36 protein-coding genes and 1 tRNA gene are annotated in these 57671 nt (G+C 51.1%); 29 read left to right on the top strand and 8 right to left on the bottom strand.

Features of this window, described 5'->3' with window-relative positions:
* The 13 genes from rimP to Q0Z70_RS03615 all read left to right on the top strand — a co-directional run bounded on the left by rimP (position 1) and on the right by Q0Z70_RS03615 (position 15223).
* A complete protein-coding gene (gene rimP, locus Q0Z70_RS03675; protein WP_298072755.1) occupies positions 1-468 on the top strand; it encodes a ribosome assembly cofactor RimP in 468 nt (155 codons plus the stop codon).
* A gap of 4 nt (positions 469-472) precedes the next feature.
* Positions 473-1732 carry a transcription termination factor NusA gene (gene nusA / locus Q0Z70_RS03670; protein ID WP_298072753.1) on the top strand — a complete coding sequence of 420 codons (1260 nt, stop codon included), beginning with the start codon at positions 473-475 and terminating at the stop codon, positions 1730-1732.
* A 120-nt stretch (positions 1733-1852) separates the two neighbouring features.
* A complete protein-coding gene (gene infB / locus Q0Z70_RS03665) occupies positions 1853-4792 on the top strand; it encodes a translation initiation factor IF-2 (RefSeq protein WP_298072751.1) in 2940 nt (979 codons plus the stop codon).
* Between the two features lie 144 nt (positions 4793-4936).
* Positions 4937-5434 carry a CvpA family protein gene (locus tag Q0Z70_RS03660; protein ID WP_298072749.1) on the top strand — a complete coding sequence of 166 codons (498 nt, stop codon included), beginning with the start codon at positions 4937-4939 and terminating at the stop codon, positions 5432-5434.
* Positions 5435-5470: 36 nt separating this feature from the next.
* The gene (gene sufB / locus Q0Z70_RS03655) at positions 5471-6925 is read left to right on the top strand and encodes a Fe-S cluster assembly protein SufB (RefSeq protein WP_298072747.1); all 1455 of its coding nucleotides are present in this window, start codon (positions 5471-5473) and stop codon (positions 6923-6925) included.
* Between the two features lie 111 nt (positions 6926-7036).
* Positions 7037-7795, top strand: a complete 759-nt coding sequence (gene sufC, locus Q0Z70_RS03650) for a Fe-S cluster assembly ATPase SufC (protein WP_298072745.1) — start codon at positions 7037-7039, stop codon at positions 7793-7795.
* Positions 7792-9135 carry a Fe-S cluster assembly protein SufD gene (gene sufD, locus Q0Z70_RS03645; RefSeq protein ID WP_298072743.1) on the top strand — a complete coding sequence of 448 codons (1344 nt, stop codon included), beginning with the start codon at positions 7792-7794 and terminating at the stop codon, positions 9133-9135. The genes sufC and sufD overlap by 4 nt, the downstream gene beginning before the upstream one ends.
* Positions 9136-9157: 22 nt before the next feature.
* Positions 9158-10372 (top strand): cysteine desulfurase, encoded by a 1215-nt coding sequence (locus tag Q0Z70_RS03640; RefSeq protein ID WP_298072778.1) that lies wholly within the window; start codon positions 9158-9160, stop codon positions 10370-10372.
* An 88-nt stretch (positions 10373-10460) separates the two neighbouring features.
* Positions 10461-10781, top strand: a complete 321-nt coding sequence (locus tag Q0Z70_RS03635; protein ID WP_298072741.1) for a heavy metal-binding domain-containing protein — start codon at positions 10461-10463, stop codon at positions 10779-10781.
* A gap of 7 nt (positions 10782-10788) precedes the next feature.
* Positions 10789-11394 carry a ribonuclease HII gene (locus tag Q0Z70_RS03630; protein ID WP_298072739.1) on the top strand — a complete coding sequence of 202 codons (606 nt, stop codon included), beginning with the start codon at positions 10789-10791 and terminating at the stop codon, positions 11392-11394.
* A gap of 136 nt (positions 11395-11530) precedes the next feature.
* Positions 11531-13051: a 2,3-bisphosphoglycerate-independent phosphoglycerate mutase gene (gene gpmI / locus Q0Z70_RS03625; protein ID WP_298072737.1), complete on the top strand. Its 1521-nt coding sequence runs from the start codon at positions 11531-11533 to the stop codon at positions 13049-13051.
* A 323-nt stretch (positions 13052-13374) separates the two neighbouring features.
* Positions 13375-13956, top strand: a complete 582-nt coding sequence (locus Q0Z70_RS03620) for a DUF3109 family protein (RefSeq protein WP_298072776.1) — start codon at positions 13375-13377, stop codon at positions 13954-13956.
* Positions 13957-14203: 247 nt separating this feature from the next.
* The gene (locus Q0Z70_RS03615) at positions 14204-15223 is read left to right on the top strand and encodes an acyltransferase family protein (protein ID WP_298072735.1); all 1020 of its coding nucleotides are present in this window, start codon (positions 14204-14206) and stop codon (positions 15221-15223) included.
* A gap of 136 nt (positions 15224-15359) precedes the next feature.
* Here Q0Z70_RS03615 and gyrB read toward each other — a convergent pair whose 3' ends face one another.
* The 3 genes from gyrB to Q0Z70_RS03600 all read right to left on the bottom strand — a co-directional run bounded on the left by gyrB (position 15360) and on the right by Q0Z70_RS03600 (position 17887).
* Positions 15360-17333 (bottom strand): DNA topoisomerase (ATP-hydrolyzing) subunit B, encoded by a 1974-nt coding sequence (gene gyrB / locus Q0Z70_RS03610; protein WP_298072733.1) that lies wholly within the window; start codon positions 17331-17333, stop codon positions 15360-15362.
* A 185-nt stretch (positions 17334-17518) separates the two neighbouring features.
* Positions 17519-17773: a 30S ribosomal protein S20 gene (gene rpsT, locus Q0Z70_RS03605; RefSeq protein ID WP_072546630.1), complete on the bottom strand. Its 255-nt coding sequence runs from the start codon at positions 17771-17773 to the stop codon at positions 17519-17521.
* A gap of 42 nt (positions 17774-17815) precedes the next feature.
* Positions 17816-17887, bottom strand: a tRNA-Glu gene (locus tag Q0Z70_RS03600).
* A gap of 279 nt (positions 17888-18166) precedes the next feature.
* Between Q0Z70_RS03600 and Q0Z70_RS03595 the strand changes: the two genes are divergently transcribed.
* On the top strand, positions 18167-18895 hold the full coding sequence (locus tag Q0Z70_RS03595; protein WP_298072729.1) for a DNA repair protein RecO: 729 nt from the start codon (positions 18167-18169) through the stop codon (positions 18893-18895).
* 185 nt (positions 18896-19080) lie between these two features.
* Here the strand turns inward: Q0Z70_RS03595 and Q0Z70_RS03590 are convergent, their stop codons facing one another.
* On the bottom strand, positions 19081-20214 hold the full coding sequence (locus Q0Z70_RS03590; protein WP_298072727.1) for a glycoside hydrolase family 88 protein: 1134 nt from the start codon (positions 20212-20214) through the stop codon (positions 19081-19083).
* A 340-nt stretch (positions 20215-20554) separates the two neighbouring features.
* Between Q0Z70_RS03590 and Q0Z70_RS03585 the strand changes: the two genes are divergently transcribed.
* From Q0Z70_RS03585 to Q0Z70_RS03525, 13 genes are all read left to right on the top strand, one after another.
* A complete protein-coding gene (locus Q0Z70_RS03585; protein WP_298072725.1) occupies positions 20555-23716 on the top strand; it encodes a TonB-dependent receptor in 3162 nt (1053 codons plus the stop codon).
* 30 nt (positions 23717-23746) lie between these two features.
* Positions 23747-25888: a RagB/SusD family nutrient uptake outer membrane protein gene (locus Q0Z70_RS03580; protein WP_298072723.1), complete on the top strand. Its 2142-nt coding sequence runs from the start codon at positions 23747-23749 to the stop codon at positions 25886-25888.
* A 1194-nt stretch (positions 25889-27082) separates the two neighbouring features.
* Complete coding sequence (locus Q0Z70_RS03575) at positions 27083-30025, top strand: glycoside hydrolase family 2 TIM barrel-domain containing protein (protein WP_298072774.1); 2943 nt, start codon at positions 27083-27085, stop codon at positions 30023-30025.
* Positions 30026-30039: 14 nt separating this feature from the next.
* Positions 30040-31380 (top strand): oligogalacturonide lyase, encoded by a 1341-nt coding sequence (locus Q0Z70_RS03570; protein WP_298072721.1) that lies wholly within the window; start codon positions 30040-30042, stop codon positions 31378-31380.
* 13 nt (positions 31381-31393) lie between these two features.
* Positions 31394-34399 (top strand): DUF4982 domain-containing protein, encoded by a 3006-nt coding sequence (locus tag Q0Z70_RS03565; RefSeq protein ID WP_298072719.1) that lies wholly within the window; start codon positions 31394-31396, stop codon positions 34397-34399.
* A gap of 143 nt (positions 34400-34542) precedes the next feature.
* Positions 34543-36183 (top strand): rhamnogalacturonan acetylesterase, encoded by a 1641-nt coding sequence (locus tag Q0Z70_RS03560; protein ID WP_298072717.1) that lies wholly within the window; start codon positions 34543-34545, stop codon positions 36181-36183.
* Between the two features lie 28 nt (positions 36184-36211).
* Positions 36212-39499 carry a DUF6250 domain-containing protein gene (locus Q0Z70_RS03555; protein ID WP_298072715.1) on the top strand — a complete coding sequence of 1096 codons (3288 nt, stop codon included), beginning with the start codon at positions 36212-36214 and terminating at the stop codon, positions 39497-39499.
* Positions 39500-39575: 76 nt separating this feature from the next.
* Positions 39576-41876, top strand: coding sequence for a glycosyl hydrolase 115 family protein (locus Q0Z70_RS03550; protein WP_298072772.1), 2301 nt, complete (start codon positions 39576-39578; stop codon positions 41874-41876).
* A 90-nt stretch (positions 41877-41966) separates the two neighbouring features.
* Positions 41967-43325 (top strand): glycoside hydrolase family 28 protein, encoded by a 1359-nt coding sequence (locus Q0Z70_RS03545; protein ID WP_298072770.1) that lies wholly within the window; start codon positions 41967-41969, stop codon positions 43323-43325.
* Between the two features lie 5 nt (positions 43326-43330).
* Positions 43331-45226 carry a rhamnogalacturonan lyase gene (locus Q0Z70_RS03540; RefSeq protein ID WP_298072713.1) on the top strand — a complete coding sequence of 632 codons (1896 nt, stop codon included), beginning with the start codon at positions 43331-43333 and terminating at the stop codon, positions 45224-45226.
* A 26-nt stretch (positions 45227-45252) separates the two neighbouring features.
* Positions 45253-46662 (top strand): glycoside hydrolase family 88 protein, encoded by a 1410-nt coding sequence (locus Q0Z70_RS03535; protein ID WP_298072710.1) that lies wholly within the window; start codon positions 45253-45255, stop codon positions 46660-46662.
* 34 nt (positions 46663-46696) lie between these two features.
* Positions 46697-47011 carry an L-rhamnose mutarotase gene (gene rhaM / locus Q0Z70_RS03530; protein WP_298072708.1) on the top strand — a complete coding sequence of 105 codons (315 nt, stop codon included), beginning with the start codon at positions 46697-46699 and terminating at the stop codon, positions 47009-47011.
* Positions 47012-47100: 89 nt separating this feature from the next.
* Complete coding sequence (locus tag Q0Z70_RS03525; RefSeq protein WP_298072706.1) at positions 47101-51393, top strand: two-component regulator propeller domain-containing protein; 4293 nt, start codon at positions 47101-47103, stop codon at positions 51391-51393.
* 68 nt (positions 51394-51461) lie between these two features.
* Here the strand turns inward: Q0Z70_RS03525 and Q0Z70_RS03520 are convergent, their stop codons facing one another.
* The 3 genes from Q0Z70_RS03520 to Q0Z70_RS03510 are packed head-to-tail and all read right to left on the bottom strand — an operon-like array spanning position 51462 to position 53897.
* The gene (locus tag Q0Z70_RS03520; protein WP_298072704.1) at positions 51462-51884 is read right to left on the bottom strand and encodes a SufE family protein; all 423 of its coding nucleotides are present in this window, start codon (positions 51882-51884) and stop codon (positions 51462-51464) included.
* Between the two features lie 19 nt (positions 51885-51903).
* A complete protein-coding gene (locus tag Q0Z70_RS03515; protein ID WP_298072702.1) occupies positions 51904-52911 on the bottom strand; it encodes a M28 family peptidase in 1008 nt (335 codons plus the stop codon).
* 56 nt (positions 52912-52967) lie between these two features.
* Complete coding sequence (locus Q0Z70_RS03510) at positions 52968-53897, bottom strand: LD-carboxypeptidase (RefSeq protein WP_298072700.1); 930 nt, start codon at positions 53895-53897, stop codon at positions 52968-52970.
* 320 nt (positions 53898-54217) lie between these two features.
* Between Q0Z70_RS03510 and Q0Z70_RS03505 the strand changes: the two genes are divergently transcribed.
* Positions 54218-55144 (top strand): phosphate acyltransferase, encoded by a 927-nt coding sequence (locus tag Q0Z70_RS03505; RefSeq protein ID WP_298072698.1) that lies wholly within the window; start codon positions 54218-54220, stop codon positions 55142-55144.
* Between the two features lie 182 nt (positions 55145-55326).
* On the top strand, positions 55327-56409 hold the full coding sequence (gene buk, locus Q0Z70_RS03500; protein WP_298072696.1) for a butyrate kinase: 1083 nt from the start codon (positions 55327-55329) through the stop codon (positions 56407-56409).
* Between the two features lie 50 nt (positions 56410-56459).
* Here the strand turns inward: buk and Q0Z70_RS03495 are convergent.
* A partial coding sequence (locus Q0Z70_RS03495) for a tetratricopeptide repeat protein (RefSeq protein ID WP_298072694.1) occupies positions 56460-57671 on the bottom strand: 1212 nt, incomplete at its 5' end.

The following is a 57671-nucleotide window of genomic DNA, read 5'->3' as shown; positions in this document are numbered from 1 at the left end:
ATGATAGAGAAAAAAACAATTTGTGAAATTGTAGAAGATTGGTTGAAAGACAAAGATTACTTTCTGGTAGAGGTAACGGTGAGTCCTGATGACAAGATTGTGGTGGAGATTGACCACAAAGACGGTGTTTGGATAGAAGATTGTGTGGAGTTGAGCCGCTATATCGAATCCCACCTGAACCGCAATGCGGAGGATTTCGAACTGGAAGTGGGCTCGGCCGGTATCGGACAGCCTTTCAAGGTGCTTCAGCAGTACTTGAACCACATTGGTGAAGGAGTGGAAGTACTGACCAAGGACGGACGTAAACTGAGCGGTGTACTGAAGGATGCCGATGAACAGCATTTTACGGTTACTATCCAGAAGAAAGTAAAGGAAGAGGGCATGAAACGCCCGAAGATGATGGATGAGGATTTGAGCTTTACGTATGAAGAAATAAAATATACTAAATACTTAATCAGTTTTAAATAAGATTATGGCCAAGAGAGAAGATACTGTCAGCATGATTGACACATTTTCGGAGTTTAAAGAGCTGAAGAATATCGACAGAACGACGATGGTGAGTGTACTTGAGGAGTCGTTCCGTAGCGTGATTGCGAAAATGTTTGATACGGATGAGAATTACGACGTCATTGTAAATCCCGATAAGGGTGATTTCGAGATCTGGCGTAACCGTGAGGTGGTTGCCGATGAGAATCTGACGAATCCCAATTTACAAATATCCCTGAGCGAGGCACAAAAAATAGACGCTTCGTATGAAGTGGGTGAAGAAGTGACAGATGAGGTAGACTTCGCGAAATTTGGTCGTCGTGCTATCTTGAACTTACGCCAGACGCTGGCCTCCAAGATATTGGAGCTGGAGAAAGACAGCCTTTACAACAAATATATAGATAAGGTGGGAACAGTTGTGAATGCCGAAGTCTATCAGATTTGGAAGAAAGAAATGTTGCTGCTCGACGATGAAGGCAACGAATTGTTGTTGCCTAAGACAGAGCAGATACCGAGCGATTTCTATCGTAAGGGAGAGACAGTCCGTGCGGTGGTGGCTCGCGTAGATAATAAGAACAACAATCCGAAGATTATCTTGAGCCGTACTTCTCCTGTCTTTTTGCAACGCCTGTTCGAGATGGAAGTACCGGAAATCAATGATGGTCTTATTACTATCCGTAAGATTGCCCGTATTCCTGGCGAACGTGCCAAGATTGCTGTAGAAAGTTATGACGACCGCATTGACCCGGTAGGCGCATGCGTCGGTGTGAAGGGAAGTCGCATTCATGGTATTGTGCGCGAACTCCGCAATGAGAACATTGATGTTATCAATTATACTTCGAATGTACAGCTGTTCATCCAGCGTGCATTGAGTCCCGCCAAGATTTCTTCCATCCGTTTGAATGAGGAAGATCGCAAGGCGGAAGTCTTCTTGAAACCCGAAGAAGTCTCTTTGGCCATTGGTAAGGGCGGCTTGAATATTAAGCTGGCCAGTATGCTGACAGAATATACCATTGATGTCTTCCGCGAAATAGAAGGAAATGTGGAGGAGGAAGATATCTATCTGGATGAATTCCGTGATGAAATCGAAGATTGGATTATTGATGCAATCAAAGGTATTGGAATTGATACAGCCAAGGCCGTATTGAATGCTCCTCGTGAAATGTTGATCGAAAAAGCCGACTTGGAGGAAGAAACAGTAGACGAAGTGCTGCGCATTTTGAAACAGGAATTTGAAGAAGAGTAATAGATGTGTTAATATATATGATTTGAATGTGCTAATGTATGGATGAAAGGCACATCGAGGAAGAGGGGCGATTTATTGGCACATTAGTACATTGCACATTAAAATCATTAAAAGCAAAATATGACGATAAGGTTAAATAAAGTAACACGAGATTTGAATGTGGGAATTACGACGGCTGTTGAATTCTTGCAGAAAAAAGGGTTTGTCGTAGAGGCAAATCCGAATACGAAAATTACCGATGAGCAGTTTGAGTTGCTGAAAAAAGAATTCAGTACGGACAAGGATCTCAAAATGAAGTCCGAACGCTTCTTGCAGGAGCGTCAGACCAAAGAACGCAATAAAGCGTCTGTGGCTATTGAAGGCTACGAGACGAAGGAATCCGTGAAGGAAAAGGTAGAGGAAATAAAGACTGTAATTCCCGAAGATATACGTCCTAAGCTTAAATCTGTAGGCAAGATTGATTTGGAGAACTTGGGTAAGAAATCGGTGGTTGAGAAAGAAGTGGAAGGACAGAAACCGGAGGTTAAAGAAATGCCGTCGGAGGAGGTTGAGACACAAGTTGCTGAAGACCTTTCGGCAGCAGACCCGGTTCAGGAAATCGTGGAAGAAAAGCCTGTTGAAGTTCCTGTGGAAGAACCTCAGACTCAGGATGTGGTTGAAGAGGAACACGGTTCGGACGAAACGACAGACGTGGAGGTGGAAAAAGAAGAGGAAGCTCCGGCTGAAGAAACAAAGCCGGCGGATAGTTCCGAGGAAATTTTTACGGTTCCTAAGCCTGAGTTCGTTTCAAAAATTAACGTTGTCGGTCAGATAGACCTTGCCGCTTTGAATCAGTCGACTCGTCCCAAAAAGAAGTCGAAGGAAGAGAAGCGTAAAGAACGCGAAGAAAAAGAAAAACAGCGCCTTGATCAGAGGCGTCAGATGAAAGAGACCATCATGAAAGAAATCCGTCGGGAAGACAACAGGATGAGAAATGAAAATGACGGTGAAGGCGGTGGCAAGAAAAAACGCGTTCGTATTAATAAGGAAAAAGTAGATATCAACAACGCGTCCAACTATCAGAAAGGCGACCATCAGAAGGGAGGAAATGTAGTCGGACAGCAACAGGGAGGCAAGAAAAATAAGGATCGTTTCAAGAAACCTCTTATCAAACAGGAAGTAAGTGAGGAAGATGTTGCTAAACAGGTGAAGGAAACCTTGGCACGCCTTACGTCGAAAGGTAAGAGTAAAGGGGCCAAATACCGTAAAGAGAAACGTGAACAGGCTGCCGACCGTATGCACGAGCTCGAAAGTCAGGAGATGGCTGATAGCAAAGTATTGAAGTTGACAGAGTTTGTGACAGCCAACGAGCTGGCCAATATGATGGACGTACCTGTTACGCAAGTCATCGGTACGTGCATGAGCATCGGTATCATGGTGTCCATTAACCAGCGTTTGGATGCTGAAACCATCAATCTGGTGGCTGAAGAATTCGGCTTTAAGACTGAATATGTAAGTGCGGAAGTGGCACAGGCCATCGTGGAAGAGGAGGATGCTGAAGAAGATTTAGAGTTTCGTGCTCCGATTGTGACCGTGATGGGTCACGTCGACCATGGTAAGACATCGTTGCTCGACTATATCCGTAAGGCCAATGTGATTGCCGGTGAAGCAGGAGGTATTACTCAGCACATTGGTGCTTATCACGTGACGTTGGAGGACGGACGTAAGATTACGTTCCTCGATACGCCGGGGCACGAAGCATTTACTGCCATGCGTGCCCGGGGTGCCAAGGTGACGGATATTGCCATCATCATTGTGGCTGCCGATGATAACGTCATGCCGCAGACCAAGGAAGCGATCAACCATGCTATGGCTGCCGGTGTTCCCATTGTGTTTGCTATCAACAAAATAGATAAGCCGACTGCCAATCCCGATAAGATCAAGGAAGAACTGGCCAATATGAACTTCTTGGTAGAGGAGTGGGGCGGTAAGTATCAATCTCAGGATATTTCGGCCAAGAAGGGTATCGGTGTTCCTGAACTGATGGAAAAGGTATTGCTGGAGGCCGAAATGTTGGAGCTGAAAGCTAACCCCAATCGTAAAGCTACGGGATCTATTATCGAGTCTTCGCTCGGCAAAGGTCGTGGTTATGTAGCAACCGTGTTGGTATCCAATGGTACGTTGAAAGTGGGTGATATCGTATTGGCCGGAACTAATTACGGTAAGGTGAAAGCGATGTTCAACGAGCGTAACCAGCGAATGACACAAGCCGGCCCGTCTGAACCTGCTCTTATTCTGGGCTTGAACGGCGCACCTGCTGCAGGTGATACGTTCCATGTGATTGAAACAGAACAGGAGGCACGTGAGATTGCCAACAAGCGTGAACAGTTGCAGCGCGAACAAGGTCTGCGTACACAGAAGATGCTGACGCTCGACGAAGTGGGCCGACGTCTGGCATTGGGTGATTTCCATGAATTGAATGTCATTGTCAAAGGTGATGTGGACGGTTCGGTAGAAGCCTTGAGCGATTCGTTGATTAAGTTGTCTACAGAACAGATCCAAGTCAATGTTATCCACAAAGGCGTGGGACAGATTTCTGAGTCGGATGTGTCCTTAGCGGCTGCTTCGGATGCCATTATCGTAGGCTTCCAGGTACGTCCTTCGGGAGCTGCCGCCAAGCTGGCGGAGCAGGAAGGTGTGGATATCCGCAAGTATTCTGTCATCTATGATGCAATCGAAGAGGTGAAGTCTGCAATGGAGGGTATGCTTGCTCCTACGTTGAAGGAACAAGTTACCGCTACAATCGAAGTGCGTGAAGTCTTCAATATCAGCAAGGTTGGTATGGTAGCCGGTGCGATGGTGAAGACAGGAAAGGTGAAACGTACCGATAGGGCCCGTCTGATTCGCGATGGCATCGTGGTATTCACCGGCAATATCAATGCCTTAAAGCGCTTCAAGGATGATGTGAAAGAAGTCGGAACCAACTTTGAATGCGGTATCAGTCTGACTGGATGCAACGATATCAAGGTGGGCGACGTCATCGAAACATTCGAAGAAGTGGAAGTAAAACAGACACTTTGATTCTGAATAGTTAGACTTTCAGCCGCAGACAACGCGGACGATACGGATTTTATGTTGCATGAATAAATGGTGCAGCCAAGCTGTAAAAATGATGAAATCTGCGTTGTCGGTGTAGTCTGCGGCTGGTTTATATATAAATAAGGTATGACCACAATAGATATCATTATACTCGTTATATTGGGAGCGGAAACCGTAGTGGGTTTTGCCGAGGGTTTTCTCAGGCAGTTGGCCGGTTTGCTGGGGCTTGTTGCCGGTTTGTTGATAGCCAAGGCGTTGTATGCTACCGTAGCCGAGCGGGTGTTTTTGCCGCTTACCGACTCGTTGACGGTGGCGCAGGGCATCGCTTTCGTGATTATATGGCTGGCTGTTCCGCTGGCATTCCTGCTGTTGGCGTTGTTACTGACCAAGGCGATGGAAGCTGTTTCGTTAGGGTGGCTCAACCGGCTGTTAGGTGCCGGATTGGGCTTGCTGAAGTCCGCTTTGTTAGTAAGCCTGTTGATTTGTGTGGTCGAATATATTGACATGGATCATACGCTCCTGAAGAAAACAAAAAAGCAGGAGTCCGTGTTATATTATCCGTTGGAGAAGTTTGCAGGAGTCTTTCTGCCTGCGGCTAAAGAAATAGCTGTCGAATTCCTCTGACAGCGAAAATTGGATGAACTTGAATATAGAAAGATTATGCGACAAGAAGAACCTAATAGATATGTCAAGGAACTCACGCAGGAGAAGTACAAGTACGGCTTCACGACCGAGGTGCATACTGATGTCATTGAGAAGGGCCTGAACGAAGACGTCATTCGCTTGATTTCCGAGAAAAAGGGCGAGCCCGACTGGATGTTGGAGTTTCGCCTGAAGGCTTACCGCTACTGGCTGACACTGGAGATGCCCACATGGGCCCATCTTCGTATTCCTGAAATAGATTACCAGGCTATTTCCTATTATGCTGACCCTACCAAGAAAAAGGAAGGCCCGAAAAGCATGGACGAGGTAGATCCTGAACTGATTAAGACTTTCAATAAGCTGGGCATTCCTTTGGAGGAACAAATGGCGCTGAGCGGTATGGCTGTGGACGCTGTGATGGATTCGGTTTCTGTGAAGACAACCTTCAAGGAGACATTGATGGAGAAAGGTATCATTTTTTGTTCCATGAGTGAGGCTATCCGTGATCATCCCGACTTGGTGCAGAAATATTTAGGCTCTGTGGTGCCTTACCGTGATAATTTCTTTGCGGCACTCAATTCCGCCGTGTTCTCTGACGGCTCTTTCGTATATATACCCAGGGGAGTGCGTTGTCCGATGGAACTGTCTACTTATTTCCGCATCAATGCACAGGGTACGGGGCAGTTTGAGCGTACACTCATTGTGGCCGATGAGGATGCCTACGTTTCCTATCTCGAAGGTTGCACGGCCCCCATGCGTGACGAGAACCAGCTGCATGCCGCTATTGTAGAAATTGTGGTACACGATCGGGCTGAAGTGAAATACAGCACCGTGCAGAACTGGTATCCGGGCGATGCCGAGGGTAGGGGAGGCGTGTACAACTTCGTTACCAAGCGCGGTATCTGCAAGGGGGTAGATAGTAAACTGTCGTGGACGCAGGTAGAAACGGGTAGTGCCATCACGTGGAAATATCCTTCGTGTATCTTGGCGGGCGACAATTCCATCGCTGAGTTCTACAGTGTGGCTGTAACCAATAACTACCAGCAGGCCGATACAGGCACGAAGATGATTCATATCGGAAAGAACACCCGTTCGACCATCGTCAGCAAAGGTATTTCTGCCGGACGGAGCGAGAACTCTTACCGCGGCTTGGTGCGCGTTAGTCCTAAAGCCGACAATGCCCGCAACTACAGCCAGTGCGATTCGCTCTTGCTGAGTGACAAATGCGGTGCGCACACCTTCCCCTATATGGACATCCATAACGAAACGGCAGTAGTGGAGCACGAAGCCACCACCAGCAAAATCAGTGAAGATCAGATATTCTATTGCAACCAGCGTGGCATTTCGAGTGAAGATGCCGTAGGGCTCATCGTCAACGGTTACGCCAAAGAAGTGCTCAACAAGTTGCCGATGGAGTTTGCCGTTGAGGCACAGAAGCTGTTGAGTATCTCGTTGGAAGGAAGCGTGGGTTAAGTGAGGCACGAATAATGAAGCATTAAGAATAAAATGGGTTGAATGAAGAAAACAGGATGAAGAGAGGCAATTCTTCTCATTCATGCTGCTTCATTCTTAATTATAGAAATTATGTTAGAGATTAAAGACCTTCATGCCAGCATCAATGGCAAAGAGATATTGAAAGGCATCAACCTCACGATTCGTGACGGCGAGGTGCACGCCCTTATGGGGCAGAACGGTGCGGGAAAGAGCACGTTGAGCAACGTTCTCGTAGGACATCCCGCTTACGAAGTGACACAAGGTTCTATTACCTTCAACGGCAAAGATTTGTTGGCCTTGTCGCCCGAAGACCGTGCCCATGAAGGCATCTTCCTGTCATTCCAGATGCCGGTCGAGATTCCGGGCGTGTCAATGGTGAACTTTATGCGTACAGCTGTCAATGAGCAGCGCAAGTATCGCCACCTGCCTGCCCTTTCGGCTTCGGAGTTTCTGAAGCTGATGCGTGAAAAACGTGCTATCGTGGAATTGGACAGTAAGTTGGCTAACCGCTCTGTGAACGAGGGCTTCAGCGGCGGCGAGAAGAAACGGAATGAAATCTTTCAGATGGCGATGCTCGAACCGGCTTTTGCCATTCTCGACGAAACGGACTCCGGTCTCGATGTGGATGCTTTGCGCATTGTTGCTGAAGGCTTCAATCAGTTGCGTACAGCGCGGACGTCCGCGCTGGTTATCACGCACTATCAGCGCCTGCTGGATTATCTGAAGCCCGATGTGGTGCACGTCCTGCTGGGCGGTCGCATTGTGAAGACGGGTGGGCCGGAACTGGCGACGGAAATCGAACGCCGCGGCTTCGACTGGATAAAGAAAGAGGTAAACGAATCGTTATGAGACCCGAACAACAATACATCGATCTGTTCTCGCAGTGCGAGGCTTTGATATGCCGGCACAGCTGTGAGGTGATGAATGCCCCGCGTGCCTCGGCCTTTGCCGACTTCGAGCGCCTCGGTTTCCCCACCCGCAAGGACGAGAAATACAAATATACCGACGTCAGCAAGCTCTTTGAACCCGACTACGGACTCAACCTGAAGCAGCTCGACATCCCTGTTAATCCCTATGACGTGTTCAAGTGCGATGTGCCCAACATGAGCACCTCGCTCTACTTTGTCGTCAACGATGTCTTTTACAGCAAAGCGTTGCCCAAGTTGCACTTGCCCGAAGGTGTGCTTTTCGGCAGCCTGCGGCAGCTGGCGGCGGAACGTCCTGAATGGGTGAAGAAGTACTACGGCCGCTTAGCCGATACGGCGAAGGACGGCGTGACGGCACTCAATACGGCTTTGGCCGAAGATGGCGTACTGCTTTACGTGCCTCGTGGCGTAGTGGTAGAACGGCCTATCCAATTGGTGAATATCCTGCGCAGTGATGTCAGTCTGATGGTGAACCGTCGCGTACTCATCGTATTGGAAGATGGTGCACAGGCGCGGATGCTGGTTTGCGACCATGCTATGGATGCCGTCAACTTCCTGGCTACGCAGGTGGTGGAAGTCTTTGTGGGACGCGATGCCGTTCTCGACCTTTACGAACTGGAGGAGACCCACAATCAGACTGTGCGTGTCAGCAATATGTACGTCCGTCAGGACAGCGGAAGCAACGTCCTGCTGAACGGCATGACTTTGACAGGTGGTACGACACGCAACTCAGTCAACGTCACTTTAACCGGTGAGGGAGCTGAAATCAATCTTTGCGGCATGGTTATTGCCGATAAAAACCAGCATGTGGACAACCACACCGCCATTGACCACGCCGTGCCCCGTTGTACATCGAATGAGCTTTTCAAGTACGTGCTCGACGATCAGGCTGTGGGTGCCTTTGCCGGGCTTGTCTTGGTGCGTCCCGGCGCACAGCATACCTCTTCGCAGCAGACCAATCGTAACCTGTGCGCCACACGCGAGGCCCGCATGTACACCCAGCCACAGCTGGAGATCTATGCCGACGACGTGAAGTGCAGTCACGGCGCTACGGTCGGACAGCTGGACGACGCGGCCCTGTTCTATATGCGCCAGCGTGGCATTCCGAAGCAGGAAGCCCGTCTGTTGCTGATGTTTGCTTTTGTCAACGAGGTCATCGACACCATTCGCCTCGATGCCCTGCGCGACCGCTTGCACCTGCTGGTAGAGAAACGTTTTCGCGGCGAACTGAACAAATGTCAGGGATGTGCTATCTGTAAATGAACTCTATGACGATCAAGCTATGATGTATAATGTAGAAGAGATAAGAACCGATTTCCCGATACTCGCCCGTACCGTCTACGGCAAGCCGCTGGTCTATCTGGATAACGGCGCTACGACCCAGAAACCCCGCTGTGTGGTCGACGCCATTACGGACGAGTATTACAGCGTCAACGCCAATGTTCATCGCGGTGTCCACTTCCTCTCCCAGCAGGCTACGGAGCTGCATGAAGCCGGCCGCGAAACCGTGCGCCGCTTCATCAACGCCCGCAGCACGAATGAAATCGTCTTTACCAGAGGCACTACGGAGAGCATCAACCTGCTCGCTTCCAGCTTCGGCGAAGTCTTTCTCCATGAGGGCGACGAGGTCATCGTCTCCACGATGGAACACCACAGCAACATCGTCCCCTGGCAGCTGCTGCAAATGCGCAAGGGCATCAGGCTCCGCGTCATTCCGATGAACGATCGCGGCGAGCTGCTGTCCGACGAATACGAACGTCTCTTCACGGAACGTACCCGGATTGTCTGCGTGACACACGTCAGCAATGTTCTTGGCACGGTCAATCCGGTTAAGAAGATGATAGCCGTTGCCCATGCTCACGGCGTTCCCGTGCTGGTGGACGGTGCGCAGAGCATTCCCCACATGCCCGTCGACGTGCAGGCACTCGACGCCGATTTCTACGTATTCTCCGGTCATAAGGTTTACGGCCCCACAGGTGTCGGCGTGCTCTTCGGCAAGGAGGATTGGCTCGACCGGCTGCCTCCCTATCAGGGCGGTGGCGAGATGATCCGGCACGTCTCGTTCGAATGCACTACGTTCAACGAACTGCCCTTCAAGTTCGAGGCCGGCACGCCCGACTACATCGGTACGACGGGACTGGCCAAGGCGTTGGACTACGTTGCGGCATTAGGCATGGAACACATCGCCGCTTACGAGCACGAACTCACTGACTACGCCACGCGCTGCCTGAAAGAAATCCCCGGTATGCGTATCTTTGGCGAGGCTGCGGAAAAGGGCAGCGTCATCTCTTTCCTTGTGGGTGACATCCATCACTTCGACATGGGCACGTTGCTCGACCGCCTCGGTATTGCCGTCCGCACGGGCCATCACTGCGCCCAACCGCTGATGCAGCGCCTCGGCATCGAGGGCACCGTTCGCGCTTCATTCGCCCTGTATAACACGAAGGAAGAAGTCGACGCTCTCGTGTCCGGCGTGGAGCGTGTCAGCCGGATGTTCTGAGCGGATGATGAAAAACGCTGCGTGCTGCAACTTCCTGCCGCCGCGCCGCGTCTGATAAGAACAAATGATTTTTTTAAACGAATAAATTATGTTACTGACAACTACCTCTATGATTGACGGCGGGAAGATTACCCGCTACTACGGCATCGTTTCGGGCGAAACCATCATCGGTGCCAACGTTTTCCGCGACTTCTTTGCCAGCATCCGCGACATCGTGGGCGGACGCAGCGGCTCCTACGAAGAAGTGCTTCGCGAGGCTAAGGAGACGGCCTTGAACGAGATGAAGGAGCAGGCGCTTGCACTGGGCGCCAACGCCGTTATCGGCGTCGACCTGGACTACGAGACTGTGGGCGGCAGCGGTTCCATGCTGATGGTGACTGCCGCAGGCACGGCGGTGACGGTGGAGTGATGGAACCATGCTGCTTCCCTATCTGAATGCCGATTTGACGGAGGCCGGCTGCGATGAGGCCGGTCGCGGCTGTTTGGCGGGAGCCGTCTATGCCGCTGCCGTCATCCTGCCGAAGGATTTCCGCAACGAACTGCTCAACGACTCCAAGCAGTTGACCGAGAAACAGCGCTACGCCTTGCGTGAGGTTGTCGAACGCGAGGCGCTGGCATGGGCTGTAGGCATCGTTTCGCCGCAGGAGATTGATGAAATCAACATTCTCAACGCCTCGTTTCTGGCCATGCACCGCGCCATCGACCGGCTTGCCGTCCGTCCGCAGCATCTGCTCATCGACGGTAACCGCTTTCGCAACTATCCTGACATTCCCCACACTACGGTGGTGAAAGGCGACGGCAAGTATCTTTCCATTGCTGCCGCGTCCATCCTGGCCAAGACCTACCGCGACGACTACATGAACCGCCTGCACGAAGAATACCCTTGCTACGGGTGGAACCGCAATAAGGGATATCCCACGAAGGAGCATCGCGCCGCCATTGCCGGGCATGGCACGACGCCTTATCATCGTCGGTCGTTCAACTTGCTGGGCGACGGGCAGCTCTCCTTAGACTTCGGTTAAGGCCTCATTCTTCGGACGGTGTACGGAGACGGGCGATGCAGAAAGTCCCTGTCTGCGGTTCGGATTTCATACTTTTTTGTAACTTTGCAGCCGGAAAGGAAATAAGATTGATTAAACATTAAATACGTTAAGCATTATGGCAAAGAAAGCTCTTTTAGTGATTCTCGATGGTTGGGGGTGCGGCGACCATCAGAAAGGAGACGTGATTTTCAATACTCCCACACCTTACTGGGACAGTCTGCTGGCCGACTATCCGCATTCGCAGCTCCAGGCGAGCGGCGAGAACGTCGGACTGCCCGACGGACAGATGGGCAACTCCGAAGTGGGCCACCTGAATATCGGTGCCGGACGCATCGTCTATCAGGACCTTGTGAAGATTAACCGCGCCTGCGCCGACGGCAGCATCCTGAAGAACAAGGAAATCATCGCCGCCTTCTCTTACGCGAAAGAGAACGGCAAGAACGTCCATCTCATGGGACTGACCTCGGACGGCGGCGTTCACTCTTCGTTCGACCACCTGTTCAAGCTCTGCGACATCGCCGGGGAATACGGTCTGCAAGACACGACATTTATCCACTGTTTCATGGACGGCCGCGACACCGACCCGAAGAGCGGCAAGGGCTTCATCGAGCAGCTGACTGCCCACTGCGCACAGTCGGCAGGACGCATCGCCGGCATCGTGGGCCGCTACTACGCTATGGATCGCGACAAACGCTGGGAGCGCGTGAAGCAGGCCTACGACCTGCTCGTCAACGGACGGGGTCACGTAGCTACGGACATGGTTCAGGCCATGCAGGAGTCGTATGACAACGATGTGACGGACGAGTTCATCGAACCCATTGTAAACGGATCGTTCGACGGCACCATCAAGGAAGGCGATGTCGTGATCTTCTTCAACTACCGCAACGACCGCGCCAAGGAGCTGACCATCGTACTGACGCAGCAGGATATGCCGGAGCAGGGCATGCACACCATCCCCGGCCTGCAATACTACTGCATGACGCCCTACGACCATTCGTTCAAGGGCGTGCACGTCCTCTTCGATAAGGAACTCGTGCAGAACACGCTGGGCGAATACTTGGCCAATCACGGCAAAACGCAGCTTCACATCGCCGAAACGGAGAAGTACGCGCACGTGACCTTCTTCTTCAACGGCGGACTCGAAACTCCCTATGCCAACGAAGACCGCATCCTTGTCCCCTCGCCGAAGGTGGCTACCTACGACCTGAAGCCTGAGATGAGCGCCTACGAAGTGAAGGACAAGTTAGTACAGGCCATCGGCACGCAGAAATACGACTTTATCGTGGCGAACTACGCCAACGGCGACATGGTGGGCCACACGGGTGTCTACGAGGCCATCGAGAAAGCCGTCGTCGCTATCGACAACTGCCTCCGCGATACCGTAGAGGCTGCTAAGGCCAACGGCTACGAAGTGATTGTCATCGCCGATCACGGTAATGCCGATCACGCCCTGAACGCCAACGGTACACCGAACACCGCCCACTCGCTGAACCCCGTTCCGTTTGTCTATGTGACGGAGAACAAGGGCGTCCGGGTAGAGAACGGTGTGCTGGCCGACGTGGCTCCGTCCGTCCTCCACATCCTCGGCATGCCTCAGCCTGCCGAGATGACCGGCAAGGATTTGATTCAGGAATGATTCGGAAGATTACAAATGAATAGCGGGCAGGCAGAAGGTGCCGATGAAACGGTTCTTTCTGTCTGCCCTTGTATTTTTTAACGGTTTGCTTTTATTCGCGGCAAGGCATTTGTTTACTCCGTTTGAACTGCCGGTTCAACGTCTTTGAACTGTCAGTTCACTCCGTTTGTACGGTCGGTTTACTCCGTTTGTACGGTCAGTTTAAAGGCTTTGAACTGACAGTTTATTTTCATTAAGCCGGAATAAACCGATAGGCGGTTGATGGACAGCGGCTTATACGGATGCCCCGTTGTGGAGAAAGCGTTTGATAAGAACGGTACATGATGATACAGATAGACGATGTAGTGGTAAGTCTCGACGTGTTGCGCGAGAAGTTCCTGTGCGACCTGTCTGCCTGCAAGGGCGAGTGTTGCATCGAGGGAGATGCCGGAGCGCCGGTAGAACCGGACGAAGTGGAGAAACTTGAAGCCGCGCTCCCTGCGATATGGGACGACCTCAGCCCGGAGGCGCGGGCTGTCATCGACCGTCAGGGGGTGGTGTACACCGACTGCGAGGGCGACTTAGTGACATCCATTGTCAACGACAAGGACTGCGTCTTTACCTGCTATGACGATCGCGGTTGCTGTTGCTGCGCCCTCGAAAAGGCCTTCCGTGCCGGCAGGACGCGCTTCTACAAGCCCGTTTCGTGCCACCTCTATCCCGTCCGCGTGAGCCGTTACGGCTCCTACAGGGCGGTGAACTACCACCGCTGGGATGTCTGCAAAGCCGCCGTCCTGCTGGGGTGCAAGGAGAATGTCCCTGTCTATAAGTTCCTGCGCGAGCCGCTCATCCGCAAGTTCGGCGAGGCGTGGTACCGCGAACTGGAGCTTGCGGCGGAAGAACTAAAGCGGCAGGGGATGCTGTGATGGGCGGAGAGACATCCGGCGCGGCAGATTTTGTCGGCAAATATTTTTTTCATACCTTTGCAGCAAAGCTCTCCTGCAGCGGCAGGGAGTAAGGTATTTTGATTATTAATTAGCGTTTACTATTTATTATAAGAATAAGTCGTAAGCGTCTGCGGATCGTGTGGACGTGACTTGTCTGTGATTGTGGGGCAGGCCCGATACCCCGTTTTCCTGTAGTAAGTAGATACGCGCATAACATGCGGTATTTATGCAAGAAAAAAACAATCTGATTTCGTTCCTGCAAGCATTCGGCATATTGCTTGTAGTGGTGGGACACAGTATGCAGGGAGCATCGTCTCCCTTGTTGTTACACACGTGGATCTATTCTTTCCACATGCCTTTGTTTATGTTTATCTCCGGTTTCCTTTGGGGATACGGGAGTGAGAAAAAGCATCTCCCCTTGTCTACCCCCCCCCTATACGGTCGCAAAGGATTTATATGGAAGAAGATGAAGCGGCTGCTGATACCCTATGTAGCCCTCAGTACGCTGACCTTCCTTCCCAAAGCCCTGTTCAATCGTTTTGCCGTGCATCCTGTGGAGGTTTCATTTGAGTCCTTTTTCCACCAGTTGATTTATCCTGGGGATAATGTGATAGTGTACTTCTGGTTCCTGCCTACGTTGTTTGTCATCTTCCTGATGGTTATGTATGGCGTCCGTTTGTTCAGGCGCTTCGACAGCCGGGAGGGGCATGCAGCTGTGCTGCTTGTCGCCTTGCTGCTGCATCTTTTCAATCCGGCGGCAGGTATCAGGCTGCTGAATCTCGGTGGAGTGATTGGTTACCTGTTTTACTTTCTTTTAGGTTATTATTGTTGCCGCTATCATGTGGAAGACCGCCTCGCCGGTAACCCCTATGTCGGACTTGGCGCCACGCTGTTGCTTTCGGTGGCATTCGTTACCTTCATCCCCTCATTCCCCGGCAAAGATGTGCTGACGGCTTGCAACGGCATCGCTCTCAGCATTTTCCTCGGAAAGGTCTATCTTGTACGCCGGGCCGGTTTCCTCGACCATTTGTATGGGGCCTCCTATGCCATCTATCTGTTTTCATTCTTTCCGCAAGCGGTTTTCCAGCAGGTTTTTTTAGGCATTACCCATGCGCCCTGGCAGGTAGGGGCAGTACTGGCGGCCGTGACCGGAGTATATGTACCCTGGCTCATTTATAAATGGATAGTGAAGCATCGGACGGAGCGTGTAGGACGGTGTGTCGCCTATCTGACCGGACATTCTTAAGGATGAAGTTCGTCTCTTCACGCTGCTTTTGTCGGGGCTTTTCAGCGAAGTGAAGAAATAAAGAAGTCCCGACCGCAGGTTTCCCCTGTCCGGCCGGGACTGTTCTGTGTAAGATGTGAGATAGGTTAATGATGAATTATGCGTCGATGTTGGCATAGGTTGCGTTCTTCTCGATAAACTCGCGGCGCGGGCCTACGTCTTCGCCCATCAGCATGGAGAAGATGTAATCGGCTTCGGCAGCGTTTTCGATGTTCACCTGCTTCAGCATACGGTTATCGGGGTTCATGGTCGTCTCCCATAGCTGTTCGGGGTTCATTTCGCCCAAACCTTTGTAGCGCTGCGTGTGGATGGCGTTTTCCGAACCGCCGCCGTAGGTGTCGATGAACCGCTGGCGTTGCTGGTCGGTCCAGCAGTATTCCCTTACCTTGCCTTTCGTGCAGAGGTAGAGCGGGGGAGTGGCGATATACAGGTAGCCTTCGCGGATGACTTGCGGGAAGTAGCGGAAGAACAGGGTCATAATCAGTGTGTCGATGTGCGATCCGTCGACATCGGCATCGGTCATGATAATCACTTTCTTGTAGCGCAGCTTGTCGATGTTGGCTTCCTTGCTGTCTTCCCCGTTCAGGCCGAAGCGGATGCCCAGTGCCTGGATGATGTTGTTCACTTCGTCGCTTTCGAAGGCTTTGTGCCACATGGCTTTCTCCACGTTCAGGATTTTGCCGCGCAAAGGCAGGATGGCCTGATACTGGCGGTTGCGTCCCTGCTTGGCCGAGCCGCCTGCCGAGTCACCCTCGACGAGGAACAGTTCGCATTCGTCCGGGTCCTTGCTGGAGCAGTCGGCCAGTTTGCCGGGCATCCCTCCGCCGTTCATGGGCGACTTGCGCTGTACGGACTCGCGGGCCTTGCGGGCGGCCACACGGGCCGTAGCGGCGAGTATCACTTTGTCGACAATCAGTTTGGCTTCTTTCGGATGTTCCTCCAGATAATAGGTCAGCGCTTCGCCCACAGCCTGGTTGACGGCGCCGCTCACTTCGTTGTTGCCCAGCTTCGTCTTGGTCTGTCCTTCAAACTGAGGTTCGGCCACCTTGACGGAGATGACGGCGATCAGTCCTTCGCGGAAGTCCTCGCCGGAGATCTCCACTTTGGCTTTCTCCAACTGTTTGGTGCAGGTCTCTTCGCCGTATTTCTTTAGCACACGGGTCAGGGCGATGCGGAAGCCGGCTTCGTGCGTACCGCCTTCCTTTGTGTTGATGTTGTTCACGTAGGAGTGCAGGTTCTCGCGATAGCCCGTGTTATACATGATGGCACATTCGATGGGCACACCGGCCTTTTCGGTATTCAGGTAGATGACATCATCGAAGAGCGGCGTGTTGTTGCTGTTCAGGTAGCGTACAAACTCCTTCACCCCTTCCACCGAGTGGAATGTCTCCTTTATGTAGTCTCCGTTTTCGTCCTGTTGGCGTCGGTCGGTCAGGGTGATGCGGATGCCGGCGTTCAGGTAAGCCAGTTCGCGCAGGCGGGCTTGCAGGGTGCTGTACTTGTATTCGGTCGTGGTGAAGATGCTGTCGTCAGGCCAGAAAGTCTGTTTCGTGCCGGTGAACCCCGGCTCGCAGGTGCCTACTTCCCTGACGTCGTAGAGCGGCTTGCCGCATGCGTATTCCTGCTGATAGATTTTCCCGTTGCGGAACACCTGGGTCGTCATGTGCGTGGAGAGCGCGTTGACGCACGATACGCCGACGCCGTGCAGACCGCCCGATACTTTGTAGGAGCCTTTGTCGAACTTGCCGCCGGCATGGAGTACGGTCATGACGACTTCCAGTGCCGACTTCTTTTCTTTTTCGTGCAGGTCGACGGGGATGCCTCGGCCGTTATCTTGTACCGTGATGGAGTTGTCTTCGTTGATTGTCACTTCGATGTGGTCGCAGTAGCCGGCCATCGCTTCGTCGATGGAGTTGTCCACCACCTCGTAGACTAAGTGGTGCAGACCGTTTTCGCTGATGTCGCCAATGTACATGGCAGGGCGTTTCCGTACCGCTTCCAATCCTTCCAGTACTTGGATGTTACTGGCCGAATAATTGTTTTCACCGTTTATTTTCTCTTCTTCAGTCATAATTTATGCTTATTGAAATAACTGAGCAAAAATAGTGAAAATCGTTGAATTATGCTACGGAGATGAGGAGTTTTTTCTGCCTTTACGGCTTTTTAGCAGACCGGCCTTCGGGATGCCTGTGCATACAAGAAAAGGCCGGACTTTCCTGTCCGACCTGTTATGCGTTACGGGGCTTTGCGTTCTTGTTACGCCAGCTTGTTGATGTGCAGAGCCAGTTTAGACTTCAGATTGTTGGCTTTGTTCTTGTGGATAATGTTTGTCTTGGCCAGCTTATCCAGCAATTTAACCAATCCGGGGTACATAGCGACTGCTGCTGCCTTGTCGGTAGTAGCGCGAAGTTTGCGAACAGCATTTCTCATGGTCTTGCCATAATATCTGTTGTGAAGTCTTCTTTTTTCTTCTTGTCTGATTCTTTTCAGTGATGATTTGTGATTTGCCATCTCGACTGATCTTTTTTTTAATTCGTTTATTCCTTTTATTTGTAGCCCGTGGGGGAATCGAACCCCCCTTTCAAGAATGAAAATCTTGCGTCCTAACCGATAGACGAACGGGCCTCCTTGGGTCGGCGTTTCCGCCTGCAAACGCTTTATTTTCCGTTTGCGGATGCAAAGGTAGAAACTATTTTTGAACCGGCAAAATGTTCTTGCTGTTTTTTTGAATACAATAGTCGGATTTTCTCTCAGAGGCGGTAGAGCGATGGAGGTACAGCCTTTGTGTCCTGCCGAAGAGGCCGTGCAGGCACCGTTTTGTGTAAGAAAGAAAGGGGAGGACACGGCCAAGTCTTCTCTTTTTTGTAACTTTGCAGACGGATTTACGAAACAGGCGGAGGGAATATGTGGCAAAAGGCGGAAGGGATCGTGCTTCGCACGGTGAAATATAAGGATGCGGCTTGCATTGCCGATGTCTATACGGACGTGGCAGGCCGGGTGTCCTTCAGGGTGCCGTTGCCCCGTTCGCGTAAGGCGGCGGTCAAGCCTGTTTTGTTTCAGCCCTTGTCGTTGGTCGAGTTGGAGGCCGATTTCCGTCCGAATGCCACTATATATAAGGTAAAGGAAGCGAAGTCCTGGCATCCGTTTGTCTCCCTGCCCTACGACCCCTGTAAATCGGCTATCGCCTTGTTTCTTTCGGAGTTTTTGTGCCGTGCCGTCTGCGTGGAAGCGGATAACCGGGCCTTGTTCTCCTATGTGCGGCATTCCATCGTGTGGTTGGACGAGTGCCGCACGGGGTTTGCCAACTTTCATCTGGTCTTCCTGATGCGCCTTTCCCGCTTTCTGGGGCTTTATCCCAATCTGGAGGGCTATTCGGACGGCTGTTATTTCGATTTGGTGAATGCCTGCTTTACGCCTCTTCGCCCTTCGGTACATTCCCATTATATCGGGCCGGTCGAGGCGTCGCGCCTTCTTACCCTGATGCGGATGAACTACGACACGATGCATCTGTTCGCCATGAGCCGTGCGGAGCGGATGCGTTGTCTGACGGTTATCGAGCAATACTACCGTCTGCATCTGCCCGCCTTCCCGGAGCTGAAATCGTTGGATGTCCTGAAGGAACTGTTCGACTGAACGCAGGACTTTGGGCGAAAAACGCCGTTTTCATCGAAAAAAGACGCCGCTTTCCGGGGATGGAAGCGGTGCATTTCTTCGGGCGATGTGTCCGGCATGGATAAAAGAAATCCGCCGCCCTTGTCCGCAGTAGAAGGAATACGGAAAAGAAGACGGCGGAGCCCTTTGTATATCAATCCGTCCGGTTAATTCTCTAACTTGTAGACTTCGCTTCCCGCCAGCAGGAAACAGCCCGTGCCGAAGTCTTCAAAATCGGGTATCTTGTCGTAAGTGACCGGCTGGCTGTCTTTAGGCTCCTTGCCGGTTCCTTGTACATAGCCTAACGCACCGTCGGGATGGACGGCTTCCTTGACGATTGCATTCCATGCCTTCAGCAGGACGGGGAGGTATTCTTTTCGATCCAGCCATCCGTTGCGTATGCCCCAGGCCATGCCGTAGACAAAGAGGGCCGTGCCGGAAGTCTCTTTCCCGCCGAAGTTCGATTCGTCGTGGAGGCTGACATTCCAAAAGCCGTCCTCGCGTTGGCAGTCTTTGATGGCCTTGCTCATAGTCAGGAAGTCATCTATATAGTTTGTGCGGTGTTGTTCGTCTGCCGGTATTTCGTCCATCACTCTGACCAGTGCGGCATACACCCATCCGTTGCCCCGGCTCCAGTAGCAGTTCTTTCCGTTGGGTTCCTTGTAGGGAGGATCGAAGTCCTGGTCTCTCCACCACAGGCCTTCTTTCGCATTGTACATGCCGTTTTCTCCGTGTACGTTTCGGGTATATTCGTACATCTCCCACATCTTGTCGAAGTATTTCTGTTCGCCGGTCAGTCGTCCCAGTTTGGCAAAGACGGGCATACCCATCTGGATGGCGTCTATCCACCACCAGTCGTTCACTTGCGGGGTGTTGACCAGCATGTCTATGTTGGCCTTTGCCTTGCGTATCTTTTCCGGGTCGGGACATACCTTATATAAATCGAGGTAGGTCTGGCTGGCGCAATAATCGTCGGCATTGCGGGTGGTGGTGCCGTTTCTGAAGCCCCATCCGTGAAAGTCCGCCCAGTCGTTGGCGTAGCTGTAATAGTCCTCCCTCGGATAAATGGAATAAAGGGCCATCAGTCCTTCGTAATAGACGCCTCTTGTCCAGATGTTGCTGGGGCGGATCACCTTGTTTACATAGGACGGAGTCCGATAATCGCTGTACTTCTTCATGAAGTGGTCGTTGACTTTTACCATCGTCTTCAACGTCTCGTTCCGGTCGGGGACTTGCTGTGCGGAGGCCATGCCGAGGACGAAAAGGCCGATGAGCAGGGTTACTGTTTTCTTTGTTTTCATGTTGGAATGGATTTTTGCTGCAAAAGTAGCCGGTACGATTTTGTTTCACAATGGAGATTTGTACAGTTTCCATGAATTTTATACAAAGGACGTTCTTCCGATTGCTCTTTGAGTAGGCGGAAGGAGGGAGTTTGCAGGGCTTCCGGCCTATGGAAAATGATTTTATGAATAATCATTTTGTTTTTACAGTCGCTTTTCGGCCGCTTGTGAGACGGATTTACATGTAAATGTACGATTTTCCATTTGTCTGTATGCAAAAGGTGTCATATCTTTGTACGGATTTCCACCGCAAAAAGGGAAATAGCGTTTTTAAAATATGTATAATTAAAATTTTTTATGTATGGAAAACAACAAAAGACTACGTCTGTTTGGCCGGATGCATTTCATCCAATGGCTATTTCTTACAGCTCTCTTTTCGGTAGTTGCGATGAGCGGCTATGCGCAAGGTAAAACTGTTACAGGTAAAATCATTGATTCCACCGGCGAACCGGTTATCGGTGCCAGTGTATTGGTGAAGGGTACGACGAATGGTGTCATTTCGGACATCGACGGAAACTTTTCGATTCAAGGAGTGGCAAACGACGCCACCCTTCAAATTAGCTTTGTGGGATATAAGTCTCAGGAAATCTCTGTAGCCGGCAAGACGCGAATAGATGTCACGTTGAGCGAAGATACGGAGATGCTGGACGAAGTAGTGGTTGTCGGTTACGGTGTCCAGAAGAAAACGGACGTAACGGGCGCGTTGACGAGAGTTGATTCAGAAGCATTGAACACTAAGCCTGTAAGTAATGCCTTCGAAGCATTGCAGGGTAAGGCTGCCGGTGTAGATATCACATCGAATCAGCGTCCGGGTGAAATCGGTTCTATCCGCATTCGTGGTAATCGTTCTTTGACAGCCAGTAACTCTCCGTTGTATGTTGTCGATGGTGTACCTTTGAGTGCAGGTGGTATCGAAACATTGAACCCTCGTGATATTGAATCCATTGATATCTTGAAGGATGCATCTTCAACCGCTATCTATGGTTCTCGGGGTGCCAATGGTGTAGTTCTCGTAACGACCAAACGAGGTAAGACAGGACAGTTTTCCCTGAACTATTCGGGTACGGTAACGGTGGAGAAGCTACATGATTTACAGCCATCCATGAGTGCCAGTGATATGATTACGTTCGTGCGCTGGGCAAGATACAACGCCAATCCCGACATCAACCCGCGCGGTGACCAGCCTTCATACGAAAAGGATATGAACTACTTCACCGGCAACCCAGGTTGGGCCAACATTGAGAAAGGTTGGGTCGACGGTGTATGGAATCCGTCACTGGTTACCAACTACGACTGGGGAGACCTCGTTACAGAAACAGGCATCACCCACGAACATACGTTGAGCGGTTCGGGCGGTACGGAAAAGATCATGGGTTCTTTCTCGGTCGGTTACTTGAGCAACGACGGTACGCAGAAAGGACAGAAGTACCAACGTTACAACTTCGCTTCGACAGTCGATATCACCCCAAAAACGTGGTTCAAGATGGGTGCATCGATGAACATCTCCTACACCGAGCAACTGTACGGATATTCGCGTACAGGGCAGACAGGCACGAGTTCGGGTCCGACTGACATCTACATCGCTGCCAAAGCATTGCCGAACTATGCACTGCCATACGATGAAGCCGGTGATATCATTAATATGCCTGCCGGTTCGGAAAACAATTCCTACACAGTGATGGATGAATGGAAGAAATCGAACGATAACCGCGAGGGCTTCCGTGCATTGGGAAGTTTCTTCGGACAGGTCGACTTCGGGGAAATCTGGAAACCGCTCAAAGGCTTGAGTTACAAAATCGCTTTCGGTCCCGACTTCCGTTATCGTCGCAACGGTGTTTTCATCGATGCCTCATCGGCAGGTCGTGCAGGCGGTAAGAACTACGTCACATGGGGATCCGATCGTTATTTCTCATGGACATTGGACAACATGATTCTCTTCAACCGCCAGTTCGGGAAGCACACCGTCGGTGTAACCCTGTTGCAGACGGCTTCGAAATTCAACCATGAAAGTGCCAGTATGTCGGGCGTGGGCTATCCCTATCCTTCGATGCTGTGGAACAACATGGGCATCATTGATATCCTGAATAAAGACTATAGTGCAAAGATGGGTACAGGCTTCAGCGAGAACCAGCTGGCTTCGTACATGGCCCGTGTCAATTACAACTTCGATGAACGATTCCTGTTGACCGTATCGGGTCGTTACGACGGCTCGTCCGTGTTGGCTAAGGGCAACAAGTGGGCTTTCTTCCCATCGGCCGCTGTCGGTTGGCGTATCAATCAGGAGGAATGGCTGCGTGACGTCAGCTGGCTGGACAACCTGAAACTCCGTGTAGGTATCGGTGTGACAGGTAACTCTGCGGTCGGTGCATACGGTACGTTAGGAGTCGTTTCGCAATACAATATGCCGGGCAATGGTAAGAGCGACAGTTACACAATCATTACCCCAAACGAGCCCTATTATAGTAGTAGTTCCAACAAGATGCCTAACAAGAAATTGGGGTGGGAGAAAACCACGCAGTGGAACTACGGTATCGATTTCGGTTTCCTGGGCAACCGTATCACGGGTACGATTGATATCTACCATTCGAGGACAAAGGATCTGTTGATGGCTGCCACAATTCCTACGCTGTCCGGTTACCCTTCAATGACAATGAACGTCGGCGAGACAAAGAACTTCGGTATTGAGTTCGGCGTGGACTTCACGCCCGTCCGCACGAAAGACTTCGAATGGATATCATCGATCAATACGGCTTACCAGAAGGACGAAATCGTTTCGCTGCTTAACGGCAAACAGGACATGATTGGCAACGGCTGGTTCATCGGTCAGTCAATCGGTGTGTTCTTCACCCACGATCAGGCCGGTCTGTGGCAGGATACCCCCGAAGACCGCGAACTGATGGAGAAATTCAACGCCAATGGGCACAATTTCCAGCCCGGTCTTGTACGTCCGGTCGACCAGAACGGTGACTTCCGTATCGATGAAGAGGACCGCGTAATCATAGGCAACACGAACCCTAAATGGACGATGGGTTGGTCGAACACTTTCACATGGAAGGGACTTGAGCTGGCCATCGAGCTCTACGGTCGTTTCGGTTATATGATTTCTACCGGCGGACAGGCATTGTCGGGTGCTGCCAATCAGGTGGAAGTCGATTATTGGACACCCGAAAATACCGATGCCAAATGGCAGAAACCTATCTACCAGTCCAGCCGAAGCAGCGGTGACCCATACGCCGGATTGCTGGGTTACGAGGATGCATCGTTCCTGAAGGTGCGTAACCTCTCGTTGGGTTACAACTTCTCAAAGAACCTCTGCCAGAGAATGGGTCTCAATTCGTTGAAAGTCTATGTACAAGGTCGCAACCTTGGCAATCTCTACTCATCGGTTGATTACGTAGATCTTGACTTCGGTACGAGTTTCTACAATCGTGGTGTCACTTTCGGTCTGAATGTCGGTTTTTAATTGCTAATATCAAACAAGAAAAATAAGAATATGAAAACACTGAATAGAATATTCACCGGTGTCTTCGCATGTGCGCTGACACTGGGAACATCTTCCTGCGGCGATAGTTTTTTGGAAGAGGACGCAGGACACATGATTTCCGATGCGTTGTTGAACACGTCGGAGGGCGTGGAACAGATGGTCGGCAGTCTCTATGCCAACATCCGCTGGTGGGGCGGCTATGAATGGGCTTATGCCACGACGCTCTATGGTTGCGATGAATTTACGGTGGCCGGTTCCAACTGTGCGGAGCCTTGGAACGACTATAACGCCAACTTCGGTCCGCTCAACTGGGCGGGAACGGGTGACGCGAAGAACAATCCGGGTATCGATGCCGTATGGAGTCAGATGTATTACGGAATTTCCAGTGCCAATCTGATTATTGCGAGTGAAAGCATGATGCCCGAAAACGTCCACGATCGTGCGATGGGTGAGGCTTATTTCCTGCGTGGTTACAACTATCTGCGTCTGTTCGGTCAATATGGAGCCGTGGTGTTGCAGACCAAACCGGTCGAAGTGGAGGGTTCCGATGTTCCGCGCAACTACAAGCGCGCTTCGGAAGAGGAGGTTCTGAACCAGATTATCGAAGACTTCAAGAATGCCTATGAGCTGATTCCGGCCGACAACAATTGGATTTACTACGCTTGGACAAAATATACGGCTGCCCACTTCTATGCCAAGGCGCTGCTCTATCGTCAAAGCGAACGTTGCAGCGACTGGAACGGCAAATACGACAAAAAGACCGACCTTGACCTGGCCATCAAGCTCTGCAATGAGGTGATAGCCGCCCGCCCACTTGAAAGCGACTACAACCGGCTTTATGCCCATTGGACGGGTACGGACTGTGATATCGAGAAATCGAAAGAGGTTTTGATGGCCATCCCGCACAACGAGGGTTCGACCGCCGGACGTTACGGTAACCGCACCTACAACTATTTCAACCCACAGTTCTCGAACTTTTCAGGGGATTATGTTATGCGCGGTCAGTTTATCGGCGGTATGGACTTCCAGCGCTGCCGTCCGACCGAATATGCGTATGCCATATTCGACAACGTGAATGATTCGCGTATGTGGAAGACTTACAAGACCGTTTTCGGCTATAATAACTACCAAACTCCTGATGCCATGCAAAAAGCAGGCTGTCCAGCCGGGGCTGAGCCTGCACTGGGTCAGCCGGGAATCATGTTCATCCTGAACAAGAAAGGTGATCAGATTGTAAGCAAATACGGAACGATAGGTCGTGCCGGCGAGAAGCACACATTCGTCTATCCGGTGAACCTCGGTCCCGAGGAGTGGGGTGGCAAATGGGTGCCCAATGTTGTTTCTCTCTACGACGGCGACAAGTACGAAATGGATCAGCACGGAGTGTCCGGTGATCCCAATACCTGCAATACCTACTGCGGCATCAACAAGGTCGAAGACGGTACACGTACCGCTGAAAAGGGCGATGCACATCGCGACATCACACTGGCCCGGACGGGCGAGACATACCTGATCAAGGCTGAATGCCAAGTGCGCAACGGTGACGATGCAGGTGCGTTGAGAACCATCAACGAACTGCGTGCACGTGCCCAATACAAAGCCGGTGAAGACCGCGAGGCATACGAAGACGGATCGCAGGCATTCAAGGCAAGCGGCAACTCGACTGCAAACTCCAACACGGCCAAAGGAAACAAGAATGAGAAGGGCGAAAAGATAACCAATATGCAGGCCTACGAATATTCGTACATCCAGAAGAATACCTACTGCATCTCGACTGGTCTGACGAAGCCTGAAGGAGGCTGGGGAGCATCGAATCTGCAGATTTCAAGTTGGAGCAACCTGCCGACAGAAGACCAGGCTATCTTGGCGAAACTCGGTGTGGATGGAAATTCGCTTGAGGGCAAGATTCACTTCATCCTCAACGAACGGACCCGTGAATTGCTCGGTGAGTGGAATCGTTGGGAGGAACTGAGCCGCACGAAGACCTTGGTAAAACGTGCCAAAGCGTTCAATCAGCGTGCAGCCGCCAATATAAAGGATCATCACAATCTGCGTCCGATTCCGCAGACCTTCATCGACGGTCTGTTGGATGACAATGGGCAGAACCTCTCCGACGCGGACAAGGCTGCATGGCAGAACCCCGGATATTAATTCATAGGTATTAGGTTAGATAAGAGAGGCTGTTGTCCGCCGAAGAGGGGATGGCAGCCTCTTTTGTCATGCAACGGGAACTGTCGGATAAAGAAAAAAATAACGTGCGCCCGGTGAATGAGGAACATTTTGGAAGATTCGGGAGGCCCAAAATAGTCCTGTCAACAAAATCGCCTGATTATCAATGGATATTGTTGACAGGACTGATCCTTTGGTAAACATTTCCGTGAAAAAATAAAAAATACCTTGCCTTTAAAGGCAGCCTATTTTTTATTATATTTCAAGAAAGTTTGTACAGCTCCTGTCACTGTCGCAGCAACCGACTGTATATCAGCAAATTGGTGTGACAGGACTGTTTTACTCGTGCAAAAATCCCGTTTTTCTTCCTCTTTTTTTCACGGGCAGATTTTTTCCGTCCCGACGATGTGCCGGCTGACCTGCTGACGAAGTGCTTCGTCCTCTTCCCGGAAAGCACGGCATGACACCCTTACGCAGCACTGCGTCGGGACTTCAGGAAGTGCTGCGTGGCAGAACCCCGGATATTAATTCATGGGTATTAGGTTAGATAAGAGAGGCTGTTGTCCGCCGAAGAGGGGATGGCAGCCTCTTTTGTCGTGCAACGGGAACTGTCGGATAAAGAAAAAAATAACGTGCGCCCCGTGAATGAGGAACATTTTGGAAGATTCGGGAGGTCCAAAATAGTCCTGTCACGCTAAAGGTCGGATTATCAATAAAATAGTGCGACACCTTAGGGCCTTTGGTAAACATTTCCGTGAAAAAATAAAAAATACCTTTCCTTTAAAGGCAGCCTATTTTTTATTATATTTCAAGAAAGTTTGTACAGCTCCTGTCACTGTCGCAGCAACCGACTGTATATCAGCAAATTGGTGTGACAGGACTGTTTTACTCGTGCAAAAATCCCGTTTTTCTTCCTCTTTTTTTCACGGGCAGATTTTTTCCGTCCCGACGACGTGCCGGCTGACCTGCTGACGAAGTGCTTCGTCCCCTCCTCAGAAAGCACTGCATGACACCCTCACGCAGCACTGCGTCGGGACTTCAGGAAGTGCTGCGTGGCGGCGGGAGGAAATTTCATGGAACATAGGTAAAAAAATACATGAATATGTACAAATATCCATTCCCTATTTTCGAATAAAGTGACATATTTGCAATAAAAACAGGATTGGTATGGGAAATATGTTTTTGAAAGGCTTGACTTTGGCCGCCTCGGTTCTCCTGGCGGCGGGGGCGGGCGCACAGGCGCCTCACCCGGAACGTGTCTATCTGTCGGGCACGGGCATCGACGATACACGGACTTGGGATTTCTATTGCACGCACGGACAGAACAGCGGCAAGTGGAAACCGATTGAAGTGCCTTGCAACTGGGAGTTGCAGGGATTTGGCAACTACACGTATGGGCGGTGGTACACCGTGCCCGGAGAGAAACCGAGCGACGAGGTGGGCACGTACCGCCACCGGTTCGACGTCCCCCGGTCGTGGAGCGGACAGCGGGTGAAGATCTTCTTCGACGGCGTAATGACCGACGCGGAAGTGCGCGTCAACGGCGAGTTGGCGGGCGAGGTGCACCGGGGCGGCTTCTACCGCTTCGCCTACGACATCACCGGCCTGCTGCGGTTCGGACGGAAGAACACGCTGGAAGTGAAGGTGGCCAAAGAGTCGGCCGACAAGTCCGTCAATGCAGCCGAACGGAAAGCGGACTGGTGGCTCTACGGCGGCATCTATCGCCCCGTGTGGTTGGAGGTGCTGCCGCAGGTGCATGTCAGCCGGTTCACGCTGAACGCCGATGCCGAAGGACGGCTGAGCGTGGCGCTCGAAATGGAGGGCGACGCAAGCGGTTACGAGTTGGTGACCGGCCTGACGGCGCTGAAGGACGGCCGCGTGATGACCGACACGGCGGGACGGACGGAGGTTTCACACGCCATCGGGAACGACGGAGGGGAGCAGCTGTTCACTTCGCAATGGAGCGGTGTCAGCCTGTGGAACCCGGAGAACCCCAACCTGTATGTGGCCCGGCTGCAACTGAAGAACCGCGAGGGGCGGGTGGTGCAGACGCGTGAATTCCGCGTGGGCTTCCGCACCATCGAATTCTTTCCGCAGGACGGGCTGTACCTGAACGGCGTGAAACTGGTGGTGAAGGGCGTCAACCGCCATTCGTTCTCGGTAGACGGCGGGCGTGCCACGAGCGCAGCCATGAGCCTTCAGGACGCGATGCTTATCAAGGAGATGAACATGAACGCCGTCCGCTCGCACTATCCGCCCGACGAACACTTCCTCGACATGTGCGACTCGCTGGGCCTGGTCTATGTGGACGAGCTGGCGGGATGGCAGAATGCCTACGACTCGGAGGTGGGTGCCGGGCTGGTGCGCGAAATGGTGAGCCGCGACGTCAACCATCCCTGCATCATTCTCTGGAGCAACGGCAACGAAGGCGGATGGAACGACGATACGGATCCGCTGTTTGCACGCTACGACCTGTTGCAGAAGCGGCACGTCATCCATCCCTGGGCCGACTTCAACGACCTGGACACGCACCACTATCCGGCCTACCTGACGGGTGTGGCCCGCTTTACGAACGGCTACCGGGTGTTCATGCCTACGGAGTTCATGCACGCCATGTACGACCAGGGCGGAGGCGCCGGCCTGCGCGACTTCTGGGATCGCTGGCAGACGAACCCGATGTTTGCCGGCGGATTTATCTGGGTGTTCTGCGACGAGGCGCCCAGGCGTTCGGACAAGGGAGGCATCCTCGACTCGGACCGGTCGAACGCCCCCGACGGCGTGGTGGGCCCGCGCCGCGAAAAGGAGGGCAGCTACTATGCCATCCGTGCGCAGTGGTCGCCCATACAGCTGAAGCCGCTGCTCATTACTTCGCATTTCGACGGCCGTTTTCTGCTGACGAACGAATATACCTACACCAACCTGAAGGACTGCCGCATGGACTGGCGCGTCCTGAAGTGCGACACGCCCATGCAGGGAGCTGACGGAACCGCTCCCGTGCGCCTGGCTGAAGGCGGGGTGACGCTGCCTGCCCTGGCTCCGGGCGAGACGGGTACGGCCCACTTCGACCTGCCTGCCGGCTTTGCCGACGGCGACGTGCTCGAATTGGAGGCTTTCGACAAGGAGGGCCGCAGCATCTGCACCTGGAGCTATCCCATCCGCCTGGCTGCGCAGTACTTTGCGCACAAGATGGAGTACACGCCCATGACCCTCCAAGCCTTGCCGCGAGCCGAGGCCGTCAGGGAGGGCGGCAGCTACGTCCTGCGCAGCGCCGGCGTCAGCGTGGCGTTCGACGCCTCGACCGGACTGCTCAGCCGCGTGACGGCGGGCGGACGGGAGATTCCCTTCAAGGACGGCCCTGTGGCTGTGGGCATGAAGATGCGCTACGAGCCTTCGCTCAGCTACCTCCGCACCGGTGCGGACGGAGCCGTGTTCTGCGCCAAGTATAAGGGGGCGGCCGACTCCATCGTCTGGCGCCTGACCGACAACGGCCTGCTCTACATGGACGCCGTGCTGTTGAACCGGGCTTCCGGGGGAGGCGGCTTCGACGATGCCTTCATGGACACCGAAGTCTACAACTTAGGCCTGACCTTCTCCTATCCCGAAGCGGCCTGCACGGGCATGCGCTGGATGGGTCGCGGCCCCTACCGCGTGTGGAAGAACCGCGTGCCGGGCACCCGGTACGGCATCTGGCAGAAGGACTACAACAACACCATTACGGGCGAGAGCTACGAGAACCTGATCTATCCTGAGTTCAAGGGCTACCACGCCCATCTGTTTTGGGCCACGATGGAAAGCGACGAGGCGCCGTTTACCGTCTACTCGCGCAGCGACGGCATCTTCTACCGCGTCTTCACGCCCGAAGAGCCTGCGGGACGCCTCAAGCAGACCATGCCGGGCTTCCCGGAGGGCGACCTCTCCTTCCTGCTCGACATTCCTGCCATTGATTCGTTCAAGCCCATCAAACAGCAGGGGCCGAACAGCCAGCCGGGCAATATCCGCATCAAGAAGGGCGACGAGGGCCTTCATATCGACCTGATGTTCGACTTCCGGCAGCGGAAAGGGGAACTTCCCGCCGCCGGATTGGGGAAGCCCGATTTTGTTTTGCCACAATCAAACTGAAATAGTTAAAAACCATGAAAAGACTCTTGTTATCCGCCGCATGGTGCGCCCTGCTGGGCGGCACGGCTTCGGCCCAGTTCGGAAACTGCACTCCGTCCGAAAAGACAACCTACGTGGACGCGCAGACGGGCCGCACGATTACGGTACTGACGGACACCCTCCAGAACGACCACTTCCTCTACCAGACCGACCCGATGTGGACGTCCGACGGGAAGTATCTGATATTCCGTTCTTCCACCCGCGCCGGCGATCCCGAACAGCAGACTACGACGCCCGACGGCAAGACGCGCCGCTGGCGACCCACGCAGATGTTCTTCATCGAGATGGCCACCGGCCGCATTATCCAGGCTACCGAAGGCACCGGCTTAGGCGGCATCTATCTGGCCCGCAAGTCCAACCGCATGTTTATCAGCCGCAGCCGCGACGGAGAGTGGACGCTCTCCGTCATGGATCTCGACCGTTTCTTCGCCGACGTCGACCGGGGCAAGGTAGGCCGTCCGGCCGACTACGAGCGCACGGTCGGCACCTTCCCTAAAGAGATGGGACGTCCCGGCGGCTTCGCGGTGGACTGCAACGACGACTATGCCTACATCACCGTCGAACGCGACGGTACGCCCGAAGAACTGGAACGCATGAAGCGGAATGCCTTCCGCCCCGAAGGCGACCAGCCTATCAAGATACAGCCTACCCTGTGCGGCATCCGTAAGATGGATCTGGCTACCGGCCGTGTGGAGAAAGTCATCGACACCGAGTTCAAGGTGGGCCATATCCAGGCCAGCCGCTTCACGCCCGGCGAAATCGTGTTCTGCAACGAGACCGGAGGAGACGCCCATCAGCGCATGTGGTTCTGCACGGCGGACGGCCGCGTGTTCAAGCCCCTGTACCGGGAGACGGCGCTCGACTGGGTGACGCACGAAACATTTGCCTCCCGCGACTATGTGTATTTCAACATCCTGGGCTTCCAGCCCCGCCTCCGCAAGCAGGCCAGCGGCATCCTGCGCATCAACCTGCGCACGGACGACGTCGAACTGTTGGGTCAGGTCGAAATGGAGAAAGACCGCCAGGCCATTGACGGCCAGCTCGTGGGTCGCGGCTTCTGGCATTGCAACGCCAGCCACGACGACCGTTGGGCGGCAGGCGATACCTTCGGCGGCAACGTCTGGCTGATAGATGTCCGCACGGGCGAGCGCCACTGGCTCGTGTCCGACACGAAGATGCGGCCCGACCACGCCCACCCCAGCTTCAGCCCTGACGGCACGAAGGTGCTCTTCCAGTCGGGCCACTTCACCAACGGCAAGCGCCTGAACCTGATGATGACGGACGTGCCGGACAACGCGGATAAAATAATGGAATAAAATCGAATAGACTATGTGCAGATTGTTGGAAATCCTTCTGATCGGTTTGTTCGGATGCCTGCTTCCCGTCGTGGGACAGGACGTCCGGGGCAAGTATAATTTCAATGCCGAATGGCTGCTGCATGTGGGCGACGACCCTCAGGCCCGCGAAGTCCGGTTTACCGACCGGGACTGGAAGCAGGTCACCCTGCCCCGTCCCTTCAACGAAGACGAGGCTTTCCGGCTCAGTATCGAGCAGCTGACCGACACCGTCGTGTGGTATCGCAAGCACTTCCGCCTGCCGGCCGGTTCGCGGGGGAAGAAGGTTTTTGTCGAGTTTGAAGGCGTGCGCCAGGGAGCCGACTTCTACCTCAACGGGCATTGCCTCGGTTTGCACGAGAACGGTGCGATGGCGGTCGGTTTCGATCTGACTCCCTATATCCGCTATGGCGGCGACAACGTGATGGCCGTCCGCGTGGACAACAACTGGAACTACAAGGAGCGGGCCACCGATACGAAGTACCAGTGGAGCGACCGTAACTTCAATGCCAACTACGGCGGCATCCCGAAGAACGTTTGGCTGCATGTCACGGACAAGCTGTATCAGACGCTTCCCCTCTATAGCAACCTGAAGACTACCGGTGTCTACATCTATGCCGAAGACATCCGCGTGAAGTCGCGCAAGGCGGTCATTCATGCCGAGTCCGAGGTGCGGAATGAATACGGTCGGGCGAAGGAAGTGTGCTGCCGTGCGGAACTGATTGACCGCGACGGCCGTCTGCTGAAGACGTTTGAAAGCTCTCCTGTCGTCGTGGAGCCCGGCGGGCAGACGGTGCTGAAGGCCGAGTCCGAGGTGGACGGGCTTCACTTCTGGAGCTGGGGCTACGGCTATCTGTACGTGGTGAAGACCAGTCTCTGGGTGGACGGCGAAAAAGTGGATGAAGTCAGCACGCGAACCGGTTTCCGCAAGACCCGCTTCGGCAAAGGAAAGGTCTGGCTGAACGACCGCGTCATCCAGGTGAAGGGTTTTGCCCAGCGCACCAGCAACGAATGGCCGGGTGTGGGCATGAGTGTTCCGGCCTGGCTGAGCGACTACAGCAACGGCCTGATGGTGGAAGGCAACGCCAACCTGGTGCGTTGGATGCACATCACGCCCTGGAAGCAGGACATCGAGTCGTGCGACCGTGTGGGCCTGATGCAGGCCATGCCTGCCGGTGATGCGGAAAAAGACCGTCAGGGCCGCCAATGGGAGCAGCGTGTCGAACTGATGCGCGACGCCATCATCTACAACCGCAACAATCCGAGTATCATCTTCTACGAATGCGGCAACGAATCCATCAGCCGCGAACACATGCTGGAGATGAAAGCCCTGCGCGACCGGTACGACCCTCACGGCGGACGTGCCATCGGCTCGCGCGAGATGCTGGACATCCGGGAGGCGGAGTACGGCGGTGAAATGCTGTACATCAACAAGAGCAGCCACCATCCGATGTGGGCGATGGAATATTGCCGCGACAAAGGCCTGCGCAAGTATTGGGATGAATATTCCTATCCTTATCATAAGAACGGCGCGGGAAACGATTCGTTCCGTTCGGCCATGACAAATACGGTTCAGAAGAAGGTCGATGCCAGGGCCTACAACCACAATCAGGACTCGTTTACCGTCGAAAACGTCATCCGCTGGTTCGATTATTGGCAGGAACGTCCGGGTACGGGCGACCGTGTCAGCTCCGGTGGCGTCAAGATCATTTTCTCGGACACGAACACACACTATCGCGGGGTGGAGAACTATCGCCGCAGCGGCGTGACCGACCCGATGCGCATACCGAAAGATCCTTTCTTTGCCCATCAGGTGATGTGGGACGGATGGGTGGACATCGAGCACCCGCGCATTCATATCGTAGGGCATTGGAACTACAACGATACGGTGGTGAAACCCGTGTATGTCGTTTCGAACACGGAGCGGGTGGAACTGTTTCTGAACGGGAAATCATTGGGATGCGGTGAGCAAAAGTACCGTTTCCTCTATACATTCGACCGTGTTGCGTTTGAACCGGGGACGCTCGAAGCGGTGGGCTACGACGAGCATGGCAGGGAATGCTGCCGCACCCGGTTGCAGACAGCCGGCCGGCCGGAGCAAATCAGGCTGAGTGTCATTCAAAATCCGAAAGACTGGAAGGCCGATGGAGCCGATATGGCACTCTTGCAGGTGGAAGTGACCGATAAGGACGGCTTGCGTTGTCCCCTGGCCCATGACGTAATCCATTTTGAACTGGAAGGCCCGGCCGAATGGCGGGGCGGCATTGCGCAAGGCCCTGACAACTGTATCTTGTCTAAAGACCTGCCGGTGGAATGCGGTGTCAATCGTGCGTTAATCCGTTCGCTTGTGCAGGCGGGCACCGTCCACATCAAGGCTGTGGCGGACGGACTGAAACCTGCCGAAGTCCGGCTGACGACCTTGCCGGTGGAAGTGGAACAGGGATTGAGCCGTTACATCCCCGGCGATGAGTTGGAAGGAAGACTGACGCGGGGTGAGACTCCGCTTACTCCTTCGTATGTGGTGACAAAGGTGGATGCGGGCATCCTCTCGGCAACGGCAGGAGCCAATGCCGATAAGGCCGGCAACAGTTTTGATGACAATGAGCTGAGCGAATGGACGAACGACGGCCGCTTGCAGACGGCCTGGATTACCTATCGTCTGGAACGGGCGGCGCGTGTCGATGAAATCTGTATGAAGCTGACAGGCTGGCGCATGCGCAGTTATCCGTTGGAAATCTATGCGGGCAAGGAATTGATATGGAGCGGTGAGACAGAGAAAAGCTTGGGATATATCCATCTCAAAGTGAAGCCTGTGCGGACCGATGAAATAACCGTCCGTCTGAAGGGAGCCAGCAAAGAGGGAGATGAATTCGGCCAGATTGTAGAAGTGGCAGCGCCTGCCGCCGGTGAACTGGATCTGTTCAAGGCAAAGAACGGGGACAAGACCAACCATGAATTGCGTATTGTAGAGATTGAGTTTAAAGAAAATCTGCGGCAATAAAATCCCTGCATTCGATCAGAATGGAGATGGATCATTTGTTTGAAGATTTGAGAGTGTGGACAAAAAAACATAGATATGAATAATTTTCTATTTAAGGGTTTGAACGGTGTCGCTATCTTTGTAAACAATAAGAATGTAAAACGATGAATAGGAAGAATGCTTTTATAGGTTTGTGTTTAGGCCTGTCGACGGCTTTCCAGGTTCATGCCCAGAAGCCTGTGACTGCTCCGATGAAAGACGTAAATCAGGTGATAGACAATACGCTTGACAGTTTGAACAAAGCACGTACAGCGCGTCCGGTTCCCGGTTCCAGTCGTAAGGGAGATCATCCCGTGTTGTTCCTGGTCGGGAACAGCACGATGCGTACAGGTACTTTAGGTAACGGGAACAATGGACAATGGGGATGGGGCTATTTTGCCCATGAGCATTTTGATGAAAACCGTATAACGGTGGAAAATCATGCTTTGGGCGGCACCAGCAGCCGCACGTTCTACAACCGCCTTTGGCCGGAAGTGCTGACGGGCATTCGCAAGGGTGACTGGGTGATTATCGAGTTGGGACATAACGATAATGGGCCGTATGACAGCGGTCGTGCCCGTGCTTCTATCCCCGGAATCGGCAGAGATTCGTTGGCGGTGACGATTAAAGAGACGGGGGCAAAGGAAACGGTCTATACGTATGGGGAATACATGCGCCGGTTCATTCGCGATGTGAAAAAACGCGGAGCCTATCCCATCTTGATGTCGCTGACCCCTCGTAATGCCTGGGAAGATGCGGACAGTACTATTGTGACCCGCGTCAGTGAGACCTTTGGATTGTGGGCAAAGCAAGTTGCCAAAAAGGAACATGTGCCTTTTATAGATCTCAATGAGATTACAGCACGTAAATTTGAGACTTTCGGGAAAGAGAAAGTGAAATATATGTTCTATCTGGATAGAATTCACACCAGTGAGTTCGGTGCCCGTGTGAATGCCGCTTCCGCTGCCGAAGGCATCCGTAATTACAAGAATCTGGCTTTGGCCAAGTATCTGAAGCCCATAGAAAAAGATACGGTTACAGGTGCTACGCGTAAGGAAGGGTGTCCCGTGCTCTTTACCATCGGCGACAGTACGGTACGCAATGAAGACAAAGGAGACGGCATGTGGGGCTGGGGAAGTGTGATAGCGGAGTGCATGGACACGACGCGCATCACAGTGGAAAATCATGCCATGGCCGGACGCAGTGCGCGAACGTTTTTGGATGAAGGACGCTGGGACAAGGTGTATAATGCGCTTCAGCCGGGTGATTTTGTATTGATACAGTTCGGACACAATGATGCAGGTGACATCAACACGGGCAAGGCGCGGGCTGAATTGCCGGGAGCAGGGGGTGAGAGCAAGGTGTTCAAAATGGAAGCGACCGGTAAGTATCAGGTTGTTTATACTTTTGGCTGGTATTTGCGTAAGTTTATCATGGATGTCAGGGAGAAGGGCGCTTATCCGATTGTGTTGAGTCACACCCCTCGAAACAAATGGGATAATGGCCGGATCGAACGTAATACCGATTCATTTGGCGCATGGACTCGTCAGGCTGCTGAGGAAACGGGCGCTTGGTTTATTGACTTGAATAAGATTACGGCAGACAAGTTGCAGGATATGGGCTTCAATGAAGGATTGCGTGTTGTCGGGGAGTATTTTAAACGTGACCATACCCATACGTCCTTAAAGGGAGCAAGATTGAATGCTCAAAGCATTGTGGATGGATTGAAGCAAACAGACTGTCCGTTGAAGAATTATATAAAATAATGGTATAACCCCTTTAGTTATCATTCGCATGAGAAACATTTGCATAGCCTTTTTATTATTGGCAGTCGCGTTGGAAGTAAAAGCACAAAATGTGTCGGGACTGAATAAGAGTGAGTTTTCGAAATACTGGAAGGTAGAATCGGAATCGCCGGATTATAGCGTGACGTTTCGTGGTGATACGGCTGAGATTGTCGCACCGAAGGGACTTACCTTATGGCGCAAAGAGAAGATGAGCGGAAAGGTAACCATCGAATATGATGCCTGTGTCGTCGTGGAAAATGAAAGGGATCGCTTGAGCGATTTAAACTGTTTCTGGATGGCATCGGATCCGAAATATCCGAATGATTTGTGGAAGCGTGTGAAATGGCGTAATGGTATTTTCTTAAACAGTTACTCTTTACAACTTTATTATATGGGGTATGGCGGAAATCACAACTCAACAACCCGATTCCGCCGTTATGACGGAAATGAAGCCGGTGTGACAGATGCCGAAGCTCGTCCTGCAATTCTGAAGGAGTATAAAGACAAGGAACATTTGTTGGAAGCAAACCGTTGGTATCATATCCAGATAACAAATGAGAACAATAGGGTTAGTTATTATATAGATGGGAAGCGCCTGGTGGATTTTAGGGATGCCAATCCGTTGACTGAAGGCTGGTTTGGATTCCGAACCACCTTGTCGCGTACCCGCATTACCCATTTCCGATATTCATGCGAACCCTTGCAAGGAAATGAAGTCGCATTGCATTGGATTGGTGGTGAACCCGCTCAAGCCAAGGCGGTAAGTTTCGGCGTGCCTTTTGACGAGGGATATGTAAAGTCCGGTACCGATTGGCAGTTGGTGTCGGGTAAAGAGAAAAAGGAAATACAGATAGATACGTGGCCGTTGGCTTATTGGCCGGATGGTTCGGTAAAGTGGTTGGGAGTAGCGGGTGTCGTACCTGCTTCAGCCGGTGAGCTTGTCCTTTCCAAGATGGAAGATAAAAGAAAGGGGAAGAAATCTGCCGAAGAAAATGGCCTGCTGATTGATGAAACGGCTCAGGACATTCGGATAGAGACCGGTGTGCTTTCAGCGTATATTCCTCGAAAGGGAGAATTCTTAATAGACAGCTTGGTTTATAAAGGAATAAAAGTAGGTTCTTGTGGGCGTTTGGTTTGTACTACACAGAGCGAACCCGCATTGGAAACGACCTCTCAAATAGCTTTTGTCAACTATGCCGGTGAGGTGAAGTCGGTTTCTGTGGAGCGGGCGGGGAATGTGCGTGCGGTAGTGAAACTTGAAGGAGTGCACAGAAGCAATGATGGGCGCGAGTGGTTGCCGTTTGTGGTTCGTCTTTATTTTTATGCCGGAAGCGAGCAAGTCAAGATGGTGCACAGTATCGTGTTCGATGGGGATGAGAAGAACGATTTCATCCGTGCTTTGGGAGTGCGTTTCACAGTACCTATGCGCGAAGCGCTTTACAACAGGCATGTCGCTTTTTCATGTGCAGATGGAGGCGTCTGGAGTGAGCCGATTCAACCGTTGGTAGGACGTAGGGTGTTGTCGCTCCCGAAAGATGAAGATAAGAATGCCCCTCTTTTGCAACAACAACAGATGGAAGGCAAACGCATACCCGAATATGATAAGTTTGATTCCCCTAACCGAAATTTGATAGATAATTGGGCTTCATGGGACGGGTATCGCCTTTCTCAATTAACAGCGGATGCTTTTTCCATTCGCAAACGGGCCAATACCGATAATCCATGGATTGGAACTTTTTCCGGGACACGTAGTAACGGTTTTGCATTTCTTGGGGACGTAAGCGGCGGTTTAGGACTTTGTCTGCATGATTTCTGGCAATCCTATCCTTCTTCCATTGAGGTTACAGGCGCAAAAACAGAAGAGGCAACCATTACGGCGTGGCTTTGGAGTCCCGATAGTGAACCGATGGATTTGCGGCATTATGATAATGTAGCCCATGACTTGAACGCCAGTTATGAGGATGTTCAGGAGGGGCTGAGCACCCCTTATGGCATTGCCAGAACCACGACGCTTACTTTACTCCCTCAGGGAGGGTACACGGGGAAAGCCGATTTTGCACTTGTCGCTGAACAGTTTTCAAGTCCGGCAGGAGTGCTGATGCCTGTCCCTGAATATTTGCATGCTCGCAGGGCTTTTGGCGTATGGAGTTTGCCCGACAGGACTACGGCATTTCGTGCAAAAATAGAAGACCGGTTGGAGTCTTTTGTAGAGTTCTATACAAAAGCCATAGAGCAGAATAAATGGTATGGCTTCTGGAATTATGGAGATGTGATGCACGCTTATGACCCGGTTCGTCATACTTGGCGATATGATATTGGAGGTTTTGCCTGGGATAATACGGAACTTGCCTCCAACATGTGGTTGTGGTATAATTTTTTGCGTACAGGGCGTGCCGATCTTTGGCAAATGGCGGAAGCGATGACCCGTCATACGGCTGAGGTGGATGTCTATCATATTGGACCGAATGCGGGACTGGGCAGCCGCCATAATGTAAGTCATTGGGGATGTGGCGCGAAAGAAGCGCGTATCAGTCAGGCTGCGTGGAATCGCTTTTATTATTATCTCACTACAGACGAACGTTGTGGTGACCTGATGACAGAGGTAAAGGATGCAGAACAGAAATTATATACCCTCGACCCGATGCGTTTGGCACAACCGCGTGAACAATATCCTTGTACGGCGCCGGCACGTTTGCGCATAGGCCCCGATTGGTTGGGCTACGCCGGTAATTGGATGACAGAATGGGAACGTACAGGTAATGAAGCCTATCGCAATAAGATTGTAGCCGGAATGAAGAGTATAGCCGCATTGCCAAGCCGGATTTTTACCGGTCCCCTGGCATTGGGATTTGACCCGGCTACCGGGATTATAACCAGTGAGTGCGATCCTAAACTTCAAACGACGAATCATCTGATGACAATTATGGGCGGTTTTGAGGTGATGAATGAAATGATGCAAATGATTGATTTACCCGAATGGAGAGAAAGCTGGTTGGATCTGGCCGCTAATTATAAACAGAAATCATGGGAACTTCGTCGTAATAGTTTTCGGATTTCTCGTCTTCATGCATACGCTGCTTATTATTCGCGTGATATGCAGAAAGCGAAAGAAGCGTGGGATGATTTATGTGCGGATGTCCCTTCTGTAGAGAAAGGTGGACTTAGCGTGGAAACGGTTCTGCCTCCTTTTGTGCCTTCCGAGTTGGATGAATGCAAATATATTAGTACGAATGATGCTGCGACATGGAGTCTGGATGCAATATATATGCAGGAAGTGATACCTTGGGGTGAATGAAATATAGGGTTCTTGTCTGTCTTAATGTTGAGATAAAATGTGGAAGGATTTGAGATTGTTTGTCACCGTTGCCTTGATGATGCTTGCCGGCAATCTGTCTGCAAGTCGGGATTTTGTTGCCGGTTCGCAGAAACTATTGAATATCTCTTGTGTAGAGGAAGAAGCTCCGGTCGTACATACTGCTTTGCAGATATTGACACGTGACTGGCAGGCTGTTTTTGGTGTGAAGCCTCAAATCAGCCTTTCCGGTGGGGATGTTATCGTGGGAACATGGGAAAGTCCTTTAATCCGACAGACCGGTGTTGATGTCAGTATGCTTCAAGGGAGACATGAAGCTTTCCTGCTGAAAGTTTCTCCAAAAGGTCGTCTGCTCATTGCCGGTAGCGATAAGCGCGGTACTGCTTACGGCATTATGGAATTGTCACGGCTAATCGGTGTTTCGCCATGGGAATGGTGGGCGGATGTAGTTCCTAAACCACGAAAAGAGTTTGTCCTGCCTGCATCGTATAAGGATCTACAAGAACCCTCAGTCGATTTTCGGGGTATTTTCATCAATGATGAGGATTGGGGACTTACTCCTTGGAGTGGGTTGACTTATGAACCTACTTCAGTAAAAGGGCAAATAGGGCCTAAAACACATGCACGCATCTTTGAGTTACTGCTCCGTCTGCGTGCCAATACATTTTGGCCTGCCATGCATGAATGTTCTGTCCCTTTTTATTTTACAGAAGGCAATAAAGAAGTTGCAGATAAATATGGTATTTATATTGGTACTTCCCATTGCGAACCGATGATGCGAAATACGAATGGCGAATGGAAACGGGATGGGAAGGGTGAATATGACTATGTGAATAATCGGGAGAATGTACGAACCTTTTGGGAGGAACGTATTAAAGAAGTGGCAGGATATGACAATCTCTATACATTGGGAATGAGAGGTGTGCATGACGGAGCCATGAATGGTGCAAAGACGGTTGGTGAACAGAAGCAAGTACTTGAACAGGTATTAAAGGATCAGCGTAGCTTACTGGCTCGTTATGTAGATGAAACGGTGACCGATATTCCTCAGGTTTTTATACCATATAAAGAAGTTCTGGATGTCTATAATGCCGGACTGGAGGTTCCAGATGATGTGACCTTGATGTGGTGTGACGATAATTATGGCTATATCCGTCATTTCCCGACAGAAGCGGAAAAGGCTCGGAAGGGTGGCAATGGGATTTATTATCATATTTCTTATTGGGGACGTCCCCATGATTATCTTTGGCTTTGCACGGTTCAGCCAGGTTTGATTTATCAGCAAATGGCTCAGGCTTATGAACGAGGCATTCGCAAAATGTGGATATTGAATGTTGGGGATATCAAACCGGCCGAATATCAGATCGAATTGTTTTTAGATATGGCCTGGAATATTGGTGAAGTGAAGAAACAGGGTGTTACTGAGCATTTGCATTGTTTCCTGGAAAGAGAGTTTGGCCAATCTGTTGCTACGCAAACGCTCCCGGTCTTGCTTGAACATTATCGCTTGGCTTATATACGTAAGCCTGAGTTTATGGGTGCGACCCGTACAGAGGAAAAGGATCCTAAGTATAAGATTATAGCCGATTTGCCTTGGAGTGAAACTTACATCAGAGAACGTATATCTGCTTATCAACAGCTTTCAGATCGGGTGGAAAAGATTTCATCTGAAGTCGCAGACAGTCGGAAAGATGCGTTCTTTCAACTGATAAAATATCCTGTGCAAGCAGCTGCGCAGATGAATTTTAAGTTGTTGGAGGCTCAGTTGGCCAGACATGGAAAAGGAGACTGGAGAAAGAGTGATATGGCTTATGATAGCATCGTGTCCTTGACCCGGCTATATAATATGGGCAAATGGGATCGTGTAATGGATTGCTCTCCTCGCTGTTTGCCTGTTTTTAATCGTGTGCCGCATTCTATGTCTACAGAGAATATGTTGGAAGAGCCTAAAATCCTTTTTCAATGGAATGGCGCTGATTGCATCGAAGTTCATCCTGCGATATGTGAAGGAATCGGTTACGAAGGGAAAGCCGTTGCTTTGGGTCAAGGACAACAACTCTCTTTTGATTTTGAATGTCAATCGGCTGCCGATTCTTTAGTCTTTGAAGTTTGTTTGCTCCCGAATCATCCGGTTGAGGGTGAAGAACTTCGTTTTGAGCTTTCTTTGGATGGAGGTGAAGGGATTGTTTGTAGTTATCAGACAATAGGGCGGAGTGAAGAATGGAAGGTCAATGTTTTGCGTAATCAGGCCATCCGTCGTGTTGTGCTGAAGCCGCAAGCTACAGTAAATCATCGGTTGAGATTCAAGGCTTTGGATGAAGGTGTTGTCTTGGATCAGATTAAGGTTTATGAGAATTGACATTGGTCGCGGGGTTTTGATTGATGATTTTATAGTTGAACGTAAATTGGAAGAAGGACTGAGATGAAAAGAGAATTGTCTTTATGGTTAATGTTATGGGGGCTTTTGGGGGGAGGAATCGTTTCATGTGATGTAGCTCCTGATTCTTTATATAAGGAAGTGTACGTGGAGGCCCCTTTTCCCATGAAACCGATAAAGGAATATATTTTCCCTTCTACAAATTTTTTGGTTACGGATTATGGGGCGGTCGCTGATGGAAAGACGATAAATACGGAGGCGATTAATTCCGCGATTGAGATTTGTAGCCGTTCAGGAGGAGGGCGGGTCGTTATTCCGAAGGGAGAATGGTTGACAGGGCCAATCCACATGAAAAGTGGGGTAAACCTGCATTTGTCAGAAGGCGCCGTTTTGCGATTTACAGATAATCCACAGGATTATTTGCCTGCTGTTATGACATCCTGGGAAGGTATGGAGTGTTATAACTATTCTCCGTTGATTTATGCTTTTGATTGTGACAACATTGCAATAACGGGTAGTGGTGTGTTGGCTCCGGTGATGAATACCTGGCGTGAATGGTTTGGACGGCCTCAACCTCATTTGAATGCTTTGAAAACGTTGTACACTATGGCTTCTACTTATGTTCCTGTTGAACAACGTCAAATGGCCAAGAATGAGAACAATCTTCGACCTCATTTATTACATTTCAATCGTTGTCGGAATGTGTTGCTTGATAGTTTTAGTATCAGGCAAAGTCCTTTTTGGACAATTCATCTTTATTTATGCGATGGTGCCATCGTTCGTAATCTCGATGTGAAAGCTCATGGGCATAATAATGATGGAATTGATTTGGAGATGAGTCGGAATATACTGGTTGAGAAGTGTATTTATGACCAGGGAGACGATGGCATTGTAATAAAATCCGGTCGTAATCAGGATGCGTGGAGGTTGAATGTACCTTCGGAAAATATTGTAATCCGTAATTGTCAAATACGGAAAGGGCATTCTTTATTGGGAATTGGCAGTGAAATGTCTGCGGGTGTTCGTAATGTATATATGCATGATTGTATAGCTCCCGATTCTGTTTTTCGTCTGATTTTTGCCAAGACAAACCATCGCAGAGGCGGATTCATAGAGAATATTTGGGTGAAAAATATCAAAGCGAGTAAGATGCAGCGTGTTTTAGAGATAGATACAGATGTATTATATCAGTGGAGAGATTTGGTGCCTACTTATAAAGATAGCCTTACGCGTATAAGTGATATTTATCTTGATAGTATCTTGTGTGATCGGGCAGAAGTTGTATATGATTTGAAGGGAGACGTCCGTTTGCCGATTAAAAGGGTTGAAATTAAAAATGTCTTTGTAAAAGAAGTGACAGATACCGTGAAGAATATAGTAAATGCAGAGGATATAAGAGAAGAGAATTTACGATATAACGAAAACAGCTAAAATAGATGGGACAGATTAAGAACTTATTAAATGCAGTGGTTGCCTTTAGCGTGGCGACTTCTTTGTATGCACAGCCTCATTATGATTATTCCAAACTTCAACGTGAAGATCTGGGAAGAGGCGTTGTGGCTATCCGTGAAAGCGAGAGTGCGGTATGCCTTTCCTGGCGTTATTTTTCATCTGATCCGGTTCAGACAACTTTTAATGTGTATCGGAATGGTGAGAAAATAGCGGAAGTTCCAAGTAACGTAGGGACTTTCTATAGGGATCTCTATGCAGGGGGCGAAAAGACAGTTTATACAGTAAAGGCTGTAGTCGACGGGAAGGAACAGCAGGGTAAGTGTGAGTCTTATATTTTACCCGCAGATGCTCCTATGGGATATTTGCAGATTCCGTTAGATAAGCCTGATGATGGGGTGACACCGGCAGGCGATACATTTACTTATAGTGCAAACGATGCCTCTATTGGTGATGTTGATGGAGACGGACAGTATGAAATCATTCTAAAATGGGATCCCTCCAATGCACGTGATAATTCCCATGATGGTTATACAGGAAATGTATTGTTGGATTGTTATCGTTTGACAGGGGAGAAGTTGTGGCGTATTGATTTAGGACGTAATATCCGTGCCGGAGCTCATTATACTCAGTTCATGGTGTTTGACCTGGATCATGATGGCAAAGCTGAAGTCGTAATGAAAACAGCCGATGGAACGGTAGATGGCAAAGGACAGGTGATCGGTAAAGCTGATGCTGATTATCGGGAAGCAGGAATTGCTAATGATAAAGAACATACCCGTACTCTTCAGGGACGAATTTTGAAGGGTAATGAATATTTGACGGTTTTTAGTGGGCTGACGGGTGAAGCGTTGAAAACCGTTGATTATGTGCCTGCTCGTGGAAATGTTCAGGACTGGGGAGATGATTATGCAAACCGTTGTGACCGTTTCTTGGCTTGTGTGGCTTATTTGGATGGAATCCATCCGAGTGTAGTGATGTGTCGCGGATATTATACGCGGACTGTCTTGGCTGCTTTTGACTGGGATGGAAAAGAACTTACCCAGCGTTGGGTATTTGATAGCAATAATCCGGGTGGAGAAGGATATGCCGGTCAAGGAAATCATAACCTGCGTGTAGGTGATGTGGATGGTGATGGATGTGATGAGATTGTATATGGATCTTGTGCAATAGACAATGACGGAAAGGGCCTTTATACGACAGGTATGGGGCATGGCGATGCCATGCACATGACGTGTTTTTCTCCTACAATGCAAGGACTTCAAGTGTGGGATTGCCATGAGAATAAAAAAGACGGTTCAAGTTTCCGTGATGCAGCTACGGGAAAAGTGCTGTTTCAAATAAAAAGCCCGATGGATGTCGGTCGTTGTATGGCTATGGATATTGATCCGCGTAATATCGGACTGGAGATGTGGTCTTCAGATTCGCATGGACTTCGCAACCTGCAAGGAGAAGTAATCGGATCGACTCCTAAATCAATGCCAGTTAATATGGCTGTATGGTGGGATGGTGACTTGCTTCGTGAACTATTGGATAAGAATACTGTGTTAAAATATGACTGGGAAGAGAATATATGCAAACCTTTAATTAATTTTGATGGGGCGGCTTTTAATAACGGTACCAAATCCAATCCTTGTTTACAAGGTGATTTGATTGGTGATTGGCGTGAAGAAGTGTTGGTGCGTGATGTGGATAGCAAAGCATTGCGTTTGTATGTGACAACCATCCCTACGCAATATCGTTTCCATACCTTTTTGGAGGATCCTATTTATCGTATCAGCATCGCGACGCAAAATGTTGCCTATAATCAGCCTACACAGCCCGGCTTCTATTTTGGGACAGATCTGGGGAAAGGTTTGTTTAGAGGATATGAGTTTAAGTAAGAAGATTAATTTAATACCATTAAGACATGAATCTGAAAACATTAAGTATGATGGGCACCCTGTTGTTCTTGGCAGGTTTAGGAGCCTATGCACAGAAAAAAAATGCAATGAATGACTCGAATACTCCCTTACATCTGTTGCAGCCGGAGTATAAAGTGCCTTATGGCGAATTGTCTGTAAAAGACATAAAGTCCGATATGGATCGCATCTTGCACTATCTGGAAGTTAATACCCCTACACGTGTAGTAGATAAGAAATCTGGAAAGGTAATAACCGACTATAACAAACTGGATGTAAATTCTCAACTGGAACGGGGAGCTTTCCGTTTGGCCAGTTACGAATGGGGAGTAACCTATTCGGCGATGCTTACTGCGGCCGAAACTACAGGTGATCAAGCTTATCTCAATTACGTAAAAGACCGATTTACGTTTCTTGCCGAAGTGGCTCCTCATTTCCGTCGTGTACTTGAGAAGGAAGGCGATGTCGATCCCCAGATGAAACAAATTCTGACTCCCCATGCCTTAGACGATGCCGGAGCTGTGTGCGTGGCTATGATCAAAGCCATGCAGAAAGATCCTTCGCTGAAGCTGGACGGGTTGATAGAAAATTATATGGACTTTATCTTGAATAAAGAATATCGGTTGGCTGATGGAACGTTTGCACGGACTCGCCCTCAGCATAACACGTTGTGGCTCGATGATATGTTTATGGGTATTCCGCCGGTAGCTTATTATTCTTATGTGGCGAGTGAGAAGAAGGAAAGTTATATGGCAGAAGCTTTGCGGCAGATTTTCCAATTTGCAGAGCGCATGTGGGTGTCCGAGAAACAGCTCTTCCGGCATGGATGGGTGGAAGGTATGCAGGATCATCCGGCTTTCCACTGGGGACGTGCTAACGGTTGGGCGTTGCTGACAATGTGTGAAGTGCTTGATGTATTGCCCGAGGATTATCCTCAGCGTGATAAACTATTGAAGCTTTTCCGTGCCCATGTCCGCGGATTGGCGGCATGTCAGAGCGGGGAAGGCTTTTGGCATCAATTACTCGATCGCAATGACTCGTACCTTGAAACATCGGCTACAGCCATTTATGTATATTGTTTCGCACATGCCATCAACAAGGGCTGGATTGACGCGATGGCCTATGGGCCTGTAGCCCAACTCGGTTGGCATGCCGTATCTACTCAAATCAATGAAGAGGGGCAGGTTGACGGAACTTGTGTCGGTACGGGCATGGCCTTTGATCCGGCATTCTATTATTATCGTCCGGTCAATGTGTATGCAGCCCATGGCTATGGCCCTGTGATATGGGCCGGTGCCGAGATGATTAAAATGCTTGGTGAGCAACACCCAAAGATGAATGACAGTGCCGTGCAATATTATCGGACAGAACAAAAGACGAATGAACCGATTTTCCATGTAACCGATGGGGATAAATAATGATAACTATCTATATTGATAAGGAGAATTTTTTATGAAACGTGAAGCTTTTAAGATGTTCTTGAAACCGGGTTTCGAGAAAGAGTATGAGAAAAGGCATGCAGCAATCTGGCCGGAGTTGAAAAAGATGCTTTCGGACGGTGGTGTTTATGATTATTCTATTTATTGGGATAAAGATACGAACATCCTGTTTGCTTGTCAAAAGACAAAGGGTGAGGAATCATCTCAGGATATGGGTGGCAATCCGATTGTCCAGAAGTGGTGGGACTATATGGCCGATATTATGGAAGTCAATCCTGATAATTCCCCTGTTACAATTCCGCTGCCTGAGGTGTTCCACATGGATTGATTGTGTGACACATTGTAAAAATAGTACATCGGTTTTTTCTGATGTACTATTTTTTTTGTACATTTGTTCGCTATGGAACATATTTGTGTATGAGAAAACTATTTTTACTACTTATATCTGTATTATTCAGTCTGTATGTCGCGGCTGATATTGAAATACGTTCGGAACATCTGACGACCAGTAATGGCATTTCCAATAACTCTGTTCGCTGTATGTATCAAGACAGCAAAGGGTTTATCTGGATGGGCACGCTGAACGGATTGAGCCGGTATGACGGCAATTCTTTTGTGACTTACCAGCCGAGTCAGGAAGGAGGAATTACGCTGGGCGATCATCGTATCCGTGATCTGGTAGAAGACAAGAACGGATTTTTGTGGATAGCGACGTTGGCAGAAGTATATAGCTGCTATGACCTGCAGCGGGAATGTTTTGTAGACTTCACGGGGTGTGGGGAATATCGGGAACTCTATAGCGACAAAATCATAGACCGTAATGGGAATGTTTGGCTTTGGCTGAATGGAAACGGATGCCGAAAAATAACCTATGCAGACGGACAGTTTTCCTCTACCGTATTCAAGGCGGAAAAGAATAATCTGCCTTCCGATCGGGTGGTATATGTATATGAGGATGCACAGGAAGGCATCTGGATTGGTACGGACAATGGGGTGGTTCAGGTTGTCGGGGATCGTACCGTTTTGACAGTTCCTTCTCATCAGGCTTCTAAGATTATTTCCGATGGAAGGGATCTTTTCTTTTTGTCGGCGGATGGCCGTTTTGCCGTAAAGAGAGGGGATGAGGAATGCAAGTATGTAGCTCGTCTGCAAGAAAGCGGAATCCACATTGATGGAGAACTGCGCATACAGGATGATTGGGTCATATTTACCAATAAGGGATGTTACGTATTCAATTTAAAAACGTTTGAACTCAGAAAGAATACGTTGTTGGATGTGCAGAACGGACAGGTACAGAAAGATAATCGTGGTAATTATTGGATATTCAATCATACCGGAAAGGTTTGGTATCTTGATGCGCAGACCCGTGCAGTCAAGTCTTTTCAGCTTATACCTTCCGATCGGGTAACTTATATAGACGAAGAACGTTATCATATAGTCTGGGACTCACGCGACCTGATCTGGATATCCACGTATGGAAACGGATTGTTTGTTTATGATCCGGCGCAGGATGTATTGCAGCACTTTACTGCCGATATGAGCGTTATCAGCCATGTAGCATCCAATTATCTTCTCTATCTTATAGAAGACCGAACTGGAGGAATCTGGGTAAGTACCGAATATGCGGGTGTTTCCCATATAATGGTGTTGAGTGAAGGCTCTGACAGGGTGTTCCCGGAAAAAGATTCATGGGACGGTCGCGCCAATGCCGTAAGGATGATTAATCGTATGGCAGGCGGAAACATCTGGTTAGGTACGCGCCAGGGTGGATTGTATGTGTACGATCAAGTGTCGCGAACATTGGAAAAACGTGACTTTTATGATTCGAACGTTTATGCTGTGGCCGAGGGTTCCGATGGTAGTCTTTGGTTAGGTACGCGTGGAAATGGCCTTTCTATTGACGGGAAATGGTATAGGAACACCTCGGACGATGCGTCTTCGCTGGGCAGTAACAGTATTTTTGCGATGCTGCGCGACCAAAAGGAGCGTATGTGGATCGGGACGTTTGGCGGAGGATTGAATTTGGCTGTACCGGACGAAGGAAGGGAGGAATATCATTTTCGACGTTTTTTTACCGATACGTATTCGCAGAGGCAGATACGGGTCATTTGTGAAGAACCGAATGGCTATTTGTGGGTTGGTTCGAGTGCGGGAATCTTTATTTTTCATCCCGACTCTCTTCTGCAAGATCCTCAGAATTATGTAGCTTATAATATAGACAACGGTGCCTTGCAAAGTAACGAAATCAAATGTATGCTGCACGACAGCAAAGGACGTATGTGGCTGGGTACGTCGGGCAAGGGTTTCAGTATGTGCCGTCCCGAGGGGAATTATAAAGATCTGGATTTCGTTCATTTCGACGTAAGCGACGGCTTGGTGAACAGCATGGTACAATCCATTGCTGAAGATCGGAACGGAAAGCTGTGGATTGCTACGGAGTTGGGGCTTTCTTGCTTCGACCCCGACCGCTATACGTTCGAAAACTTCTTCTTTTCATCCTATATCTTAGGGAATGTCTACAGCGAGAACAGTTATGCGGTGGCCGATGACGGAACACTGCTGTTCGGTTCGAATTACGGGCTGGTGGTTGTGGATCCCGAAGTTGTGGTGGATAATACACCGGAGCCGCCGATGGTGTCGTTCACCAATCTGCACGTCAACGGCATCGCCGTGCGTCCGGGCGATGTGGATTCGCCGTTAGAACGCGCGATGATCTATACAGACAAGATTGAACTGAAATATTTTCAGAATTCGTTCGTGATAGACTTCTCTACGTTTGAGTACTCGATGGTCAACGACATCAAATATACTTACCGTCTGGACAATTACGACCGAGGGTGGAGTTCTCTGTCGTCCCTGAATTTCGCTGCTTACAAAAACCTCGATCCGGGGCATTACACCCTGCGTGTAAAGGCGTGTAACGGCCAGGGTGTCTGGGCGAAGAAAGAAGCCGTCCTGCAGGTAGTCGTTGTTCCGCCGTTCTGGCGCACGGGATGGGCATTCTTCCTCTATGTGCTTGTGGCTGCCGTAATGTTCTATGTCATTTTCCGGTTGGTTCGCAATTTCAACGCCTTGCGTAACCGCATTCAGGTGGAGAAGCAGCTGACGGAGTACAAACTGGTCTTCTTTACCAATATCTCCCATGAGTTCCGCACACCGTTGACACTGATACAGGGTGCTTTGGAGAAGCTACAGCGTATGGAGAAAATTCCCAAAGAGATGAATTATTCGCTCAAGGTGATGGAGAAGAGTACTCAGCGCATGCTGCGTCTGATTAACCAGCTGCTTGAATTCCGTAAGATGCAGAACAACAAGCTGGGCCTCTCGTTGGAAGAAACGGATGTCATTACTTTCCTGTACGAGATATTCCTGAGTTTCAGTGATGCTGCCGAATCGAAGAATATGGATTTCCAGTTCGTGCCTTCGTGTACGTCCTACACGATGTTTATCGACAAGCGGCATTTGGATAAAGTGACCTACAACCTCCTATCCAACGCCTTCAAATACACTCCCAGCGGAGGAAAAGTGACCTTCACCGTCGATGTGGACGAGGAACGGAAAAAACTCGTCATTACCGTCCGCGATACGGGAGTCGGCATTCCGCCGGAAAAACGCAATGAACTGTTCAAGCGCTTCATGCAGAGTAGCTTTTCCGGGAGCAGCGTGGGAGTGGGCCTGCATTTAAGCCACGAGTTGGTCTGCGTGCATAAGGGTACCATTGAATTCAGCGAGAACGAGGGAGGAGGCTCTGTATTCACAGTGACCCTGCCTACAGACCCCTCTGTCTACGAGGAGAAAGACTTCCTTATTCCCCACAATGTCCTGCTCGAGGAAGAACGGAAGCACCAGGAGCAGGTGGCCGCTGCCCGCATGGAGGCCGATGTCGAGCTGCCCGAAGTGGATCCTCTCAACAAGAAGCGGGTGCTCATCATCGAGGACGATAACGACGTGCGCGAGTTTCTCAAGGAAGAAATCGGGCGTTATTTTGAAGTCGTGGCCGAGGCCGACGGTTTGGCCGGACTGGCGCGTGCCCGCGAATACGATGCCGACCTGATCATCTGCGACGTCCTGATGCCCGGCATGACAGGCTTTGAAGTGACCCGCAAGCTGAAAGACGACTTCAATACGAGCCATATCCCCATTATCCTGCTTACCGCCATGAGTTCCGTCGAGAGCCATTTGGCGGGTGTGGAGAGTGGGGCCGACGCCTACATCACCAAGCCTTTCAGTCCCAAACTGCTCTTGGCGCGTGCCTTCAAGCTGATAGAACAGCGCGAGAAGCTGAAGGAAAAGTTCTCCAACGCTCCCAACATGCTCCGCCCCAACATCTGCTCCTCCGACAAGGACAAGGCCTTTGCCGACCGGCTTCAGGCCGTTGTCGAACAACAACTGGAGAACACCCAGTTCACCGTCGACGAGTTTGCCTCCATTATGGGTTTGGGTCGTACAGTCTTCTACCGCAAGGTGCGTGGCGTGACCGGCTATTCGCCGAACGAGTACATCCGCATCGTGCGCATGAAAAAGGCTGCCGAGCTGCTGCTGGAGAGTAACTATACCGTGTCCGAGGTATCTTACAAGGTGGGCGTCAACGACCCGTTCTATTTCAGCAAGTGTTTCAAGCATCATTTCGGCGTCTCGCCTTCGGCCTATCGTGAAGGCACGAAGGCAAAGCCTGAAGACGCGTCTTCCGACGGGTCGGACGAGGCCTGAGCGCCGCTGTCCGTCCTGCCGCCGGGCCTTTTCGCATGTCTGTCCGGGCGGTATATGCCGTTGTCCGGTCAGCTTTCTTTCGCTTTGAAGGCGAGCGCGTACATGCGCATCTGCTTTACCATAGCCAGCAGGCCGTTGCTGCGGGTGGGTGAGAGGTGTTCCTGCAGGCCGATGCGGGGAATGAAGTAAAGGTCTGCGGCCAGGATTTCGTCGGGAGTGTGTCCCGAAAGCACCTTGATGAGCAGGGCAATAATGCCTTTTACGATGAGAGCGTCGCTCTCGGCCTGGAAGATGACTTTGCCGTCTTCTTCGTCGGCCTGCAGCCACACGCGACTTTGGCATCCTTCTATCAGGTTCTGGTTGGTCTTGTAGCGTTCGTCGAGGGGCGGCTGCTCGTTGCCCAAGTCGATGAGCAGCTGGTAGCGGTCCATCCAGTCGTCGAAGTCGCTGAATTCGGCGATGACTTCGTCTTGTATTTCGTTGATTGTCATATCTGTTGTTTTTTTGAAATTATTTCTCGTTATAGATTACCTCCAGCACCGTCTGCCCTACGGCCATCAGCGTGTTCTTGTCTATCACGTCCATGGTGTCGCCCGTGGTGTGCCAGAAATCGCCGAAGCCTGTGTCGCACTTCGGGTCGTAGTTGATAATGTCCACGCAGGGTATCTTGCGCAGGTTGTAGACGTAGAGATGGTCGTCCGTCACCTCCGTTCCGTCCTCTTTGGGGAAGAAGGAACCGAAGCCCAGACGGTGGGCGGCGTCCCAGATCTTTTTTACCTGCCTGCCTGCCGTGCGTTTGGAGAAAAGCTCCTGATAGAAAGTGGCGTTCTTGCCGCCTACCATGTCGAGCAGGATGCCGAAGCGGGCATTGTAGTTATCCACATGGGGCACGCGTCCCCAATATTGCGAACCGAGACACCAGGTGTCGGGCCTGTACGGCCCCTTGTAGAAGATAGGTGTGCCGTAGTCTTCGGCGTCGAAGAAGATGATGTCGATACCGATGGCAGGTGCCTGCTTTTGCAGTTGGCGGGCCACTTCGAGCAGCACACCCACGCCGCTGGCTCCGTCGTTCACGCCCAGGATGGGTGTCTTGTGTTTCGCCTTGTCCGGGTCTTCGTCGGCATAGGGGCGGCTGTCCCAGTGGGCGAAGAGCAGTACGCGGCGACGGCTGTCGGGATTATAGGCGCCGATGATGTTGCGTGCCTTCAGGATCGTGTTGTCGTAGGCCACGAGATCGGCATATTCATTGTAAACCTTGGCACCGAACTGTTCCAGTTTGGCGGCTAAGTAGTCGCCGCAAGCCCGATGGGCTGTCGTGTTGGGTACGCGGGGGCCGAAGTCGGCTTGAGCCTGAACATAGGTGTAGGCGCTGTCGGCATTGAACGGGGGAACGTTGACGGTTTCTTTCTTGTCCTTGTCTTCCTTCAGGCTGGAGGCGTTGCTCTTGTTGCCGCAGGCCACGGCAGCCACTACCATTAGCAGGAGCAGGGAAGCAAAGGTGCATTGTTTTCTTTTCATAATTAGGGGCTTATTTATCTAATGAAATATACTTTTTTAATAAGGAAATCGTCGGTTTATAATTGGAAAGTGAGCCGTACTTCTTTTTTACTAACATCCAACCGGACGGGAGCGCCATTGATGAGCGGCAAGTTCATCGTGACGTGTCCCACCGGAAAGTTGAAGCAGACGGGGTAGTCGTATTCCTTCACCAAGTCGGCCAAGGCTCCGTAGAGATCCTTGCCCAGCTGCTTCTTCTCTTCGTACTCGGTGAACTGGCCGATGATAAGGCCCGACAGGCGTTCCAGTATGCCGCCCAGTTTCAGGTTGTACATCATGCGTTCGATGGTGTGGGGGCGTTCGCCCACATCTTCTATAAAGAGTACGGTGCCGTCGGCAGGGATGTCGTAGGGCGTGCCGCGCAGGCCGTTGAAGACGGAGAAGTTGCCTCCGCGCAGAGTACCTTCGGCCGTACCGTGACGGTTCAGCTTGTGAGTGTCGCAGGTATAGCTGAAACTTCCTTCGGGTGTGACGATAGTTCCGGTCAGGATGTCGCGCAGGGCTTGTGCGGAGAAATCATCTTCAGGCTCTACAGTCAGGTGACGTGCCATTGGCGCATGCAGTGATGCGAAACCTTCCTTCTGCCACAGGTTGTGCAGAACGGTGATGTCGCTGAAACCGATAAGCCACTTGGGCGACTTCCTGAAGCAGCAGAAGTCTATCTTGCCTATGAGGTGCACCGCTCCATATCCGCCGCGACTGCACAGGATGGCCCGCGTGTCCAGGTCGTCCATTGCCGCTTGCAGATCCTCCAGCCGTTGGCTGATGGTACCTGCATACTGGCCGTAGGAACTTCCTGCGTGACGCGATAGTACGGGATGCAGTCCCCATGAGGTCAGCCGCTCGACGGCTCCTTTCAGGAATGACTTGTCTATCTTCCCGGAAGGCGACAGGATGACGACTTTGTCGCTTTCGTGCAGGTAAGGAGGAATAATCAGTTTGTCCATATACGTCCATCTTAATCTATGTCGCTGCAAAAATAGTGAAAGGTGAGAGCAATACAAAATAAGCTCGTTTATTTTGCATGGCGGAACACCGCCTCCTGTTTTATGGTTCACCGCAGATTATGCGGATTGTTTCTGTTTCATCGTCTGTCACTGATAGAAAAATCTGTGTCCATTCGGGTATCTGTAGCCCGCCTTGTTGCGTTTTTCCGTAGTGAAAAGACCTTCCGTTGTCAAAATGTTATTGAATGGATGCAAAAACAACGGAGTGAATGCTGTATTTCTCGACATTTTTTCGGATATTTGCTGAAAATCTAACGTTCATGAAGCCTATACGTAACTTTGACCAACTGACGGAACACCTGAAGAAGCTGAACTGCAGGAAGCGTATTGCCGTAGTCTGTGCCAACGATCCCAACACCGAGTATGCTATCGCAAGAGCCTTGGAAGAAGGCATTGCCGAGTTTCTGATGATAGGCGATTCGGCCATCCTTGAGAAATATCCTTCGCTGAAGCGATACCCCGATTACATCCGCACCATCCACATCGAAGATCCCGATGAGGCGGCCCGCGAGGCAGTACGCATCGTGCGTGCGGGAGAGGCCGACATTCTGATGAAGGGCATCATCAACACCGACAACCTGCTTCACGCCATTCTCGACAAGGAACGCGGCCTCTTGCCTAAGGGCAGGGTGCTGACCCACCTGGCCGTGATGCAGATACCGGCTTACGACAAGTTGCTGTTCTTCTCGGACGCCGCCGTCATTCCGCAGCCCACGCTGCAACAGCGCATTGAAATGATCTGGTACGCCATCCGCACCTGTCGTCGTTTCGGTATCGAGCAGCCCCGCATCGCCCTGATACACTGCACGGAGAAGGTCAGCGCCAAGTTCCCCCATTCGCTGGACTATGTGAATATCATCGAGCTGGCCGAAGCGGGCGAGTTCGGCGACGTCATCATCGACGGCCCGCTGGACGTGAAGACCTCGTGCGAGAAGACCAGTGGCGGCATCAAGGGCATCGTCTCTCCCATCGACGGCGAGGCCGATGTGCTTATTTTCCCCAATATCGAGTCGGGCAACGTCTTCTACAAGGCGGTCTCCCTCTTTTCGCATGCCGACATGGCGGGATTGCTGCAAGGCCCCGTCTGTCCTGTGGTGCTGCCTTCGCGAAGCGACAGCGGCCTGTCCAAGTATTACAGCATCGCCATGGCGTGCCTTACGAGCGACGGGCAGGATATTGGCGGATAATGCAAATCCGTATTGGAAAACAAGCGGCATTGTTCTTCTGACAGGCTGCTTGTTCAAGGAGACTGCAATATAAAAGAATGAGATAATTAACTGAATAGCCAACGTTTAAACCTCAGAAGCGATTTCCAACTCCCGATGTGCCTGAATCATAGGAGGAAGTTGTCAATCATTCACCATATTTCATGAAGATATTAGTCATCAATCCCGGCTCCACCTCGACTAAGATGGCCGTTTTCGAGGACGAAAAGCCTGTTTTTGTTAAGACGCTGCGCCACTCTGTCGAAGAGCTGGTGCGCTTCCCGCGAGTCATCGACCAGTTTGAGTTCCGCAAGAACTTGGTGCTTGCCGAACTGGAGCACGAGGGCATCCCCTTTGTCTTCGATGCCATTATCGGGCGGGGCGGCTTGCTGAAGCCCATTCCCGGTGGTGTTTACGAGGTAAACGATGTGATGCTGAACGACTGTATGCACACCATGCGCACTCATGCCTGCAACTTAGGCTGCCTGATAGCCTCCGAACTGGCCCACGACCTGCCCGGCTGCCGGGCATTCATCGCCGACCCCGGTGTGGTGGACGAACTGGACGAAGTGGCACGTGTGACGGGATCGCCCCTTATGCCCCGCATCACCATCTGGCATGCCCTGAACCAGCGTGCCATTGCCCGCCGCTATGCCGCCGAGCGGACGGCGGAACAACCCGACAGGCCCGTGCGTTACGAAGACCTGAACCTGATTGTCTGTCATCTGGGTGGCGGCATTTCTGTGGCCGCCCACCGCAAGGGACGCTGTGTGGATGTGAACAATGCCCTCGACGGCGAAGGCCCTTTTTCGTCCGAGCGGGCCGGTACCTTGCCGGCGGGCGATCTTATCGACCTCTGCTTCTCCGGCAAATGGTCGCAGAGCGAACTGAAGAAGCGCATTTCGGGCCGTGCGGGCTTGGCGGCGCACTTGGGCACTACGGACGTACAGGCTGTGGTGAAGCGCATTGAGGAAGGTGACGAGCATGCCCGGTTGGTGTTAGACGCCATGATTTATCAGATAGCCAAGAGTGTGGGCGCAGCGGCAGTCGTACTCTATGGGCAGGTGGATGCGATCCTGCTGACGGGCGGTATCGCCCATTCGGACTACATTATCTCCCGCCTGAGAGAGCGCATCTCTTTCCTGGCGCCCGTCCGCGTCTACCCCGGCGAAGATGAACTGGAAGCCCTGGCGCTGAATGCGTTGGGTGCGTTGCGGGGCGAACTGACGGTGCAGGTGTATCAGTAACGTGCATTCGAGTCCCTTTTCAAAGAAACCGTCTGTTTCTTTGGAATTTTTTATTGTGCTTCGGCATCCTTCTGCTCTTCGGCTTTGCGTAACCAATAAAGCGCCTGTTCATCGTCTTGTGTTACGCCTTGACCCTTGTAATAACAAAGCCCTAATTTAATTTGTGCGTCGGCATATCCTTGTTCTGCGGCTTTGCGGAACCAATAAGCCGCCTGTGCATCGTCTTTTGTTACCCCTTGACCATTCGCATAACAAACCCCCAAATTATATCGTGCTTCGGCTAATCCTTGCTCTGCGGCTTTGTGGTACCAATAAACTGCCTGTGCATCGTCTTTTGTTACACCTTCACCATTGTAATAACAATTCCCTAAATTAAATTGTGCTTCGGCTAATCCTTGCTCTGCGGCTTTGCGGTACCAATAAATTGCTTGTGCAAAGTCTTTTGGTACACCTTGCCCCTTCTCATAATATATTCCTAAATAAAATTGTGCTTGGGCATGTCCTTGCTCTGCGGCTTGACGGTACCAATACACCGCCTGTGCAAAGTTTTTTGTTACACCTTCACCACTATAAAAACATACCGCTAATTTAAATTGTGCTTCGGCTAATCCTTGTTCTGCGGCTTTGCGGAGCCAATAAACCGCCTGTTCATCGTCTTGTGTCACGCCTTCACCCTTCTTATAACATGTCCCTAAATTACATTGTGCTTGGGCGTCTTCTTGCTCTGCGGCTTTACGGAGCCAATGCACCGCCTGTGTAATGTCTTTTGTTACACCTTGCCCCTTCTCATAGCAAACCCCTAAATTGCATTGTGCTGGGGCATATCCTTGCTTTGCGGCTTTTTGGTACCAATACACTGCCTGTGCAAAGTCTTTTGTTACACCTTCACCCTGGTAATAACAATGCCCTAAATTATATTGTGCTGGGGCGTATCCTTGCTCTGCGGCTTTTCGGTACCAATACACCGCCTGTTCATCATCTTTTGTTACACCTTCACCATTATCATAAAATATCCCTAAACTACATTGTGCTTGGGCGTCTCCTTGCTCTGCGGCTTTGCGAAACCAATACACTGCCTGTGTGTAATTTCCGGCATTGTAATATTCCAATCCTTTGTTGACATACCGTTGCGCATCTTGTGTGCATCCGGTTCCAAAGAGGAAAATGAAACAAAGTAATAAACCGATATTTTTCGGAGCAGCGGCGTAGTTCCGTGGCAGGGCTAACCGAATATCCGACTGACTCGGTACATGAAGAATGGC

It is taken from the genome of uncultured Bacteroides sp. (assembly GCF_947632445.1).
In the GTDB taxonomy this organism is placed as follows: Bacteria; Bacteroidota; Bacteroidia; order Bacteroidales; family Bacteroidaceae; genus Bacteroides.
Note: the sequence above shows the minus strand (reverse complement) of the source record. Positions and strands in the feature narration are given on the sequence as shown.

Excerpts from the sequence above, each read along its gene's own strand:
- rimP (WP_298072755.1), top strand. The coding sequence starts at position 1 with ATGATAGAGAAAAAAACAATTTGTGAAATTGTAGAAGATTGGTTGAAA.
- Q0Z70_RS03635 (WP_298072741.1), top strand. The coding sequence starts at position 10,461 with ATGTTACTGACAACTACCTCTATGATTGACGGCGGGAAGATTACCCGC.
- gyrB (WP_298072733.1), bottom strand. The coding sequence starts at position 17,333 with ATGACTGAAGAAGAGAAAATAAACGGTGAAAACAATTATTCGGCCAGT.
- Q0Z70_RS03550 (WP_298072772.1), top strand. The coding sequence starts at position 39,576 with ATGATGCTTGCCGGCAATCTGTCTGCAAGTCGGGATTTTGTTGCCGGT.
- Q0Z70_RS03555 (WP_298072715.1), top strand. The coding sequence starts at position 36,212 with ATGAGAAACATTTGCATAGCCTTTTTATTATTGGCAGTCGCGTTGGAA.
- Q0Z70_RS03570 (WP_298072721.1), top strand. The coding sequence starts at position 30,040 with ATGAAAAGACTCTTGTTATCCGCCGCATGGTGCGCCCTGCTGGGCGGC.
- Q0Z70_RS03620 (WP_298072776.1), top strand. The coding sequence starts at position 13,375 with ATGATACAGATAGACGATGTAGTGGTAAGTCTCGACGTGTTGCGCGAG.
- rhaM (WP_298072708.1), top strand. The coding sequence starts at position 46,697 with ATGAAACGTGAAGCTTTTAAGATGTTCTTGAAACCGGGTTTCGAGAAA.
- Q0Z70_RS03585 (WP_298072725.1), top strand. The coding sequence starts at position 20,555 with ATGGAAAACAACAAAAGACTACGTCTGTTTGGCCGGATGCATTTCATC.
- Q0Z70_RS03515 (WP_298072702.1), bottom strand. The coding sequence starts at position 52,911 with ATGAAAAGAAAACAATGCACCTTTGCTTCCCTGCTCCTGCTAATGGTA.
- Q0Z70_RS03640 (WP_298072778.1), top strand. The coding sequence starts at position 9,158 with ATGTATAATGTAGAAGAGATAAGAACCGATTTCCCGATACTCGCCCGT.
- Q0Z70_RS03540 (WP_298072713.1), top strand. The coding sequence starts at position 43,331 with ATGGGACAGATTAAGAACTTATTAAATGCAGTGGTTGCCTTTAGCGTG.
- Q0Z70_RS03510 (WP_298072700.1), bottom strand. The coding sequence starts at position 53,897 with ATGGACAAACTGATTATTCCTCCTTACCTGCACGAAAGCGACAAAGTC.
- Q0Z70_RS03525 (WP_298072706.1), top strand. The coding sequence starts at position 47,101 with ATGAGAAAACTATTTTTACTACTTATATCTGTATTATTCAGTCTGTAT.
- rpsT (WP_072546630.1), bottom strand. The coding sequence starts at position 17,773 with ATGGCAAATCACAAATCATCACTGAAAAGAATCAGACAAGAAGAAAAA.
- Q0Z70_RS03580 (WP_298072723.1), top strand. The coding sequence starts at position 23,747 with ATGAAAACACTGAATAGAATATTCACCGGTGTCTTCGCATGTGCGCTG.
- gpmI (WP_298072737.1), top strand. The coding sequence starts at position 11,531 with ATGGCAAAGAAAGCTCTTTTAGTGATTCTCGATGGTTGGGGGTGCGGC.
- Q0Z70_RS03565 (WP_298072719.1), top strand. The coding sequence starts at position 31,394 with ATGTGCAGATTGTTGGAAATCCTTCTGATCGGTTTGTTCGGATGCCTG.
- sufC (WP_298072745.1), top strand. The coding sequence starts at position 7,037 with ATGTTAGAGATTAAAGACCTTCATGCCAGCATCAATGGCAAAGAGATA.
- Q0Z70_RS03535 (WP_298072710.1), top strand. The coding sequence starts at position 45,253 with ATGAATCTGAAAACATTAAGTATGATGGGCACCCTGTTGTTCTTGGCA.
- infB (WP_298072751.1), top strand. The coding sequence starts at position 1,853 with ATGACGATAAGGTTAAATAAAGTAACACGAGATTTGAATGTGGGAATT.
- sufD (WP_298072743.1), top strand. The coding sequence starts at position 7,792 with ATGAGACCCGAACAACAATACATCGATCTGTTCTCGCAGTGCGAGGCT.
- Q0Z70_RS03520 (WP_298072704.1), bottom strand. The coding sequence starts at position 51,884 with ATGACAATCAACGAAATACAAGACGAAGTCATCGCCGAATTCAGCGAC.
- Q0Z70_RS03505 (WP_298072698.1), top strand. The coding sequence starts at position 54,218 with ATGAAGCCTATACGTAACTTTGACCAACTGACGGAACACCTGAAGAAG.
- Q0Z70_RS03560 (WP_298072717.1), top strand. The coding sequence starts at position 34,543 with ATGAATAGGAAGAATGCTTTTATAGGTTTGTGTTTAGGCCTGTCGACG.
- Q0Z70_RS03545 (WP_298072770.1), top strand. The coding sequence starts at position 41,967 with ATGTTATGGGGGCTTTTGGGGGGAGGAATCGTTTCATGTGATGTAGCT.
- Q0Z70_RS03630 (WP_298072739.1), top strand. The coding sequence starts at position 10,789 with ATGCTGCTTCCCTATCTGAATGCCGATTTGACGGAGGCCGGCTGCGAT.
- sufB (WP_298072747.1), top strand. The coding sequence starts at position 5,471 with ATGCGACAAGAAGAACCTAATAGATATGTCAAGGAACTCACGCAGGAG.
- Q0Z70_RS03575 (WP_298072774.1), top strand. The coding sequence starts at position 27,083 with ATGTTTTTGAAAGGCTTGACTTTGGCCGCCTCGGTTCTCCTGGCGGCG.
- nusA (WP_298072753.1), top strand. The coding sequence starts at position 473 with ATGGCCAAGAGAGAAGATACTGTCAGCATGATTGACACATTTTCGGAG.
- buk (WP_298072696.1), top strand. The coding sequence starts at position 55,327 with ATGAAGATATTAGTCATCAATCCCGGCTCCACCTCGACTAAGATGGCC.
- Q0Z70_RS03595 (WP_298072729.1), top strand. The coding sequence starts at position 18,167 with ATGTGGCAAAAGGCGGAAGGGATCGTGCTTCGCACGGTGAAATATAAG.
- Q0Z70_RS03615 (WP_298072735.1), top strand. The coding sequence starts at position 14,204 with ATGCAAGAAAAAAACAATCTGATTTCGTTCCTGCAAGCATTCGGCATA.
- Q0Z70_RS03590 (WP_298072727.1), bottom strand. The coding sequence starts at position 20,214 with ATGAAAACAAAGAAAACAGTAACCCTGCTCATCGGCCTTTTCGTCCTC.
- Q0Z70_RS03660 (WP_298072749.1), top strand. The coding sequence starts at position 4,937 with ATGACCACAATAGATATCATTATACTCGTTATATTGGGAGCGGAAACC.